This is a genomic window from Arthrobacter sp. P1_C12_2, from assembly GCF_056406415.1.
This window is the reverse complement of record NZ_JBFUAF010000001.1, coordinates 224518-280229: the sequence shown is the minus strand read 5'-3', so window position 1 is coordinate 280229 and position 55712 is coordinate 224518. Positions and strand designations below refer to the sequence as shown.

The 55712-nt window shown below is 65.3% G+C and carries 54 protein-coding genes and 1 pseudogene (2 of these 55 only partly in view); 31 read left to right on the top strand and 24 right to left on the bottom strand.

Features of this window, described 5'->3' with window-relative positions; translation table 11 throughout:
• The 3 genes in view from AC1DZQ_RS01355 to purU are tightly spaced (each overlapping or abutting the next) and all read left to right on the top strand, a layout consistent with a single transcriptional unit that may run on beyond the window.
• Positions 1-309 carry the final stretch of a methylenetetrahydrofolate reductase gene (locus AC1DZQ_RS01355; RefSeq protein WP_476961781.1) on the top strand. It extends 528 nt beyond the left edge of the window, so the window shows 309 of its 837 coding nt (coding positions 529-837); its start codon lies off the left edge, out of view; the stop codon is at positions 307-309.
• A complete protein-coding gene (cycA, locus tag AC1DZQ_RS01350) occupies positions 299-1765 on the top strand; it encodes a D-serine/D-alanine/glycine transporter (RefSeq protein WP_476961780.1) in 1467 nt (488 codons plus the stop codon). Before AC1DZQ_RS01355 ends, cycA begins: the two co-directional genes overlap by 11 nt.
• Entirely contained in the window at positions 1762-2691 is a 930-nt protein-coding gene (gene purU, locus AC1DZQ_RS01345) for a formyltetrahydrofolate deformylase (protein ID WP_476938665.1), read from the top strand. The genes cycA and purU overlap by 4 nt, the downstream gene beginning before the upstream one ends.
• A gap of 342 nt (positions 2692-3033) precedes the next feature.
• Here the strand turns inward: purU and AC1DZQ_RS01340 are convergent, their stop codons facing one another.
• From AC1DZQ_RS01340 to AC1DZQ_RS01330, 3 genes are all read right to left on the bottom strand, one after another.
• Positions 3034-3498, bottom strand: coding sequence for an amidohydrolase family protein (locus AC1DZQ_RS01340; RefSeq protein ID WP_476962029.1), 465 nt, complete (start codon positions 3496-3498; stop codon positions 3034-3036).
• 270 nt (positions 3499-3768) lie between these two features.
• Positions 3769-4470: an SCO1664 family protein gene (locus tag AC1DZQ_RS01335; protein WP_476962028.1), complete on the bottom strand. Its 702-nt coding sequence runs from the start codon at positions 4468-4470 to the stop codon at positions 3769-3771.
• Between the two features lie 42 nt (positions 4471-4512).
• Positions 4513-5190, bottom strand: coding sequence for an MSMEG_4193 family putative phosphomutase (locus AC1DZQ_RS01330; RefSeq protein WP_476961779.1), 678 nt, complete (start codon positions 5188-5190; stop codon positions 4513-4515).
• A 93-nt stretch (positions 5191-5283) separates the two neighbouring features.
• Here AC1DZQ_RS01330 and AC1DZQ_RS01325 point away from each other — a divergent pair, with 93 nt between their 5' ends.
• Genes AC1DZQ_RS01325 through AC1DZQ_RS01315 form a run of 3 tightly spaced genes read left to right on the top strand, consistent with a single transcriptional unit; the run spans position 5284 to position 10191 of the window.
• Positions 5284-6672: a sigma 54-interacting transcriptional regulator gene (locus AC1DZQ_RS01325; protein ID WP_476961778.1), complete on the top strand. Its 1389-nt coding sequence runs from the start codon at positions 5284-5286 to the stop codon at positions 6670-6672.
• A 25-nt stretch (positions 6673-6697) separates the two neighbouring features.
• Entirely contained in the window at positions 6698-8701 is a 2004-nt protein-coding gene (locus tag AC1DZQ_RS01320) for a vWA domain-containing protein (RefSeq protein WP_476961777.1), read from the top strand.
• A 32-nt stretch (positions 8702-8733) separates the two neighbouring features.
• Positions 8734-10191 carry an MFS transporter gene (locus tag AC1DZQ_RS01315; RefSeq protein ID WP_476961776.1) on the top strand — a complete coding sequence of 486 codons (1458 nt, stop codon included), beginning with the start codon at positions 8734-8736 and terminating at the stop codon, positions 10189-10191.
• Between the two features lie 39 nt (positions 10192-10230).
• On the opposite strand, the gene AC1DZQ_RS01310 is transcribed toward AC1DZQ_RS01315, so the two are convergent.
• On the bottom strand, positions 10231-10962 hold the full coding sequence (locus tag AC1DZQ_RS01310; protein ID WP_476961775.1) for a GntR family transcriptional regulator: 732 nt from the start codon (positions 10960-10962) through the stop codon (positions 10231-10233).
• Positions 10963-11109: 147 nt separating this feature from the next.
• Here AC1DZQ_RS01310 and AC1DZQ_RS01305 point away from each other — a divergent pair, with 147 nt between their 5' ends.
• From AC1DZQ_RS01305 to eda, 6 genes are all read left to right on the top strand, one after another.
• Positions 11110-12492 (top strand): MFS transporter, encoded by a 1383-nt coding sequence (locus tag AC1DZQ_RS01305; RefSeq protein WP_476961774.1) that lies wholly within the window; start codon positions 11110-11112, stop codon positions 12490-12492.
• The gene (locus AC1DZQ_RS01300) at positions 12489-13514 is read left to right on the top strand and encodes an L-idonate 5-dehydrogenase (RefSeq protein WP_476961773.1); all 1026 of its coding nucleotides are present in this window, start codon (positions 12489-12491) and stop codon (positions 13512-13514) included. The genes AC1DZQ_RS01305 and AC1DZQ_RS01300 overlap by 4 nt, the downstream gene beginning before the upstream one ends.
• Positions 13515-13576: 62 nt before the next feature.
• Positions 13577-14788, top strand: a complete 1212-nt coding sequence (manD, locus tag AC1DZQ_RS01295) for a D-mannonate dehydratase ManD (protein WP_476961772.1) — start codon at positions 13577-13579, stop codon at positions 14786-14788.
• A 62-nt stretch (positions 14789-14850) separates the two neighbouring features.
• Positions 14851-15789 carry a PfkB family carbohydrate kinase gene (locus AC1DZQ_RS01290; protein WP_476962027.1) on the top strand — a complete coding sequence of 313 codons (939 nt, stop codon included), beginning with the start codon at positions 14851-14853 and terminating at the stop codon, positions 15787-15789.
• A 41-nt stretch (positions 15790-15830) separates the two neighbouring features.
• Complete coding sequence (locus AC1DZQ_RS01285) at positions 15831-17246, top strand: mannitol dehydrogenase family protein (protein WP_476961771.1); 1416 nt, start codon at positions 15831-15833, stop codon at positions 17244-17246.
• Complete coding sequence (gene eda / locus AC1DZQ_RS01280; protein ID WP_476961770.1) at positions 17239-17868, top strand: bifunctional 4-hydroxy-2-oxoglutarate aldolase/2-dehydro-3-deoxy-phosphogluconate aldolase; 630 nt, start codon at positions 17239-17241, stop codon at positions 17866-17868. The genes AC1DZQ_RS01285 and eda overlap by 8 nt, the downstream gene beginning before the upstream one ends.
• 144 nt (positions 17869-18012) lie before the next feature.
• Here eda and AC1DZQ_RS01275 read toward each other — a convergent pair whose 3' ends face one another.
• From AC1DZQ_RS01275 to AC1DZQ_RS01225, 11 genes are all read right to left on the bottom strand, one after another.
• On the bottom strand, positions 18013-18597 hold the full coding sequence (locus AC1DZQ_RS01275; RefSeq protein WP_476961769.1) for a hypothetical protein: 585 nt from the start codon (positions 18595-18597) through the stop codon (positions 18013-18015).
• Positions 18598-18617: 20 nt separating this feature from the next.
• The gene (locus AC1DZQ_RS01270; protein WP_476961768.1) at positions 18618-19013 is read right to left on the bottom strand and encodes a PEP-utilizing enzyme; all 396 of its coding nucleotides are present in this window, start codon (positions 19011-19013) and stop codon (positions 18618-18620) included.
• A 1-nt stretch (position 19014) separates the two neighbouring features.
• Entirely contained in the window at positions 19015-19431 is a 417-nt protein-coding gene (locus AC1DZQ_RS01265) for a hypothetical protein (protein WP_476961767.1), read from the bottom strand.
• A 149-nt stretch (positions 19432-19580) separates the two neighbouring features.
• Positions 19581-21122, bottom strand: coding sequence for a glycoside hydrolase family 32 protein (locus AC1DZQ_RS01260; protein ID WP_476961766.1), 1542 nt, complete (start codon positions 21120-21122; stop codon positions 19581-19583).
• A gap of 36 nt (positions 21123-21158) precedes the next feature.
• The gene (locus AC1DZQ_RS01255; protein ID WP_476962026.1) at positions 21159-22001 is read right to left on the bottom strand and encodes a carbohydrate ABC transporter permease; all 843 of its coding nucleotides are present in this window, start codon (positions 21999-22001) and stop codon (positions 21159-21161) included.
• Positions 22002-22047: 46 nt separating this feature from the next.
• Positions 22048-23007: a carbohydrate ABC transporter permease gene (locus AC1DZQ_RS01250; RefSeq protein WP_476961765.1), complete on the bottom strand. Its 960-nt coding sequence runs from the start codon at positions 23005-23007 to the stop codon at positions 22048-22050.
• An 84-nt stretch (positions 23008-23091) separates the two neighbouring features.
• Positions 23092-24387 (bottom strand): sugar ABC transporter substrate-binding protein, encoded by a 1296-nt coding sequence (locus AC1DZQ_RS01245; protein ID WP_476961764.1) that lies wholly within the window; start codon positions 24385-24387, stop codon positions 23092-23094.
• Positions 24388-24550: 163 nt separating this feature from the next.
• A complete protein-coding gene (locus AC1DZQ_RS01240) occupies positions 24551-25573 on the bottom strand; it encodes a LacI family DNA-binding transcriptional regulator (protein ID WP_476961763.1) in 1023 nt (340 codons plus the stop codon).
• Between the two features lie 102 nt (positions 25574-25675).
• The gene (locus AC1DZQ_RS01235) at positions 25676-26860 is read right to left on the bottom strand and encodes an ABC transporter permease (RefSeq protein ID WP_476961762.1); all 1185 of its coding nucleotides are present in this window, start codon (positions 26858-26860) and stop codon (positions 25676-25678) included.
• Positions 26857-27570 carry an ABC transporter ATP-binding protein gene (locus AC1DZQ_RS01230; RefSeq protein ID WP_476961761.1) on the bottom strand — a complete coding sequence of 238 codons (714 nt, stop codon included), beginning with the start codon at positions 27568-27570 and terminating at the stop codon, positions 26857-26859. Before AC1DZQ_RS01230 ends, AC1DZQ_RS01235 begins: the two co-directional genes overlap by 4 nt.
• Entirely contained in the window at positions 27567-28751 is a 1185-nt protein-coding gene (locus AC1DZQ_RS01225; protein ID WP_476961760.1) for an efflux RND transporter periplasmic adaptor subunit, read from the bottom strand. The genes AC1DZQ_RS01230 and AC1DZQ_RS01225 overlap by 4 nt, the downstream gene beginning before the upstream one ends.
• A gap of 179 nt (positions 28752-28930) precedes the next feature.
• Here AC1DZQ_RS01225 and AC1DZQ_RS01220 point away from each other — a divergent pair, with 179 nt between their 5' ends.
• The 4 genes from AC1DZQ_RS01220 (at position 28931) to AC1DZQ_RS01205 (ending at position 32988) form a co-directional block, all read left to right on the top strand.
• Positions 28931-29449 carry a bleomycin resistance protein gene (locus tag AC1DZQ_RS01220; protein ID WP_476961759.1) on the top strand — a complete coding sequence of 173 codons (519 nt, stop codon included), beginning with the start codon at positions 28931-28933 and terminating at the stop codon, positions 29447-29449.
• A gap of 61 nt (positions 29450-29510) precedes the next feature.
• On the top strand, positions 29511-30287 hold the full coding sequence (locus tag AC1DZQ_RS01215) for an electron transfer flavoprotein subunit beta/FixA family protein (RefSeq protein WP_476961758.1): 777 nt from the start codon (positions 29511-29513) through the stop codon (positions 30285-30287).
• 11 nt (positions 30288-30298) lie between these two features.
• Positions 30299-31282: an electron transfer flavoprotein subunit alpha/FixB family protein gene (locus tag AC1DZQ_RS01210; RefSeq protein WP_476961757.1), complete on the top strand. Its 984-nt coding sequence runs from the start codon at positions 30299-30301 to the stop codon at positions 31280-31282.
• A 641-nt stretch (positions 31283-31923) separates the two neighbouring features.
• Positions 31924-32988: a cytochrome b/b6 domain-containing protein gene (locus AC1DZQ_RS01205; protein ID WP_476961756.1), complete on the top strand. Its 1065-nt coding sequence runs from the start codon at positions 31924-31926 to the stop codon at positions 32986-32988.
• Between the two features lie 100 nt (positions 32989-33088).
• Here AC1DZQ_RS01205 and AC1DZQ_RS01200 read toward each other — a convergent pair whose 3' ends face one another.
• The 5 genes from AC1DZQ_RS01200 to AC1DZQ_RS01180 all read right to left on the bottom strand — a co-directional run bounded on the left by AC1DZQ_RS01200 (position 33089) and on the right by AC1DZQ_RS01180 (position 37485).
• A complete protein-coding gene (locus AC1DZQ_RS01200; RefSeq protein ID WP_476961755.1) occupies positions 33089-33403 on the bottom strand; it encodes a hypothetical protein in 315 nt (104 codons plus the stop codon).
• Between the two features lie 127 nt (positions 33404-33530).
• On the bottom strand, positions 33531-34583 hold the full coding sequence (gene dmpG / locus AC1DZQ_RS01195; RefSeq protein WP_476961754.1) for a 4-hydroxy-2-oxovalerate aldolase: 1053 nt from the start codon (positions 34581-34583) through the stop codon (positions 33531-33533).
• Positions 34580-35599 (bottom strand): acetaldehyde dehydrogenase (acetylating), encoded by a 1020-nt coding sequence (locus AC1DZQ_RS01190; RefSeq protein ID WP_476961753.1) that lies wholly within the window; start codon positions 35597-35599, stop codon positions 34580-34582. The genes dmpG and AC1DZQ_RS01190 overlap by 4 nt, the downstream gene beginning before the upstream one ends.
• 96 nt (positions 35600-35695) lie before the next feature.
• Positions 35696-36493, bottom strand: a complete 798-nt coding sequence (locus tag AC1DZQ_RS01185) for an IclR family transcriptional regulator (RefSeq protein ID WP_476961752.1) — start codon at positions 36491-36493, stop codon at positions 35696-35698.
• A complete protein-coding gene (locus tag AC1DZQ_RS01180; RefSeq protein ID WP_476961751.1) occupies positions 36490-37485 on the bottom strand; it encodes a DUF4862 family protein in 996 nt (331 codons plus the stop codon). Before AC1DZQ_RS01180 ends, AC1DZQ_RS01185 begins: the two co-directional genes overlap by 4 nt.
• A 326-nt stretch (positions 37486-37811) precedes the next feature.
• Here AC1DZQ_RS01180 and AC1DZQ_RS01175 point away from each other — a divergent pair, with 326 nt between their 5' ends.
• The 7 genes and pseudogenes from AC1DZQ_RS01175 to AC1DZQ_RS01145 all read left to right on the top strand — a co-directional run bounded on the left by AC1DZQ_RS01175 (position 37812) and on the right by AC1DZQ_RS01145 (position 42886).
• The gene (locus AC1DZQ_RS01175; RefSeq protein ID WP_476961750.1) at positions 37812-38897 is read left to right on the top strand and encodes an ABC transporter substrate-binding protein; all 1086 of its coding nucleotides are present in this window, start codon (positions 37812-37814) and stop codon (positions 38895-38897) included.
• 90 nt (positions 38898-38987) lie between these two features.
• Entirely contained in the window at positions 38988-39869 is an 882-nt protein-coding gene (locus tag AC1DZQ_RS01170) for an ABC transporter ATP-binding protein (RefSeq protein ID WP_476961749.1), read from the top strand.
• Positions 39866-40753: an ABC transporter permease gene (locus AC1DZQ_RS01165; protein ID WP_476961748.1), complete on the top strand. Its 888-nt coding sequence runs from the start codon at positions 39866-39868 to the stop codon at positions 40751-40753. Before AC1DZQ_RS01170 ends, AC1DZQ_RS01165 begins: the two co-directional genes overlap by 4 nt.
• Positions 40754-40785: 32 nt before the next feature.
• Positions 40786-41463, top strand: a complete 678-nt coding sequence (locus AC1DZQ_RS01160; RefSeq protein WP_476961747.1) for an RraA family protein — start codon at positions 40786-40788, stop codon at positions 41461-41463.
• Positions 41464-41585: 122 nt separating this feature from the next.
• A pseudogene (locus AC1DZQ_RS01155) lies at positions 41586-41711 on the top strand (short-chain dehydrogenase); the annotation flags it as partial.
• Between the two features lie 284 nt (positions 41712-41995).
• A complete protein-coding gene (locus tag AC1DZQ_RS01150; RefSeq protein WP_476961746.1) occupies positions 41996-42595 on the top strand; it encodes a DM13 domain-containing protein in 600 nt (199 codons plus the stop codon).
• 93 nt (positions 42596-42688) lie between these two features.
• The gene (locus AC1DZQ_RS01145) at positions 42689-42886 is read left to right on the top strand and encodes a hypothetical protein (protein WP_476961745.1); all 198 of its coding nucleotides are present in this window, start codon (positions 42689-42691) and stop codon (positions 42884-42886) included.
• 396 nt (positions 42887-43282) lie between these two features.
• Here the strand turns inward: AC1DZQ_RS01145 and AC1DZQ_RS01140 are convergent, their stop codons facing one another.
• Together AC1DZQ_RS01140 and AC1DZQ_RS01135 are read right to left on the bottom strand one after the other, a co-directional pair.
• Positions 43283-43660, bottom strand: a complete 378-nt coding sequence (locus AC1DZQ_RS01140) for a sensor histidine kinase (protein ID WP_476961744.1) — start codon at positions 43658-43660, stop codon at positions 43283-43285.
• A gap of 204 nt (positions 43661-43864) precedes the next feature.
• Positions 43865-45121: a D-arabinono-1,4-lactone oxidase gene (locus tag AC1DZQ_RS01135; protein ID WP_476961743.1), complete on the bottom strand. Its 1257-nt coding sequence runs from the start codon at positions 45119-45121 to the stop codon at positions 43865-43867.
• Positions 45122-45293: 172 nt separating this feature from the next.
• On the opposite strand from AC1DZQ_RS01135, the gene AC1DZQ_RS01130 reads away from it, so the two are divergent.
• The 8 genes from AC1DZQ_RS01130 (at position 45294) to AC1DZQ_RS01095 (ending at position 54084) form a co-directional block, all read left to right on the top strand.
• Positions 45294-46295, top strand: coding sequence for a LacI family DNA-binding transcriptional regulator (locus tag AC1DZQ_RS01130; protein WP_476961742.1), 1002 nt, complete (start codon positions 45294-45296; stop codon positions 46293-46295).
• Positions 46296-46491: 196 nt separating this feature from the next.
• Positions 46492-47826 (top strand): extracellular solute-binding protein, encoded by a 1335-nt coding sequence (locus AC1DZQ_RS01125; protein ID WP_476961741.1) that lies wholly within the window; start codon positions 46492-46494, stop codon positions 47824-47826.
• A 27-nt stretch (positions 47827-47853) separates the two neighbouring features.
• A complete protein-coding gene (locus AC1DZQ_RS01120; RefSeq protein WP_476961740.1) occupies positions 47854-48813 on the top strand; it encodes a carbohydrate ABC transporter permease in 960 nt (319 codons plus the stop codon).
• Positions 48814-48815: 2 nt separating this feature from the next.
• On the top strand, positions 48816-49712 hold the full coding sequence (locus AC1DZQ_RS01115; RefSeq protein WP_476961739.1) for a carbohydrate ABC transporter permease: 897 nt from the start codon (positions 48816-48818) through the stop codon (positions 49710-49712).
• 55 nt (positions 49713-49767) lie between these two features.
• Positions 49768-51306, top strand: a complete 1539-nt coding sequence (gene arfA, locus AC1DZQ_RS01110; RefSeq protein WP_476961738.1) for an arabinosylfuranosidase ArfA — start codon at positions 49768-49770, stop codon at positions 51304-51306.
• A gap of 4 nt (positions 51307-51310) precedes the next feature.
• The gene (locus AC1DZQ_RS01105; protein ID WP_476961737.1) at positions 51311-51562 is read left to right on the top strand and encodes an SDR family oxidoreductase; all 252 of its coding nucleotides are present in this window, start codon (positions 51311-51313) and stop codon (positions 51560-51562) included.
• A 100-nt stretch (positions 51563-51662) separates the two neighbouring features.
• Positions 51663-52565 carry an aminoglycoside phosphotransferase family protein gene (locus AC1DZQ_RS01100; protein WP_476961736.1) on the top strand — a complete coding sequence of 301 codons (903 nt, stop codon included), beginning with the start codon at positions 51663-51665 and terminating at the stop codon, positions 52563-52565.
• Between the two features lie 40 nt (positions 52566-52605).
• The gene (locus tag AC1DZQ_RS01095; RefSeq protein WP_476961735.1) at positions 52606-54084 is read left to right on the top strand and encodes an HNH endonuclease signature motif containing protein; all 1479 of its coding nucleotides are present in this window, start codon (positions 52606-52608) and stop codon (positions 54082-54084) included.
• A gap of 187 nt (positions 54085-54271) precedes the next feature.
• On the opposite strand, the gene AC1DZQ_RS01090 is transcribed toward AC1DZQ_RS01095, so the two are convergent.
• Both AC1DZQ_RS01090 and AC1DZQ_RS01085 read right to left on the bottom strand, forming a co-directional pair.
• On the bottom strand, positions 54272-55192 hold the full coding sequence (locus AC1DZQ_RS01090) for an RNA polymerase sigma-70 factor (protein WP_476961734.1): 921 nt from the start codon (positions 55190-55192) through the stop codon (positions 54272-54274).
• A gap of 4 nt (positions 55193-55196) precedes the next feature.
• Positions 55197-55712, bottom strand: partial view of an NAD(P)/FAD-dependent oxidoreductase gene (locus AC1DZQ_RS01085; RefSeq protein WP_476961733.1) — the 3' end only. Its footprint extends 636 nt past the window's final position; 516 of the gene's 1152 nt are visible here — the last part of the coding sequence; the start codon falls outside the window, past its right edge — the gene reads right to left on this strand; its stop codon occupies positions 55197-55199.

Below are 55712 nucleotides of genomic sequence, written 5' to 3'. Positions count from 1 at the left end.
CCCGTCTGGGCTGGGGTGGCAGGGTCCGTGCCCCGGACCAAGCTGGTCTCCCTGGCGACGCAGATCGGCGTCGGAAGTTCCCTTAAGTTCCTGAGCCGGAAGGGCCCGCTGGCCCGCAAACTCCTGAGCGGCGACCTCTACTCGCCGCAAAGCCTGGTGTCCGGGCTGGAAAGCCAGCCCGGCAACCTCGCGGGCATCCATCTCTACAGCTTCAACAGCCTTGACTCGGTTCCCGGCGGACCGGGTCAGGCGCCCACCCCAGCAGCACTCCAGACAGCATTGATTCGAGGAGCAGCACGTGACAACTGAAACCGTAACTTCCCACCAGGAACCGCATCTTGAGCGGCAGCTCAGCAACCGGCACATCCAGCTGATCGCCATTGGCGGCGCCATCGGCACCGGCCTGTTCATGGGCTCGGGCAAAACCATCTCCGCGGCCGGACCCTCCGTCATCTTCGTCTACATGATCATCGGCTTCATGCTCTTCTTCGTGATGCGGGCCATGGGGGAGCTCCTGCTGAGCAACCTGAACTACAAATCCTTCAGCGACTTCGCAGCGGACCTCCTCGGGCCCTGGGCCGGCTTCTTCACCGGATGGACGTACTGGTTCTGCTGGGTGATCACGGGAATTGCGGATGTCATCGCCATTGCCGGCTACTCCAAGGAACTCTGGCCGGGGCTGCCGCTGTGGATCCCGGGCCTGGCCACCGTGGCCATCCTCCTGCTCCTGAACCTCACCACGGTGAAGGCGTTCGGCGAGACGGAGTTCTGGTTCGCGCTGATCAAGATCGTCGCTATCGTGGCGCTGATCGTGGTGGGCCTGTTCATGATCTTCAGCGGGTTCCAGTCCGACGCCGGCCCTGCCAGCTTCACGAATCTGTGGAGCCACGGCGGTTTCTTCCCGAACGAGTTCATGGGTTTTGTGGCCGGCTTCCAGATCGCAGTGTTCGCCTTTGTGGGCATTGAGCTGGTGGGCACCACCGCCGCGGAGGCCAAGGATCCGGAGAAGAGCCTGCCGAAGGCCATCAACTCCATCCCCATCCGCGTGCTGCTCTTCTACGTGGGCGCACTGATCATCCTGATGTCTGTCACTCCCTGGACCCAGTTCCAGGCTGGCCACAGCCCGTTCATCGCCATGTTCTCCCTGGCAGGGCTCGGAGCCGCGGCAACGATCGTGAACCTCGTGGTGCTCAGCTCGGCCATGTCCTCGGCCAACTCCGGCATTTACTCCACGTCGCGCATGGTCTACGGGCTGGCCCAGGAGGGCGACGCGCCGTCAGTGTTCAGCAGCCTGTCCCGGCGTAAGGTCCCGCAGAACGCGCTGTTCCTGTCCTGCGTTCTCCTGCTCTCCGGCGTGGTGCTGATGTACGCCGGACAGGACATCGGCAAGGCCTTCGACATGGTGACCACCGTGTCGGCCGTCTGCTTCGTGTTCGTGTGGTCCATCATCCTGGCCAGTTACCTGGCCTTCCGCCGTCGCCGCCCGCACCTGCATGACGCGTCCAAGTTCCAGATGCCCGGCGGAATCCCCATGGTCTGCGTGGTCTTCGCGTTCTTCGCCTTCGTCCTCTGGGCGTTGACCACGCAGCCGGACACACTTCTGGCACTCCTGGTCACGCCGGTCTGGTTCATCCTGCTCGGCGCCGCGTGGTTCGTGCTGCGCCGGCGCCCCGCGCACCTGGCCCGCTATGCACGGTTCCAGGCTGAGCTCGCGCAGGAAGAGGCATCAGCTGTTGCGCGAGAGTTTGAGAAGGTGAAGAAATGACCGCAGAGACCCCAAACAGCTCCGAGCCTGCAGCTGTGGAAACCGGTGCCACGGCAGAGCATGTCCTGACCGTCGACTGTGCGGAGTCGCCGGGCATCGTCCACGCGGTCTCGGGATTCTTGCTCGACCACGGCTCCGACATCCTGGACATCAAGCAGTACGGGGACAAGGGGCAACGGCACTTCTTTATGCGCGTCCACTTTTCCTCGGGTTCCTCCTCCGACTCCTCCTCAGGGCAGGATTCCTTCAGCACCGAGGACCTGCGCCGCGACTTCACGCCTGTGGCCGAAAAGTGGGAGATGAATTGGCAGCTGGAACCGCACGGCCGCAAACGCCGTGTCCTGGTGATGGTGTCCAAAATGGGCCACTGCCTCAACGATCTACTCTTCCGGGCACGCACCGGCGACATCCCGGTGGAAATCGTGGCGGTGGTGTCCAACCACCGCGACCAGGAGGGCCTGGTCCAGTGGCACGGCATCCCGTTCTTCCACCTGCCAGTCACCAAGGACACCAAGCCCGAGGCGGAGGCCCGGCTAATGGAGCTGGTGGACGCCTTCGACGTGGAACTCGTGGTCCTGGCCCGTTACATGCAGGTCCTGAGCGATGAGCTCTCGGCTCAGCTGGCGGGACGGACCATCAACATCCACCACTCGTTCCTGCCCAGCTTCAAAGGCGCAAAACCGTACCACCAGGCCTACGACCGCGGCGTCAAGACCGTGGGCGCCACGGCTCACTACGTCAACGCCGAACTCGACGAGGGCCCGATCATTTCCCAGCAGGTCATCGATGTGGACCACACATACACCGCTGATGACCTGGTGGCGGTGGGCCGGGATGCCGAATGCGCGGCCCTCCGCAACGCCGTCCGCTGGCATTGTGAAGGCAGGATCCTGCTGCTCGGCAACCGCACCGTCATCTTGCGGTAGGCCATGAAACCGACAAATGTGCCACGCTGGCGCCCAGTGTCGTGGAACGCCTTGCCCGTCGGACAGCCGGTGAGGCTCTCGAAGCCCCGGAAGCGCGCTGATCGGCAGTTGCGCAGGGAAACCTGGGCTGTCATTCTCGCGGCCGGTGCCCTGTTGGCAGTGATCCTGTGGCAGGCACTGTCCTATGGAAACTGACAAAACGCCAGCGGACGACGCCGACTGGGCTCCATAGAAGGTCAAGACGACGGCATCAGAGTCCGTCGAATTCAGACTGGTTCGATTTTGCTGGGCCGGGGTTCAACATGATGTCCGTTTTGTTTGCTCGGGATCTCGGGCCGGCGCTCAGGGGAGCGCGTACACACGGCGGGCGTTGTCGCGTGCGACGAGGTGCACGATCCTGCGGGCATCCGCCTCGGAACAGTCGTCGTCGTCGATCCATCCGCCGACTACCTTGGTGATGGCGTTGCGCCACAGTCTCGCTCCGAGGTAGTGAAGTTCGGCCGGGCCGAATGCGTCGGAGGAGTAAAGAATCTTCGTGAAGGGAGCCAGTTCGAATGAGCGGGCCACCAGATCACGGCTCCGCGACCCGGTGAAGTTCACGGCAAGGCCCACATCGATGTAGACGTTTTCAAAGGCGTGGGCCAAATAGCCGGCTTCGCGCTCGAACGGATAGCAGTGAAGCAGCATGATTGGTGTGTCCCGGACATCGGGGGGACCGGAGAAAGTCCAAGAGGTACAGGGGATTGGCTTTGTGGAGGTCCAGTCGCGGTCACCGAATCCAACATGGAACTGCAGCGGAAGCCTCATCGACACCGCCGTATGAATCCCGTAGGCAATGAGTGTCACGTCGGTGAGCTTCGCATTGGTGCCAGTGCGGGGGTTCTCCTGCCAGCGGCGGGCTGCTTCAACCACCGCAGTCGGGGTGGGCCGACGCCAAATTCCTACTGGACGGCCAACGAGTCAACGCGCAAGATCTGTGAGACATCCGAAGACCCGGGTCTTTGCGGGTCCTGCGAGACGGGAAGGCAGCCAGTGGGGGCCGCACCAAAGCAAGCGGACACCCGAACGAGCGGGCTCCTACACGAGCGGCCACGGGTAGCGCATGCCGGTGCGGTCAACCGGCAGCACCCGTGCGCGCAGCAAGCGCTGCACGCGGTGCTGCAGGGCGGTGACCTCGTCGTCGTCGAGGAGCTCGGCCACCTCGGCAGGCGCGGCCTCTGCGAGCGGAGCGATGTCCTCGAGTAGGGCATCGGGGATGGGATCACCCGCGAAATCCCAGATCACGGTGCGCAGCTTGAAAGACGCCGAGAAGCACAGCCCGTGGTCGATGCCCCACACCCGTCCATCGTCGCCGCGCAGCACGTGCCCGCTTTTGCGGTCGGTGTTGTTGGCGACGTAGTCGAACAGGGCGATCTGCGCCAGATCGCGATGGGTCTCGGGTGCGTCAGCGTACAGAGTGAAGTAATGCTCCTGGAAGTCGCACTCGATGAACCATTGCAGCGATCCGATCCCCAAGGGCGCTTCCTCGCGAATCACGGTGATCGGCACGAGTCCCCACTTCAGGGACTCGCTGAGCAGATAGGCGGCGCGTTCCCGCCGGTAGAGCCCGGGCTCGAAATCGGACAGCGGCCTTTCCCCGGCCTCCGGCTTGTAGACCGCATACGCGGCGTCGTCCGCGCAGGAGACCTGGACAAGGAACGTCTCGTTGCTGCTGCGCGGGATGCGTCCGAGCAGTTCGACGCTGCCCTCGGCGAGCAGGGTCAGCTCCCGGTCGGACACCGGCTGCCCCGTTTCACCGTCTGTCCCACCGTACGTACCCACTCACGGCGCCCTTAGCCCGCTGAGAGGCTCCGACGTCGAATTCACCATGAGCACGGCGGGTGCCTGGCCTTCCACAAACGAGATGGCCGACACCGAGCCCGGGCTGATGACAATGCGCTGGAACAGGTCCAGATGCGTGCCCAGGGCGTGGGCGACGGCAGCCTTGATCGGATCGGCGTGGGAGAAGCATACGAGGACGCCCCCGGTGTGGGCTGCCCGCAGTGCCTCCAGCGCTCCGACGATCCTCGCCTGCATTTCCGTGAAGCTCTCGCCGTTCGGGAAGCGGAAGGCGGACGGGCTGTGTTGGACGGTCTGCCACTCCGGCAACGCCGCCAGATCGGCGATCGCAGCGCCGGTCCACTCGCCGAAATCGCACTCCAGCAGGCCGTCGTCGTGGTTCACTTCCAGTCCCGTGCGGGCCGCCGTCGGCTCCGCCGTCTCACAGGCTCGCTCCAGCGGCGAGGAGTAGAGGGCATCAACGGACAAGCCCGCAAGCCGTTCCGCGATCCGTTCAGCCTGGGCCCGGCCCCGGTCGGAAAGATGCAGCCCCGGGGCCCGTCCCGGCAGCACCATGCCCGTGGTCGGCGTCTCCCCGTGGCGCACCAGAAGCAGGAGCGTGCCCTGCCGCTCGGGTGAGGTCGCGGGTGCCTGCGGTGCCGGCGATGTTGCTGGAGTCATCAGCAACCAGCCTAAGACGCGCTGCAGCCCCAGTGCGCAGGAATCTGAAAGAATCCCTCGATTCCCCGCACAGTCGGGGACTACCGTAGAGGAGTGAGTGATCGCCCCGATATCTTCACTGTTGGTGAACTGCGTGCCTCCGGCCACGTGCACAAGGACCTGCGCCGCGAAATCCGCGACAACCTGCTCGCCGCGCTCGCCGCCGGCCGCGACCCCTGGCCCGGGATGTACGGGTTCAGCCGAACCGTCCTGCCCCAGCTCGAGCGGGCTCTGCTCGCCGGTCACGACGTCGTGCTGCTCGGCGAACGGGGACAGGGCAAGACCCGGCTCCTGCGCACCCTGGCCGGGCTGCTGGACGAGTGGTCGCCCGTGATCGAGGAATCGGAACTCAACGAACACCCCTACGAGCCCATCACCGAGCACTCCCGCGCCCTCGCCCTCACCGAGGGGGACCGGCTGCGGGTGGCGTGGCGGCACCGCTCGGAACGGTACGTCGAAAAGCTCGCGACGCCGGACACCTCCGTCGCCGACCTGATCGGCGACGTCGACCCGATGCGCGTGGCCGAAGGCCGCCGTCTCGGGGACCCGGAAACCATCCACTACGGACTGGTCCCGCGCTCCAACCGCGGCATCATCGCCATCAACGAGCTGCCCGACCTCGCCGAGCGGATCCAGGTCTCCATGCTCAACGTGATGGAGGAACGCGATATCCAGATCCGCGGCTACGTGCTGCGGCTGCCGCTCGACGTCCTGGTGGTCGCGTCTGCCAACCCGGAGGACTACACGAACCGCGGCCGGATCATCACACCGCTGCGGGACCGCTTCGGTGCCGAGATCCGCACCCACTACCCGATAGAGCTCGACGACGAGGTCGCCGTCATCCGGCAGGAGGGGCAGCTGGTGGCCGGCGTACCGCCCGTCATCCTCGAGATCCTGGCCCGCTACACGCGGGCGCTGCGGCAGTCTCCGGCGATCAACCAGACCTCCGGGGTGTCCGCGCGGTTCGCCATCGCGGGTGCCGAAACTGTTGCCGCGGCGGCCTTGCGCCGGGCCAGCGTGCGCGGAGAGGACGAGGCCGTCGCCCGGATCATTGACCTGGACGCCGCCGTGGACGTCCTCGGCGGGAAGATCGAGTTCGAATCCGGTGAGGAAGGGCGTGAACAGGAAATCCTGGACCATCTCCTGCGCATGGCCACCGCGGAAGCCGTGCGGGCGCACTTCCACGGCCTCGACATGGGTCCGCTGGTGGCTGCGCTCGACGGCCACGCCACGGTGACCACCGGGGAGCTGGTCACGGCGCGGGAGTTCCTCCAAAACCTCCCGTCCCTCAACGGATCCAGCCTCTACGACGACATCTGTGAGCGCCTGGGTGCGACAAACGACGGGCAGCGCGCCGCCGCCGTCGAACTTGCACTGGAAGGTCTCTACCTCGCCCGCCGGATCTCCAAGGAGTCCGACGACGAAGAGACGATCTACGGCTAGGTAGCTCTAGGGCTAAGGAGGCCTTATGAAGGCTCATAACCGGTCCAGGTACGGCCGGTACACGGGAGGACCGGATCCGCTCGCCCCGCCGGTGGACCTGGCGGAGGCGCTGGACGCCGTCGCCGAGGACGTCATGGCCGGCTACTCGCCCCGGCACGCCCTCCAGGAGTTCCTGCGGCGCGGCGGCCGGAACCGGGAAGGGCTCGACGACCTCGCCGGCCGCGTCCAGCAGCGGCGCAGTGAGCTGCTGGGCCGGCACAACCTGGACGGCACTCTCAGCGAAGTCCAGAAGCTGCTCGAGACCGCCGTGCTGGAGGAGCGCAAGCAACTCGCCCGCGACGCCATGATGGACAACACGGACCGCGCCTTCCGGGAGATGCAGCTGCAGAACCTGCCGCGCTCCACGGCCGCAGCGGTCAACGAACTCGCCTCCTATGACTGGCAGTCCAGCACCGCCCGGGAGGCCTACGAGCGGATCAAGGACCTGCTCGGCCGCGAAATCCTGGACCAGCGGTTCGCCGGAATGAAGGAGGCACTCGAGGGCGCCACCGATGAGGACCGCGCCGCCGTCAGCGAAATGCTGCAAGACCTCAACGAGCTCCTCGGCAAACACCGCCGCGGCGAGGACACCGACGCGGACTTCCAGGAATTCATGGCCAAGCACGGCCAGTTCTTCCCGGAGAACCCGCAGTCGGTCGAGGAGCTGGTGGACGCGCTCGCCCAGCGCGCGGCCGCCGCCCAGCGGCTCCTGCAGTCCATGTCCGCCGAGCAGCGCGAGGAGCTGATGCGGCTCTCCGCCCAGGCGTTCGGCTCGCCGGAGCTTATGGCACAGCTGGGCCAACTCGATTCCAACCTGCAGGCTTTGCGCCCCGGCGAGGACTGGACCGGCTCCGAACGCTTCGAGGGCGAGGAGGGACTCGGGCTCGGCGACGGCACCGGCGTGCTCCAGGACATCGCCGAACTGGACGAGCTGGCCGAACAGCTCTCTCAGGCCTACAGCGGGTCACGTCTTGATGACCTGGATCTGGACGCCCTCGCCCGCCAGCTCGGACAAAATGCCGCCGTGTCGGGCCGCACCCTCGCGGAGATCGAGCGGGCCATGCAGGACGGCGGCTACCTCCAGCGCGGCGCCGACGGCGATCTGCGGCTGTCCCCGCAGGCCATGCGGCGGCTCGGCAGGTCGCTGTTGCGGGACACCGCCAAGCAACTCTCCGGCCGGCAGGGGCGCCGGGACACGCGCGTTGCCGGGGCCGCCGGGGAGCAGACCGGCTCCAGCCGCCAGTGGGAGTTCGGGGACGCCGAACCGTGGGACGTCACCCGAACCATGACCAACGCGATCCGCCGCACGATTGCCGACGGCGGTGATCCGGGCCGTGGGCTGCGCCTCGCCGTGGGCGACATCGAGGTGACGGAGACGGAGGCGCGCACGCAGGCCGCCGTCGTCCTGCTCGCGGACGTGTCCTTCTCGATGGCCGCCGAGGGACGCTGGGTGCCGATGAAACGCACCGCCCTCGCCTTGCACCACCTCGTCACAACTCGGTTCCGCGGGGACCGGCTGCAGCTGATCACGTTCGGCCGCTACGCGCAGACCATGGATATTGGCGAGCTCACGGCCCTGCCGGCCCTGCGGGAGCAGGGAACCAACCTGCATCACGGGTTGCTGCTGGCCGGCCGGTTCTTCCGCCAGCACCCGTCGATGCAGCCCGTCCTCCTCGTGGTGACCGACGGCGAACCCACCGCGCACCTGCTGGCCGACGGCGAGTCGTGGTTCTGCTGGCCGCCGGACCCGGAGACCATCCGCGTCACCGTCGCCGAGCTGGACCGCCTTGCCCGGGCAGGCACGCAGGCCACGTTCTTCCGGCTCGGCGACGACCCGTCCCTGGAACGGTTCGTCCAGCGGATGGCCCGCCGCATCGACGGCCGGGTGGTGGCGCCCGAGGCCGGGGACCTGGGCGCGGCCGTGGTGGGGGAGTACCTCCGCGCTCACTTCCGCGGACGCCCCTACGACGACGCCGACTGGGCTCAGTAGACAATGCTCAATAGACGACCGCACCGGGAGTGATGCACGTGACGACGACGCCTGCCGAGGGAGTCGGGTTCCGCTCCAAACGCGGACCCGTCCTCATTGCCCTGATGCTCTCCACGGGCCTGGTGGCGATCGACGCGACCGTGGTGGCGACAGCCGTGCCCGCGATCGTGCATGACATTGGCGGGTTCACGTCGTTCCCCTGGCTGTTCTCCGCCTACCTGCTGGCGCAGGCCGTGTCCGTCCCTGTCTACGCGAAACTCTCCGACACCATCGGCCGCAAGCCGATCATGCTGATCGGAATCGGCCTGTTCCTGCTCGGCTCGATCCTGTGCGGAGTCGCCTGGAGCATGCCGGTCCTCATCGCCTTCCGCGTGGTGCAGGGCCTGGGCGCCGGCGCGGTCCAGCCGATGGCCATCACCATCGCCGGCGATATCTACACCCTGGCCGAGCGGGCAAAGGTGCAGGGCTACCTGGCGAGCGTGTGGGCCATCTCCTCGGTGGTGGGCCCGACGCTCGGCGGAGTGTTTGCCACGCTCGGCATCTGGCGCGGCATTTTCCTCGTGAACATCCCGCTGTGCCTGGTAGCCGGGTGGATGCTGGTCCGGCAGTTCCACGAGAACATCGAGCCCGTGAAGCACCGGGTCGACTATCTGGGCTCGGGGCTGCTCACGGTCTCGCTCACGCTGCTTATTCTCGGGGCCCTCGAGGGCGGCCAGGCGTGGGCCTGGGACTCCGCCATCAGCGACGCAGTGTTCGCCGGCGGTGCCCTCTTGCTCGTCGCGTTTATCCTCGTCGAACGGAGGGCGGCGGAGCCGGTCCTGCCTTCGTGGGTAGTGTCCCGGCGGCTGCTGGCGACGACGGCGATGGTCGCTTTCGGCGTGGGTGCGGTCATGCTGGGCATCACTTCGTACGTTCCCACGTTCCTCGTGGGAGCCCTCTCGACCTCCCCGATCGTGGCCGGGCTCGCCCTGGCGGCGCTGACCATCGGCTGGCCGATCAGTGCGTCCCAGTCGGGGCGCCTGTATCTGCGCATCGGGTTCCGGAACACTGCCCTGATCGGCATCACTGTCACCGTCATCGGCACGGGAGTCCTGGCCCTCACCGCCTCCGTCCCCAACGTTGCGCTGGTCGCAGTCAGCTGCTTCATCGTCGGGCTCGGACTCGGGCTGGTCGCGACCCCCACCCTCATCGCCGCCCAGACGAGCGTCGAATGGAACGAGCGCGGCGTGGTCACCGGCACCAATCTTTTCGCCCGATCCATCGGCAGCTCCATCGGCGTCGCCGTTTTCGGCGCAATAGCGAACGCCGTCTATGCCGGCACCCCGCACGGCGACACGAATCCCCGGACAATCGTGGCGGCCGCCTCCGCCGTGTTCCTCGCCGTCATGATCGCCGCCGTCCTCACCGTCATCGCCGTCATCGGCATGCCCGCCACAAAACCCGTCAAGCAGGTCCAAGCCGCCGCGCGAGGGTCATCCAGCAGTGAATGATGGCGATTCCGCTCCCGGCAGAGCCCGTCGGGATGCCGGTCAGGCCAGGCGAGCCACGCTGCGCCGAGTCGGCCGACGAGTGGCTCCGTCGGAAAATAGTTGCGGAGTTGCCTGTTGGATGCGTTGAACATCCTCAAAAACGCCTCGCAGGTGCAGGCGCAATGAGCTGTCGGCGTCCGTCAGGTTGTTGGCTTCCAGGGCGTCCACTACGACGGCGTGCTGCTGGATCAGCGTCGCAATGGGCCTCGTCTCCAGCAGGCTCAGGCGTCGTGCGCGATCGAGGTGCGCTTTGGCGGAGTTGACCGCGGCCCAAGCGGATTCGTGCCCTGCAAGCCGGAGAAGCTCTCGATGGAACTCCTCGTCCAGGCGGAAGAACTCCTCCACGTCACCGGCGGCTTCAGCCTCCGTTTGGCCCTGAAGGATCGCACGAAGTCCCGCGATGCCTGCCTCATCGACCGAGAGGTCGCGCAGCGAGGCGCACTCGATGGCCTCGCGGACAAACTGCGCTTCTGAGACCCGCCCGAGGTCCACGAGCGAGACGAAGGAACCGATCTGCGGGTAGACCTGGACCAGCCCCTCTTCCCTGAGCAGGATCAGGCTTTCCCGCACCGGCGTGCGGCTGACCCCCAGTTCCTGCGCGAGCTCGTTCTCCGAGAGCGGTTCACCCGGAGGCAGCTGCAGGGAGATGATGCGCCGTCGAAGCGTCTCCAAGGTCTGGTCACGCACGGACAGCCGCGGCGACTGTCCCTTGCTGTGTTTGTCGGATGCCATGCCCTCAGTCTATTCCCTTGACACACTAGAATGGTAGTGCTTGTATGGTAGTAGTTAGCGAGGTGCCGCCGGTCACATTGAGAGAACGCCGGCCTTCTTCCGTTCGACTCTCCCCTTCGTTTTTCATCGCCTGCAAAGGAGCATCAGATGACCGAGAGCATTGCGCCGCCCACCACCTTGCCGGAGACCAAACCCACCAAGGAACTGGCTAAAGTTGCTGTTTCCGGGTGGCTGGGAACTGCCATGGAATTCATGGACTTCCAGCTGTACTCCCTGGCAGCAGCCATCGTCTTCAACAAGATCTTCTTCCCCGATGTCAGCCCGGTCGTGGGCCTCATTGCCGCCATGGCCACCTACGGTGTGGGATACGTTGCCCGTCTTGCCGGCGCCGTCTACTTCGGCCGCATGGGCGACAGGATCGGCCGCAAGAAGGTCCTCTTCATCACCATCGCCCTCATGGGTGCCTCAACAACCCTCATCGGATTTTTGCCCACGTACGCGATGATCGGCATTTGGGCTCCCATTCTGCTGGTTGTGCTGCGGTTGGCGCAGGGCTTCGGCGCTGGCGCCGAGATCGCCGGTGCCACCGTGATGCTGGCCGAGTTCGCTCCGGCCCGCCGGCGAGGCCTCATCTCCTCCCTCGTATGCCTCGGCACGAACTCCGGCACGCTCGCCGCTTCCGCGCTCTGGGCGGTCCTGGTGAGCACACTTTCCGAGGAGCAGTTGCTGAGCTGGGGCTGGCGCATTCCGTTCCTGTTCAGCTTCGTGCTGATGCTCTTCGCCGTCTGGATCCGCCGCTCCCTCAAGGAAAGCCCGGTCTTCGAACAGCGGGCTGACGTGGTGGACGGCGTGGCACTGTCCAAGAGTGAAATCGCCGCGGCAGATGAGCTCGCAAACACCAGCACCATCGAAGCTGCCATGCACCAGCGCAAGGGCAAGGCCTTCCTGATCGCTCTGGGACTGCGGTTCGGCCAGGCCGGCAACTCAGGGCTGATCCAAACCTTCCTGATCGGCTACCTCGCCACGGTCCTGCTGGTGGACAAGAGCGTGGGCACCACCGCCATCGTGTACGGCTCCCTGCTCGGATTCCTCACCATCCCCGTCATGGGCGTGCTGGGGGACCGGTTCGGCCGCAAGCCCCTGTACCTGGTGCTGAGCTCCCTCACCGCACTGTTCGCCATCCCGATGATGCTCATGGTCACCAGCGGCAATACCGCGCTCATCACCATCGCCTTGGTCATCGGGCTGAACCTCGGCGTCCTGAGCCTCTTCGCCATGGAGAGCGTCACCATGGCCGAGTTCTTCGGAGCACGCACCCGCTTCACCCAGCTCGCGCTGGCCAAGGAAATCGGTGGCATCCTGGCCACCGCCATCGGCCCGCTGCTGGCCGCCACCCTCACCGCAATCACCGGACAGTGGTGGCCGCTCGCCGCGATGCTCATTGGCTACTCCCTGATCACCCTGATCTCGGCCGCCGTGGGACCCGAGGTCCGCGGCCGGGACCTGGTCCGTCTGGAAGATGCCGTATGAAAGCCGTCGTCGTCCACGGAGCAAACGATCTCCGCATCGATGACCGTCCCGAACCCGTCGCCGGAGCCGGCGAGGTAGTCATCGACGTCGAATGGGGCGGGATCTGCGGCTCGGACCTCTCCTACTGGCGCCACGGCGCCTCCGGGACCGCGGTCCTGAAGTCGCCGCTCGTCCTCGGCCATGAAGTGGCCGGCCGGATCGCCCAGCTGGGCGCCGGTGTCCACAACCTCGAGGTCGGCCAGCCGGTCACCGTGCACCCCGCGGAACTTGTGGGAGACGGAACCATGCCGGAGCGCCTGGCGGGCCGCACCAACCTCTACCCGCGCATCAGGTACTTCGGTTCGGCGGCCTTTGACCCGCACACCGACGGCGGCTTCAGCGAGCGGAAGCTCGCCAAGGCTTCGCAGATCCGCCCGCTGCCCGACGGCGTGGACACCCTGCGCGGCGCGCTCGCCGAACCGCTCGCCGTCGCCATGCACGCCGTCAGCCGGGCAGGAACCCTCACCGGCAGAGACGTCCTGGTCAACGGCGCCGGGCCGATCGGCTCGCTGGTGGTCGCGGCGGCCAAGTACGCCGGCGCGAGGACAGTAATTGCCGTGGACATCAACGACGCATCGCTGCGGATCGCCAAGGCCATGGGAGCAGATGAAATCCTGAATGTCTCCGGCGGCGTCAGCCTTCCCGAAGACATGGAACTGGTCTTCGAAGCCACCGGAATCCCGGCAGTACTCGGAGGCGTGCTCCGGGCCACCGCCCGCGGTGGAACCCTGGTCCAGGTCGGCAACCTTCCCGGTACCCCGGCCCCGGCCGCCCTCGGCGACCTGGTGACCCGCGAGATCACCTGGATCGGTTCCTACCGGTTCGTGGACGAGATCGGCGACGCCCTCCGCGCCATGGCCGACCGCCTGGACGTCTCCCCGGTCATCACCCACAAGTTCGGCATCGACCAGGCGGAGGAAGCCATGCGCGTCTCCGCTGACCCCGCCTCCGGCAGCAGCAAGGTCATGCTCCGCCTCGGCTGAGGCCCCCCAATCCACCAAGCCCCGCACCAACTCAAGGCATTCGACATCCGAAGGACCAGCCAGTGAAGATCACCGACGCACGAGTAGTGGTTTCGTCGCCAGGACGGAATTACGTCACGCTCGTTATTGAAACCGAAGACGGCATTACCGGCGTCGGCGACGCCACACTGAACGGCCGCGAACTGGCCGTGGCGTCCTACCTGTCGGAGCACTTGTGCCCGCTGCTGATCGGCCGCGACGCCCGCCGCATCGAGGACGCCTGGCAGTACTTCTACAAGGGCGCCTACTGGCGCCGCGGGCCGGTGACCATGACCGCGATCGCCGCGATCGACGTCGCGCTCTGGGACATCAAGGGCAAGGTGGCCGGCATGCCGGTCTACGAACTCCTGGGTGGGGCAGCCCGCGAGGGCGTCATGGTCTACGGGCACGCCAGCGGCTCCACACTGGAGGACCTCAGCGCCGACTTCCAGCACCACCTGGACCTCGGTTACAAGGCCATCCGGGCGCAGGCTGCCGTGCCGGGACTGGAAAAGACCTACGGGATCGCGCCCGTGGACGGCAAGACCTACGAGCCGGCCAGCGGCAACGTCCCGCAGGAAGACATGTGGGAGACCACCTCATACCTGGACTTCGCGCCCAAGATGATGGCGCACGTGCGCGAGCAGTTCGGCTACGGAGTGCACGTCCTGCACGACGTGCACCACCGGCTGACGCCGATCGAGGCCGGCCGCCTGGGCGCCTCACTGGAGCAATACCGTCCATTCTGGATCGAGGATCCGACGCCTGCCGAGGACCAGTCTGCATTCCGCCTAATCCGCCAGCACACCACCACGCCCATCGCCGTGGGCGAGGTGTTCAACTCGATTTGGGACTGCCAGCAGCTGATCACCGAACGCCTGATCGACTATATCCGCACGTCCGTTTCGCACGCGGGCGGCATCACGCACCTGCGCCGCATCTTCTCGCTCGCGGACCTGTACGGGGTCCGGTCCGGCTCGCACGGCGCCGGGGATCTCTCCCCGGTTTCCTTCGCCGCGGCCCTGCATGTGGACATGAGCATTCCGAACTTCGGCGTCCAGGAGTACATGGGCCACCGGGATCCGGCCGGTGAGGTCTTCAAGACGTCCTACACCTTCACTGACGGCTACATGCACCCCGGCGACGCCCCCGGCATCGGCGTCGAGTTCAATGAGGAAGCGGCCACGGCCTTCCCGTTCGAACCGAAGTACCTGCCCATCAACCGCCGGCTCGACGGGTCGGTGCACGACTGGTGAGCGCCTCAACATACGAATCGAACGTTTCCACGCAGCAGAACCGGCCCTTCGACGTAGTGGTGATGGGGGAGATCCTCGTAGAGGTGGCAACCGACGTCGCATTCGGCCACGGCGTGCCGGCGCAGCTGGGCATCTCCGGTGACGCGCTGAACGTCGCAGCTGCCGCAGCCGCGGCCGGAGCCCGCACGGGGCTGCTGGCAGTGCTGACCGACGACGACCTCGGCCAGGCGATCGCCGCCAGGATCCGCGAACTCGGCATTTCGGATGAGCTGCTCAAGTTCAGGACCGGCCAGCAGGGCGTTTACCTGGTGCACTCCGACCCGAAAGGCCAGCGCGAGTTCTCCTACGCCCGCAAGGACAGCGTCGGCTCCACGTTATCCCCGGAGGACGTCAACCCCGCGGTCTTTTCCACGGCGAAGGCGGTGATCGCCGGCGGAATTGCCTGCGCGATCTCGGCCACGTCGCGGGCCGCCGTCCTCAAGGCATCCGCGCTGTCCCGCCGCTTCGTCTTCGACCCCAACTTCCGGCCCCGGCTCACCTCGGTGGAGGAAGCGGCTGCCCTGCTCGCCGAGCTGGCGCCGCGGACCTTCCTGATCACCCCCTCCTTTCCGGGCGAAACATCCGCCTTGTTGGACTGCACCACACCAAAGGAGGCGGCGGCGAAGCTCCGCAGCCTGGGCGCCGCGAACGTGGCCGTGACCTGCGGCGCGGATGGAATCCAGCTGGACGGCAAACTGCTGACCGTTGACCACCAGTGCTCCTGGGTTGATGCGATTCCGGCGCCGTCGGTCGTGGACCAGACGGGTGCCGGCGATGCCTTCGTGGGCACGCTGACCGCCCGGATAGTGCTGGGCGACAGCCTTGCTGCGGCCGCCCGATACGGGGCCGCGGCCGCATCGCTTGTGGTTGGCGGCAAGGGCGGGACCGGCCTGATCCCCACCTTTGAACAGACAAGCGCTCACGCCCTGCGGGCCGAAGGAGAGCTGTCATCACACGCCTAAGCTCTGCGTCGCTGGCTGCCGGTGGAAGCCAGCAGGCCCTCTTGCAGCGGGACAAACTGCAGCCCGGGATCGTCCATCTTGGCCTGGGCGCCTTCGCCCGCGCCCACACGGCCGTGTTCACCGAAAACGCGATGCTGGCCTCCGGCGATTTCGGGTGGGGGATCACCGGAGTCACCCAGCGCTCCGACACTGTGGCACTCCAACTGACGCCGCAGGACGGGCTCTTCACCGTGACCGAGCGGGGGGACGGTGCCGCGCCGCTGCGCGTGGTGTCCAGCATCGTGGAGGCCATCTCCGGGCGGGATAACCCCGGAACCGTGGTGGACCGGATCGCCAACCCTGCGACGTCGGTTGTCACGCTCACCATCACCGAGAAGGGCTACCGGATCGATCCCCACACGGGAACCCTCAACACCGGAGACGACCAGGTCAGGGCCGACCTCGCGGGACAGCCTCCGCAGACGGCCATCGGACAGATCGCCCGCGGGCTCCAGCAGCGCGCCCGCACCGACGCCGGACCCCTCACCGTGGTCTCGTGCGACAACCTGCCCGGCAACGGGGAGCTCACCCGGACCCTCGTGCATGCCTTCGCCGCCGCGCTCCCGGCAGTCGAGGCGGAGCCGCTGCTGTCCTGGCTGGAAGAGAATGTCACGTTCCCCAACACCATGGTGGACCGGATGGTGCCGGCCACCACGGCCGGTGACCTGGATGCCGTCGAACGCGAACTGGGCCTCCGGGACGAGGCCGCCGTGGTGGCCGAACCCTTCCTGCAGTGGGTGATCGAGGACAACTTCGCTTCCCGCCGCCCGCGCTGGGAGGACGCCGGCGCGCTTTTCAGCTCCGACGTTGCCGCCTGGGAAGACGCCAAGCTGCGCCTGCTCAACGCCAGCCATTCCATGCTGGCCTACCTGGGGCTGGCAACAGGAAAGACCACCATCAGCGACGCCGTGGGGGAGCAGGCCTTCCGCACCGCCTGCAGCCGCATGATGGCTGAGGACGCCCTGCCCACGATCACGCTTCCAGCCGGACTGGACGGCGCAGCGTACTGCGCGCAAGTACTCACCCGTTTCGCGAATCCCGCGCTAGGCCACACCACGGCCAAGGTGGGAAGCGATGGTTCCCAAAAGATCGGACCGAGGCTGTTAACCACGGTCCGCGGCAGCTTGAACGCCGGGCGCGAGCCCCGCTGGGCCGCCCTTGCCGTAGCTGCCTGGATGCACCACGTGGCCTCCACCCCGACCGCGGAACTCAACGACCCGCTCGCTTCGGAGCTCCACGCAGCACTGCCAGCCAAGCGCACAGCGGCAACTGTGGTCCCCGCGCTGCTTGGCTGCCGCAGCGTCTTCGACGGCGGACTCGCGACACACCAGGGGTTCGCCGACCTCCTCATCCACTGGTACCGCATTATCGACACCCACGGGCTGGACGGCCTGGGAAATGAGATCAACCATGGCTGATGCCGCCAGCATCCTGCACGTTTCACCCGTCATCCCGGTAGTGACCATCGATGACCCACGGCACGCTGTTCCCATTGCCCGGGCGCTGGCAGACGGCGGTGTCCGCATCATCGAACTCACCCTCCGGACAGAGAGCGCCCTCATGTCGCTCAAACGTATTGCAGACGAGGTGCCTGACATTTTGGTTGGTGCCGGTACCGTCCTGACCCCGGCGCAGGCTGACGCCGCCATCCACGCCGGAGCCCAGTTCCTGGTCAGCCCGGGCATCACCAAAACCCTGCTGGACCACCTCTTGACCACGGGAGTGCCGTTCTTGCCCGGCGTTGCCACAATAGGTGAAGTGATGGGCGTCCTCGAGCGCGGCTTGACGGCCATGAAGTTCTTCCCTGCTGGACCCGCCGGTGGCCCCGACTACCTCGCCGCCGTCGGGGCGCCCATCCCGCAGGTGCAGTTCTGCCCAACAGGCGGCATCAGCCTCGACTCAGCACCCGGATACCTCGCCTTGCCGAACGTCTCCTGCGTCGGCGGCAGCTGGCTCACTTCAAAGACAGCCGTGGAAAACAACGATTGGGAGCAGATCACCAAGCTGGCACGGGAAGCCTCTGGACTCAGCCTGGAATAGGCGGACCACCGGAGCCGGGCCGGCCACGGATGCACCTGACGAGACTCAGGCGAACCCATCAATCCACCCTTCTGAGCCGTGGCTTGATGTACCAGCCAAACTCCGACGACGGGACCCCGGGTCCGGACCTGCAGAGCCCGTTGTTCATCGCCGGATGCCGAGGGTGGCGATGAGATCTTCGTGCAGCTCGAACCAGATGCGGTGGAAGGAGTCGCGGTCTGTGGCGGTGAGCCACGCGGGCTCTGTGGCTGCGTTTGCCACTGCCTGCTCGAGGCGTTTCGCGTATCCGCTGAACCGCGGCAACACGGCGGTCAGGCGGACTTCCAGATCGCTGAGGGACGCCACCGCCTGGGTGAAGGTTTGCTGTGTCTGCTCGTCGATCCCGTCGTTGGGCTGATTTCCGTCGGAGAGCCAACGGAGTTGGAGTTTGCTGCAGGCGGCCACGACTCGTGCGTTCAGGGGTGCAAACTTCGCGTGCACGGCGGTGACTGCTGCCTGGCCGCCCGCGCTGTCCAGCTCCTCCGCCAGGAGCCGTTCGTTTTCAGTCCTGCCGGCCACGGTCAGGGACCAGCCCCCGATTCCCCCGAATGAGGAGCGCGACGCCCACCCTTTCGCGCCGGCGTCAATGAGGAGCCGTTCGACGTCGTGCGGATCCTGGCCAAACCGGGCGGCAACTGACTCAGTGTCAGCGAAGCCGAGCAGCCTCAGGGCGTGGAGGGTGAGCAGCATGGATGGCTGCTCCGGGCCCATCATGGAGCCGCCCCGGGACTTGCCGGTTTCGCGCGGACGGTTCCATGCGTTCCGTCGACCACGAGCGTCGTTCCGTTTGCGATGCGGGTCAGGGCGCCGGCTACCCCCAGGACGGCGGGGATGCCGTGCTCGCGGGCCACGATGGCGGCGTGCGAAAGCATCCCGCCCGTTTCCGTGATGACTGCTGCGGCCATCCCGAACAGCGGTGTCCAGGCGGGGTCAGTGGTGCGGCAGACCAGGATGTCGCCGGGTGTCACTGCCGAGAATTCGTCGAGGCTGTGAACGGTCCGTGCTGTCCCGCAGGCGGTGCCCGGGCTGGCGCCGATGCCGGTGAGAACGGCGCCGGAGGGATCCGTGCCTTCTGTTCCGGCCGTCGCCGGAGAGGTAAATTCCACGTCAGCCCACCACACCCGTCTCGGGTCTGCCGGATAGCCGATCAAGTCTCTGCTGCGCGGCCTGCGCCGAGCGGAGACCAAGGCTCTGGGCAATCTGAGGCCAGGTCAGACCCTCGGCCCGTGCCAGGAACAGGAGCGCGGTTTCCAGGCCATCCATCTCTGCCCGCGCGGCTGAAACAAGCGTGAGGCCGGCACGCACGTCCAGGCCGTCCACGGCCTCCCCGCGGCCGGTCCCGTTGGCCCGCCACAGGACGTGCTGAATCAGGTCACTCGCCGAAGGGGGCTGCCGCTCACCAAGCCAGGGCCGGGGCGGCAGTTCGGAAGCGCCTCTGTCCAGCAACATCCGCGTGGCCTGGCTTTGGCGCTGAGTCTCCGCTGCGTCGCCGGATCCCGGACGGGTCCCCTCGGTCTCGTTCATTCCAGACTCCATTTCCCGTCGAGTCGGCGCCCGGCGACTCAACCAGCTTCTGGCATCAACATCATGTTGTCAACAAACTGTTGAGCATGCCATTGCTGGCCAACCTGCGGGCCCTGTAGCAGGCTTCCTGACGACGGCGACCAGACCGGTCAGGCGAAGACGGCGAGACCCGCCAGGATGCCGCCCTCGCCTTCGGCCAGCAGTCCGACGGCGGTGCTGGAGTTCGAGGGAAAGACCAGATCGGTGATGGTCGCCAGGCCGTCCTGCGCGAAGACCTCGACCGAGCAGCGGTCCAGGAAGACCCGGAGCCTTAGCCGGCCGTCCTCCAAGGCCACGGCAACGCGCTCCACCGACGGGAATGCCTCGTGGAACCCCACGTTGCCGGATTCGGTCCGGTCCAGGCTCAGCTCCGCCGTGAGGCTGTCGTAGGCCAGGACAGTGCGCGTTCCGGCTCCGGGCCCGGACCTGGAGCCGGATTCCCCGCCCGTTTCGCCGCCGGCGCGGAGCACGAGACCCACCCTGCCGGCGGCGCCGGGCTCGAATTCCGCGTCGATTCGCAGCACATCGCCGCAGGCCTCGGCCGGAAGCCAGGTCACCCCGTCCGCCAACGGCTGCCGGTCCAGGGTGGACAGCTCTGTGCCGTGGTTGCCGAACGGGTCCACCGCCTCCTGCACCAGCACCGGGTGCCCGCCGCGGGACACCAGCCGGACTTCACGGACAAGGGACATCGCGCTGCGCCAGCCCTCTGAGGGTGTGGCGGCGGCGTACTGCCAGTTGTTCATCCAGCCGATCATGAGCCGCCGGCCGCCGGGGACGTTGCTGAAGGACACGGCCGCGTAGTAGTCCCGGCCCCAGTCGAGCCACCCGTAGTCGGCCATCCGGCTGTCATCGGCCTGCACGCCGTCGGTGACGGTGGTTTCGGAACGGAACGTCACGCCGTCGAAAGTTCCGATGAAGTACTGGCCGCCCGATCCGCCGGCGATCCCGCCGGGGCTGAGGTTGACCACGAGGACCCACCGGGTGTTTGCTTCATCGCCGTCCACCGGCAGTTCGAACAGGTCCGGGCATTCCCACACCCCTCCGGTGGCGTTCGCCGGGCCGAAGGTGCTCAGGTACTCCCAGGACAACAGGTCCGCCGACTTGTACAGCACCACCTCGTGGTGGAGTGCCTCGACGGCGACCAGCACCCAGTAGCTGCCGGCGTCGCCGTCGTGCCAAAAGACTTTGGGGTCGCGGAAGTCCGGGGAGGCCCGGTCCAGCACGGGGTTCCCGGCGTACTTGGTCCAGGTGGCGCCGTCGTCCGTGCTGTAGGCGAGGGACTGTGCCTGCCGCCCGGCGAGCGGGGACGCGGGCGAATACGCGCTGGTGTAGATGGCCACCAACGGAGGCACGCCTCCGACGCCGAAGCCGCTGGTGTTATGGACATCCACCACGGCGGAGCCGGAAAAGATGGCTTCCTGCTCGTCGCACGCGATGGCCACGGGTTGCTCGTCCCAGTGCTGCAGGTTCGTGGAGGTGGCGTGGCCCCAGGACATGTTGCCCCACCCATCGCCGTGCGGGTTGTGCTGGTAGAAGAGGTGGTAGGTGCCGTTGGCGTAGACCAGTCCGTTGGGGTCGTTGAGCCAGTTGCGCTCCGCGGAGTAGTGCCACTTTGGCCGGTACTGGCAGTCGAGTTCGGTGAGTGTTTTCATGAGGGTTCTTTGCAGGCTTTCGCGTGAGGAGGCTGGTCAGCCCTTGACGCCGCTGGAGGCGATGCTGTTGATGAAGGATCGCTGGAACGCGACGAAGAGGACCACCACGGGAACGGTGATGAGGGACGCGTAAGCCATCACCTCGCCCCAGGAGACGTTGAGCTGGAAGAAGTACTGGATGCCGATCATCACCGGGCGGAGCTCCTCGGACTGGACCACCATGAGCGGCCACAGGTAGGAGTTCCAGGCGGGCAGGAAGGTCAGGATGGCCACGGTGGCGGTGGCAGGTCCCGCGAGGGGCATGACCACCTTGCGGTAGATGGTGAACCAGCCGGCGCCGTCGATCCGGGCTGCCTCGTCCAGTTCCTTCGGGATGGACTCGAAATACTGGTGGAACAGGTAGATGGAGAACGCGTTAGCGATGAACGGGATGATCTGGACCTGGTAGGTGTCCAGCCAGCCCTTTGAGATCTCGAGGCTGAACCCGTTGAGCTCAAAGTACGGCAGCTGATTGACCCACCACACCAGCGGCAGCGCCAGCGTCTGGAAGGGCACGATGAGGGTGGCAAGGATCGCGGTGAACACCACGCGCTTGCCGCGAACCTCCATGCGGGACAAGGCAAAGGCGCAGAGGCTGTTGATGAAGATGCCGAGCACCACCGTGACCGCGGAGATGCCGATGGAGTTGATCAGGAAGCGGGCGGCCGGGACCCTGTCGAACACGGCTGCGTAGTTGTCCAGCGAAATGTTGCCGATCGGCAGGAACGCCGCCACCGAGGACATGTCGCCGAAGATCTGCTGGTCCGGTTTGAGGGAGGACACCATCATGAACACGATGGGGAAGGCGGCGACGGCGGCGAACAGGAGGCGGACCGCCATGGTCGTTGCGCTGCCGAGACCCTTGGAATTGAGTGTCTGTTTCACGTCAGTCCTTCTCTCGGGTCAGGTAGCGCTGCACTGCGGAGATCAGCAGCACGAGCACGAAGAACACGAGCGAGATGGCCGAGGCGTAGGAGGTCTCCTGCTGCTTGAAGCCGGAGCGCACCGCCTCGTAGATGATGGTGGTGGTGGAATCGAGGGGCCCGCCCTGGGTCATGACGCTGACCTGGTCGAAGAGCCCGAGAGCCTGGATGGTGATGGTCACCAGGACCAGGGTGCGGGTGTGCCTGAGGCCGGGCCAGGTCACGTAGCGGAACTGGTGCCAGCGGCTGGCCCCGTCGAGTTGGGCGGCCTCGTACAGTTCCCCGGAGATGCTCTGCAGGCCCGCGAGCCAGATGATCATGTGGAAACCCGCGGCCTGCCAGATGGACAGGGCGATGATGGCCGGCATGGCGGTGGCGGGATCGTTGAGCCAGTCCGGGCCGTTGATCAGGCCGAAACTGGCCGCCGACAGCAACTCGTTGATCAGGCCGTCCTTGCGGTACATGAACATCCACAGCAGGGACACCACCACCATGGACGTCACCACGGGAAGGAAGTAGATGGTGCGGAAGAAGTTCACGCCGCGGAACTTCTTGTTGATCAGGAGGGCCATCGCCAGGGCCAGGCCGGACTGGACCGGCACCACCACGACGGCGAAATAGCTGACGTTCAGCAGCGACCGCCAAAACGTGGGATCCGCGAAGAGCCGCGCGAAGTTGTCCGTGCCGACGAACTCGACGGGCCGCGGGGAAACAAGCCGAGCGTTGGTGAACGCCAGGCCGAAGCCCAGGATCGCCGGGAGGAAGACGAAGGCGAGCAGGAGGACCGCGGCCGGGGCGATCATTCCCCACCCGCTGATCTGTTCGCGCAGGTGGCGCGGCCGGCGGCGCGGTTTGCTGGGCGGTGCGGCCGGGGCCGGGTCCGCCAGGCGGCGGCCGGGGGAGGGGAGTTGGGTGGTTGTCATGGTTTTCTCCGTCGACAGTCAGGGCCTGAGGTACGACGACGGCGGCGGTTGCGCACCGCCGTCGTCGTACCGCTCGGCAGCTGGCTAGTTCTTGTAGCCGCCGTTGGACTTGATATTGGCGTCGATGGCCTTGACCGACTTGTCCAGCGCCGTCTTGGGGTCTGCGCCGGCGAGGATGTCCTGAACAGCCTTGCCGTATTCGGTGGCGATGAAGGGATAGGCCGGGGTTTCAGGGCGCATCACCGCGTAGTTGCGGGAAAGTTCCATGAAGATCCGGTTTGTGCCGCCCTTGGCGAACGCGGGGAGGAGCGCGGCGGCCTCGTCGGTGGCCGGGATGGTGCCCGTTGCCTTCGCCACCGCGGCCAGGTTTTCCGGCTTGAGCGAGTAGGAGAGGTAGTCCATGGCTGCCGCGGAGTTGGTGCAGCCGCTGGTCACGCCCCACTGCCAGGAGGCGCCGCCGATCTTGGGGCCGTTCCCGAGGTCCACGGACGGCATGACCACGAGGTCCTTGCCCACTGCAGCGCGTGCCTTGTCCGCGGCCCAGGAGCCGGTGTAGAGAATGCCGCTCTTGTTGTTCAGGAAGTCCTGGGTGGAGTCCTTGCCGCTCTTCTTCGCCATGAATCCCTGGTCGGCGAGGCCGCGGAACCACTGGGCCCATTCGACGGCCTTGTCGCCATTGAGTGCGCCGTCTGCCGACTGGAACCCGTCGCGGTTGATCAGGTCCCCACCGAAGGACTGCAGGAACGGTGAGTAGGCGTAGGGCAGCCACTCGCCGGTTCCGGCGGTTCCCATGTCCAGCGGGTATTCCCACTTGCCCAGGGCCTTGAGTTTGGTCAGCGCGTCTTGGAACTCGTCCTTGGTCCACGGCTTCTCGACGGTGGCGACGCGGACACCGGCTGCCTTGAGGTCGGAGGCGCGTGCGAGCATCGCCAGCGCGACGTCATAGGTGCCCACGGCGTAGGTCTCGCCCTCCCATTTGGCCACCGTGCTCGGCAGATTCTTGGAAACATCCGCGTCGAGCTTCAGCGGTGTCAGATACTTTGCCCAGGCCCAGTTGGGAACGTTGGGGCCATCGATGTCAACGATGCAGGGGAGCTTCCCGGCGGCCGCGGCCGAGACCACGGAGTCGTTGTAGGAGTCCTGCGGGAATGCCTGGACCTTGATCTTGGCCTTGGCGCCGGCGCTCGTGTTGTAGGAGTCGACGATGTTTTCGATGGCCTTGAGTTCCTCGGGGTTGCCCGCGTTGTGGGTCCACATGGTGATCTCGTTGGAGCCCTCGGACGGGGCCGAGGCGCTGCCCTTTCCGCAGGCGCCCAGGGAGCCGACAAGTGCCGCCGCAGCTACACTGGTGGCGAGGATCCGGGTGAATCGCTTGTTCATGATGGTCAATCTTTCTGCTGAATGTGGGCGTGGGAGATTGCCCCGGGTCCTTCGGGACGCGGCCGGTGCAACGGCTGCGTCCCTTCTTTTTGCGGTCCCCGGGCGGTGGAGCGGTGGAGCAGTGGAACGGCTTGGTGACTGGCGGCTTGGTGCCGGCAATCAGCTAATGTGGCGGCGGGCCGAGGGACCCCCGCTCAATCAGGGGGCAGTCCAGTTGCGTCTGGACTGCGGGTGCGCCGGGATTTTCAATGTCGTCCAGGATTCGGTTGACCGCCCAACGGCCCATTTCGTAGTGGGGAAGGGCGACTGTAGTGAGCCCCGGCCACAGGGCGTCGGCGATGATTTCGAGATTGTCGATCCCCACAATGGACACGTCCTCCGGAATGCGCAGCCCCAATGCCGCGGCCGCCTGGTAGGCGCCCATGGCAACCCTGTCACTGAAGCAGAACAGGGCTGTGGGACGGTCGGGCTGAGCGAGCAGGCCCAGTGCGGCCTCGCGGCCGCCCGTGGTTTCGGGCTGGCCGATCACGAAGTGGCGGGGGTCGTGCTCCAGGCCGTGCCGCCGGAGAGCGTTAAGGAAACCCTCCCTGCGGCCGTGCGTGGCGGGGATGTCGTCGACGTTGTTGATCATCCCGATCCGGGTGTGGCCCGCCTGGATGATTGCTTCAACGGCGGTCTCGGCAGCGGCCACCTCGTCGGGGGTAACCGAGGAGATGGACCTGTCGCCAGTGACGGAATCCAGCAGCACGGTGGGAAGGCCCTCCAGTTCCGCGGGGACCTGCACGCTCTGGTGGAACATCCTGGCATAGACCACCCCGTCCACCTGATGCTGCCGCAGCATGTTGATTTCACGGGTTTCCAGCTCGCTGTCCAGGCCCGAGTTGACCACCATCACCACATAGCCGCGGTCATAGGCTGCGTCCTGCGCGCCGCGGATCATGGCGCCTGCATAGGGGGTGGTGGTGATTTCGTCACTCACCAGGCCAAGGATCTGCGAGCGCTGGTTGCGCAGTCCGCTGGCCATCTTGTTCGGGGCGTACCCAAGATCCCTGGCAACGTCCCGGACGAGTTGCTGCGTCGCTGCCTTCACCCGGAAACTCGTGGCGTCGTTGAGGGCATGCGACACCGTGGTGACCGAGACCCCGGCGGCCTTGGCCACGTCGCGTATTCCCACTCTTGTCGTCATTGACTTCCCTTTGCAAAACGTTTTGTATCTGGTGTGAGACACGTTACACAAAACGTTTTGCACTTGTCAACGGGGCGCCTTGCCGTTGAGAAGCCTGGCCGTTCAGAAGCGGATTGCGTCAATGACCTTGATTCGAACTGCCACCAGCGCAGGGATGGCGCCGGCAAGTGCGCCCACCAGGATGGCCGAGCCCAGTCCCAGCAAGGCAGCTTCAATGGGAAACGCCGGGTATTGGTCCAGTCCCGGTGCGATCTTGGCTTGAACCCACGGACTTTTCACTATGGCTACAGAGGCCATTACTCCCACGATTCCGGCCACCGCCGTCGCTACCACCGTTTCCATCATGACGCCGACGAAGATTCGCGAGGATGTTGCGCCGAAGCTGCGGCGGATGCCGATTTCGCGTACCCGGTATCTGACGGTAACCATGGAAATGTTCAGCATGCCGACAGCACCCAGAAGAAGGACCAGTCCGGCGATGCCGCCGACAGCCAGCTGTACGGTCGCGAAGGGGTCGCCCTGGCTGGCGTAGTCCATCCGGTCCACCTGGACCTGCATGCCGGGGAACTGCTGCTGCAGATCTGCGGTGATGGCATACTTGAGCGCTTCGGCCTGGCCGTCCCCGACCCAGAACTTGAACTGTCCGGGTCCTCCGGCAGAAATATTGGCCCGGTCCGCGGCCCCGGTCAGCATAAAGGCCGCCGGTGGTGCTTGGGGGTACTGGTCGGGGATCACTCCGATGATCACGGCTGTGGTTTTCTGGGTACCGACCAGTTGAACCTTTGGACTGGTGGTGAGGTTGGGCCGGCCCGCCATGCCGTAAAAGCCCTCTGAGACGACCAGCGCCGGGGCAAGCCGGTTTTCGTCGTCGTCGGCGAACCAGCCGCCCTGGCTGACGTTGAGTCGATGGATGATTCCGTAGCCGGGGTCCACGACTTGGAGGTTCACTTGCTGCACGCCGTAGGGGGACTGGAATCCATGCTGTGCCTGGGTCGAATGAGTGTAGTAGGTGATCTTGTAGCGGTCGATGATGCCCTGGTAGGCGGCTTCGAGTTTCCGCTGATCAGCCTGCGTCGGCCCGTACACACCGATGCCCAGGGTGGCCGAACGTCCGCCATTTTGCTCGGAGGAGGCTTTGAAGCCTTCGCGTGCCAAGTTCCCGAGGCCGACGACGGAGGTCACGGCTGCCACGGACAGCGCCACCCCGATCAGGGCGAGGAGAACCCGGGTCTTGTGGATCCGCAGTTCCTGCCAGGCCTCCACGAGGGCGGAAATGATTCCGGTCATGCGTTCGCTCCCATGGGGACTTCAGCGGCAGAAAGCACACCGGTTTCGAGCCGGTAGCAGGCCCTGGCCAAGGCTGCGACGTTCACGTCGTGGGTGATGGTGATCAGTGCCGCGCCGGATTCTGTGGCTACCCTGTCCAGCAGCGCCATGACTGCCTGGCCGGTGTCGACGTCCAGGGCGCCGGTGGGTTCATCCGCGAGGATCAGACGGGGGCGGCGGACCAGCGCCCTGGCTATGGCAACGCGTTGTTGTTCGCCGCCGGAGAGCATGTTGGGCATAGTCAGGGCGCGGTGGGCCAGGCCCACCCGGTCCAGGATGTCCATGGCTATTTCCCGGCGTCGCCAGAACTCTTTTCCCCCGGCGTAAAGCAGGGGTGTGATCACGTTGTCCAGGGCGTTCCTGCCAGGCAAGAGGTTGAATTGCTGAAACACAAACCCGACTGCCTCCCCGCGCAGCCTGGCACGGGCGCTGTCGCGCAGGTGTTGCACCGGTGTTCCCTGGAACGTGAGTTCGCCGCTGGTGGGAACGTCCAGGAGCCCCAGCAGGTTCAAGAGTGTGGATTTGCCGCAGCCGGAACGTCCGACCACCGCGGTGTGGTCGCCGCTGTGCACTGTGAGATCGACGCCGCGGAGAATATGGAGCTCCTGGTCATCGGGCAACCGAACGGTCCGGGTTACGCCCCTCAGGGCTACGAGTTCCTCCACCGTCACCCTCCCATCGGGCCGGCCGGGACGCCGAACTGGGATCCGGGGGCCGCCTGCGCTGGGGCGCCCGGGATGAACTCAAGGATCGTCTCTCCTTCGGCGAGGCCGGAGACCACCTCGACCACTGAGCCGTCGTTGAGACCCAGCTGGACCTTGCGTTGTTGGGGCTCGCCGGCAGGCAGGCCGGCCGGATCCACCGTAGAGCCACCCGCGACCGGCGGTCCGCCTGAGTTGGGGTTCATGTCCGTCGCCGCCAGCCACACCACGCCTTCTTTGACGCTGCCTTCCACAGAAGTGAGGGGGACGGTGACCACGTTCGCGGCCTCTCCAGCAGTGACAGTCATGGTTGCGCCCAGTCCCGCGAAGACCTCAACTCCTGTTGGCACCGCGCAGCTCAGCGTTCCCGTGGGCGTCCCGCCCTGCTCAGGTGCGCCGCCGTAGGAGCCTGGGCCCGCCACCGCGTAGGGGACGGAGCGGCTTGCTCCGCCGCCGACGCCGCCGGAACCACCGCCGTCGGCGGCGCCGGTCGCACCTGCCAAGACCACAGAGGAACAGGTGAAAGGAGCAGGCCCGCCAACCAGCGACACCTGGGCTGACCCGGGCTTGGCCAAGAGCCGGTACTGCTGCGCGGCGTCGATTGAGCCACTGACGGTGAAAGTCCCGGGATCAACCGAACCCGCGGCTTCACCCACGCTGACCTGCTGGTTGAGAAGCACGTCCAAGGCCTTCAGTTCACCGGATGCCGGAGCCACCACATCGGTATACCTGTAGGTCGGCAGCGCGGCCGTCCGCGACAGCGCGCTCCCGGATCCTGACCCATCAGTGCCTGTGGCCACAGCGACGGAAGCTGACGGTTCAGGCGGCACTTCAGTCCGGACCTGGTACAGCGGAGCCCCCGAGGCCACCTTCGCGCCTGGTTTCAGGAAAAGGTGCGTCACCAGGCCAGCCACGGTGTTTCGGACCCCCACAACGGGATCACTCTGCACGGTCGCCTTGACCTGCACCGTGTTGGTTACGGTAGCGCGGGACGCCTGGACCACCGGGACAGCAACTTCGGCCGCCGGCCCAGCCATGGCCGGCCCGGTTTGCAGCCCGTCGACGAACGCGATTTTAACTAACGCCAGTGCGATGACGGCAAATACGGCCAGCCACGCCACCGGCATGACGACACGCCTGAAAACTCTCATCCCTGCCCCAATCGGTAACTCCCCACAGAACCTCTGCGAGGGATGCGTGCCCAGCATAAGGTTTGAGACCCTTCCAGCGGTGGATGGCATGCCCGGAAACCCTCACATTCTTAGTCGTGCCTCGAGCGGCTTTATCCATGCAAGGCACACGTTTTACGAGCAGCTGGGAAGATCTTGGTATGACTACAGCGCCCATTGCCCCCGATCCGGGCCTGGTGCCGGAGCTTCTGATCACGGATCTCGACAAGAGCCTGGATTTCTGGTGCGGGCTGTGCGGGTTCGCGGTGCTCTATCACCGGATCCATGAGGGATCTGCCTATATCGCCAGGGGGACGGCGCACGTCATGCTGGAGCAGGCTGGATCGGGTCGTAACTGGATCACCGGAACTCTTGAACGTCCACTCGGGCGCGGGATTAACTTTCAGGTTTCAGTTCCGTCGATCGAGCCGCTCGTGCAAGCGCTGGATGCCGCAGGCTGGCCGCTCTTCCTGGCGCCGGAGACCAAGTGGTACAGAACCGGCGAGGACGAAGACGGCGTTACACAGTTTCTGGTGGCAGATCCGGACGGGTATTTGATTCGGTTCCAGGCGTCTCTGGGACGAAGGCCTGTCTCGAGAGCCGGTGTGACGAGCACCGCCAAGGACGAAGACTATTCACGACACGGGCCCTGTCGGGCGGAAAGGGCCCCAGTTTCGTAGACTCGATGGGTTCGACAATGTCTCCTCTCAAGGGACAAGCCCGCCACAGGAAGACCCATCAATGAAGATTATCGTCCTAGTTAAGGAGGTCCCCGACACGTACGGGGACCGAAAACTGAACCTTGAAACAGGCCTCGCCGATCGAGGAGCCAGCGAGGCAGTCATTGATGAGATCGGTGAGCGGGCCTTGGAGCTGGCACTGACGTATGCCGACGCGAACGCGGGCACTGAGGTCGCCGTCCTCTCCCTCGCGCCCGAGGGTGCGACGGCAACGATACGCAAGGCGCTTGCGATGGGCGCGGGAAGCGCCATCCACGTCTCTGACGAGGCGCTCCGGGGTGCGGATCTTGGACTTACCGCCGAAACCCTTGCAGCAGCGATCCGTCGCGTTGGGTTTGACCTTGTGATCACTGGCAACGTCTCCACCGATGGATCAGGCGGCATGATTCCCGCGATGCTTGCAGAACTGCTTGACGTGCCGCATGTAACCGGCCTCAACGCCGTCGAGATCAGCGACGGCGCGGTGTCGGGCTCCAGGGCCGTTGACTCCGGCGTGCAGAAGGTCTCGGCGAACCTGCCCGCGGTGATTTCCATTACCGAGGCGCTTCCCGAGGCGCGCTTCCCGAACTTCAAGGGAATTATGGCCGCGAAAAAGAAGCCCCTTGAGGTCCTTACCCTCGCAGACCTCGGGATCACGGCCGACAACCCGGAAGCGGCGCGTTCGATCATGCTGGCCGTTGCAGAGAGGCCGCCGCGCGCGGCGGGCGTGAAGATCGTCGACGAGGGTGATGCCGGCGAGAAGCTCGCTGACTTCCTGATAGAAAACCGACTGGCTTAAGGATTAACGACATGACTGATTTCCCTCGTGACGCAATCCTCGTCGTCGTGGAAACCCGGGCATCCGGTGAACTCGAGCAGGCCGCACCCGGACTCTTCGGTGCCGCCGCTGCGGTTGGCACGCCAATAGCATTGGTACTTGCCTCGCCCGGCGCCGGAAGCGCCGCCGCCGCGGAGGCCGCGGCCCTTGGTGCCGCCCGCGCACTGATCGCGGAGACTCCGGATCCTTCCGCGCTCGGAGTGCCGAGCGTCGACGCGCTCGCCGCCGCCGTCGAGCGGGTGCAGCCAGACGCGATCCTGATTTCGCATTCCCTGAATGGGCGCGACCTTGCCGGCCGTTACGCTGCCCGTTCGCGCGCAGCGATTTCTGCCGATGCCGTCGGTGTGTCGCGTGATGACGAGGGCGTCGTGGCACACCACTCCGTCTACGGCGGTGCCTACAATGTGACGTCAACGTCCACGTTTGGGGCGCCGGTGATTACGGTTCGCCAGGGCTCCGTCGAGGCGCGCGCTACGGCTCAGCCGCCGGCGTCGGAGACCTTGTCCGTGACGCCCTCGGCGAAGCCGGCCGCGCGGATCGATTCGTTCGAGGAGGCAGTTGCCGCCACCTCGCGGCCGGAGCTGCGTGGTGCCACGAAGGTTGTCGCGGGTGGCCGCGGCCTCGGGTCGGAGGAACAGTTCGCCCTCGTTGGACAGCTCGCCGATACCCTCGGTGCCGCCGTTGGTGCGTCGCGCGCCGCGGTGGATGCAGGATTCGTCCCGACGGCGCATCAGGTCGGCCAGACCGGGGTTTCCGTGTCACCGCAGCTGTACGTGGCGCTGGGCATTTCCGGCGCGATTCAGCACCGGGCCGGCATGCAGACCGCGAAGATGATCGTCGCCATCAACAAGGATGGGGACGCGCCGATCTTCGAGGTCGCCGACTATGGTGTGGTCGGCGACGTCTTCAAGGTTGTGCCCCAGCTGATTAGCGCACTTGAGGCTCGGAAGAAGTAGCGATGGCAACTCTGTCTCGGTCCATTCGGCGGGGCCTTCCGCGCGTCGAAGGTGGCGAACCCTGGCCTCCAGCAGGCCAGGCGCCCGCACACATTGTCACAGCAGGAGAGGCAGGAGCCGCAGGAGCGGCAGCGTCTGTTTCCGGGGTGGGATCGGTCACCGCCGCGCCAGCGGCCGCCGCGCCCTCCGCCCCCGCTGCGGCCCAGGAACCCGCACCGGGTGCGGCGCTGTCCGCTCCGGTCCCTGCAGTGAACACCGGCGCCGCGGGGCCTCGGCAGCTTCGCCGCGGCCTGCCGCGCGTGCCGGGCGGCGAACCTTGGCCGCCAGCGGGCGAGGCCTCGGTATCAGTGGCAGCCCTGTCCGGGGCTCCCGCCGCAGGTGCCACGCCCGCGCCCGCCGCAGATGCCGTTGCAAATGCTGGTGAGAAGGCAGCAGTGCCGGCCGCGATGTCTCCTGCAGCTGCTCCGGCCACCGAACCCGCCACACTGACCATGGGAACCACCTCGCTTCGTCGCGGGCTTCCCCGTGTCCCCAATGGTGAACCGTGGCCGCCCGCCGGACTAGCTCCGGCGGTCGCTGCCACCCCAGCGGTGCAGGCCGGTCCCGAACCCATGGCCCACGCCCCAGCCCCGGCTACCAGCGTGGTGGCGGCCGACGCCGAGGCAGGGCTCTCGACGTCGAGTGCACCCGCCGCCCCGGCACCCGCGGCCTCCGCGGCCCCGGCACCCAAGGCCACCGCCGCCCCGGCGCCCGTGGCACAGTCCGTCGCCGCTGAAAAGCCCGCGAAGCCAAAGGCCGAGGCAAGGCTTTACGGCTCGCGTACCTTGGGCCAGTGGATCAAGCTCGTCGTGCTGCTCGCGGTTGGCGCCGTGGCTGCCGCAGCGATTCTTGTGCTCGCCGCGCGCGGTGTGACGACGCTGCCGGGCGTGCCAGAGTTCCTCGAGAAGTACCCCGGTGCGTATGACCTGCCCGACACAGTGGAGCCCGGCTTCCCGTGGTGGGCGCAGTGGGCGCACTTCCTGAACATCTTCCTGATAGTGCTCATCATTCGCTCCGGCTATCAGGTGCGCACGCAGCAGAAGCCGCCGGCGTTCTGGACGCCGAAGCGCGGTGGCAAGAAGATCAGCATCAACCTGTGGCTGCACCAGTCGCTAGACATTTTGTGGATGGCCAACGGACTCATCTTTGTGGTGCTGCTGTTTGTCTCGGGCCGCTGGATGCGAATCGTACCGAGCAGCTGGGACGCGGTCCCGAACGCGCTCTCCGCGCTCCTGCAGTACATGACACTCGACTGGCCCGTTGAGACCGGCTGGGTGAACTACAACAGCCTGCAACAGATCATGTACTTCGTGGTGGTGTTCATCGCGGCGCCGCTCGCGGCGATCACGGGTCTGCGCATGAGCGAGTTCTGGCCGAAGAACGCGAAGACGCTGAACAAGGTCTACCCGGTGGAGGTGGCGCGCGCGATTCACTTCCCGACCATGCTGTTTTTCGTGCTGTTCATTCTCATCCACGTGTTCCTCGTGTTCGCGACCGGTGCGCTGCGCAACCTGAACCACATGTTCGGCGGCACCGACGTGGTGAACTGGGTCGGGTTCTGGCTCTTCGCGGCCGCAATCGCCATCACGGCGGCCGGATGGTACGCCGCCCGCCCGCTGGTGCTCGCGCCCATCGCGAAGCTGTTCGGTCAGGTGAGCAGCCGCTAGGGCTTTCACCGCCTACGCAGGGAGGATCCCGCGCCACACACAGCTCAGGCACTGTGGCGCGGGATCCTCCCTGTCGTGGTGCTGATCCAACTGGTCGCTTCTACCCCGGCGGGGGAGTGGCGCCATAGATATTTGGCAGCGCATGAGGATTGACCGGCCGGTCCCCGTCGGATGAAGAGGGCTCCCTGGTGTCGTAGGTGCGCGCCGTTCGCAGGTTCCGCGATCGTTTGTGCAGACCCACCGCGACAAAACCGAGACCAACTACCAGAAGGCCGAGTCCGAGGACGAACAGCGCCACCGCACCCTGTCCCGCGACACCCGAGAACACCTCAAACAGCGGCATCGGCAGGACGAAAACCGTGACAGCCAGGAAAATTGCACCCCCCGCAACTTGCCATGCCCCCTTGGACTTCATGGTTCCCCCTCCATGTCTTGCGTGTCAGCCCTGCGCCTCAGTAAACCCGACACCTGCTCATTTAGAAAGGGTCGCCCCGGACACCGAGTAAGGGACGACGTGGCGGTACCCATTGACCGAACACAACTCAGGGCAAGGCGGACGCGGCTACCGGGAATTTCCGCGTCAGGTCCAGGGCGGCGTCGGCGATCATGTCCTCCTGACCGCCGACGAGTTTGCGCCGGCCGACTTCGAGGAGGATGTCCCGGGGGTCCAGTCCGTACTGGGTTGCTGCCCGTTCGGCGTGACGCAGGAAGCTTGAATAGACGCCTGCATAACCGAGAGTGAGTGTGCCCCGGTCCACCTGGACAGGGCGGTCCTGTAGGGGCCGGACCAGTTCGTCGGCTGCGTCTTGGAGTTTGAAGAGATCGGCGCCGTGGACCCATCCCTGCAGGTCGGCTACGGCCACGAAGGGCTCGATGGGGGTGTTGCCGGCGCCGGCTCCATGCCCGGCGAGGGAGGCGTCAACCCTGAATGCGCCTTCCTCGACTGCAACAACCGAGTTCGCGACGGCAAGAGAGAGGTTCTGGTGGGCGTGGATGCCGATTTCGGTTTCCGGCCGCAGGGCTGTCCGGTAGGCGCGGATCCGCGCTTTAACTCCGTCCATGGTCAGCGCCCCGCCCGAGTCGGTGACGTAGACGCAGTTGGCCCCGTACGACTCCATCAGCAGCGCCTGCCTGACCAAGGTTTCAGGGTCGGCCATGTGGGACATCATCAGGAACCCGGACACGTCCATGCCCATCTCGCGGGCGGTGGCGATGTGCTGGGCAGAGACGTCCGCCTCCGTGCAGTGGGTGGCTACCCGGACCGAACGGACGCCGAGCGCATAGGCCCGGCGCAGGTCCGAGAGCGTGCCAATTCCGGGGATCAGCAGGGTTGTCAGTCTGGCGGTGTTGATGGCCGATGCTGCCGCCTCGATCCATTCCCAGTCAGTGTTGCTGCCGGGTCCGTACGTCAGGCTTCCTCCGGACAGGCCGTCGCCATGGGAAACCTCGATTGCGTCCACGCCCGCTCGGTCCAGGGCGCCTGCGATTTCAGCGACCTTCTCAGGTGAGAGCTGATGGCGGACGGCGTGCATTCCGTCGCGGAGCGTGACGTCCTGGAGGTAGACCTGTCGCGCTGATTCGTGGTGCTGGTTCATCGTGTGGCTTTCGTTCGGCTGGAGACCATCTTTTCCGCGACGCGGAGGGCGGCTGAAGTCATGATGTCCAGGTTTCCGGCAAAGGAGGGCAGGTAGTGGGCGGCACCTTCGACTTCAAGAAACACGGTGACCCGTGTCAGGGCCGCTGCCGGCGTTCCCGCGGGGACCAACACGCTTGACTCGGGGCCCTCGTCCTGGAACTGTACGCCCTGCTTCAGCCGGTAACCGGGCACGTAACCGGCCACCCGCTCAGCCATCGCTCCAACAGAGGCTTCCATGGCGGCCTGCTGTGCCGGGTTGAGCCGGTCGACCAGGCAGATGACGGTGTCCCGCATGATGACCGGGGGTTCTGCCGGGTTCAGGACGATGATGGCCTTGCCGCTGTGCGCGCCGCCGACCGCGACGATGGCGTCGGCCGTGGTCTCGGTGAACTCGTCGATGTTGGCCCGGGTTCCGGGGCCGGCAGACTTGGAGGCGATGGAAGCGACTATCTCCGCGTAGTGGACGGGCGCCACCTGGGCGATCGCGGCGATCATCGGTATGGTCGCCTGTCCCCCGCACGTCACCATGTTCACGTTGTCCGCGTCGAGATGGGCATCCAGGTTCACTGACGGAACGACGAACGGGCCCACAGCCGCTGGAGTGAGGTCGATCAGTTTCTTCTTGTGAGGCGCCAGCGCCGCGGCGTTGCGGATGTGACCGGACGCCGAGGTGGCATCGAAGATCACGTCAATGCCCTCGAACTCGGGCATGGAAATCAGGCCTTCCACTCCTGCCGATGTGGTGGCGACGCCGATGCTGCGGGCCCGGGCCAGCCCGTCTGAGTCAGGATCGATGCCCGCCATCACGGACATTTCAAGGTTTTCGGAAAGCCGCCTTACTTTGAACATGAGATCAGTACCGATGTTGCCCGAGCCGATAATGGCGACTTTGCCCATCGTTCCGCGCTGCTGGGCTGAATCGTCGGCCGGTCCCGTGCGGGATTTGGCCCTGCCAGCGGTAATCGTTGTTTCCATCGGGATAGCTGCCTTAGGTCTCAGAGGATAGGACTCTGAACGCTAGGGCCCGGGCTGCACATCCGACAATGAACTGTTCCGACCACCGGAACAGTCTTAGAAATCCTTCATCCAACGCATGCTTGTTTTCAGATGCCGGTTGAGGGCCATAACGCTGGCCTGGACTGCGGGGCCAACTTCGTTGATTTTGAGCTCATGGCTCCACCCGGATATGGAAAGCGCCGCCAACGGCTGGCCGGCTGGGCTGAGGATGGGGACCGCGGCGCAGCTGAGTCCGACGCCGGCCTCCTCGTAATCGTGGGATATCCCGGACTGGCGGATGCGCTGGAGCTCAAAACGAAACGCTTCCGGGTCGGTGATAGTTCGTGGTCCGACCTTTGCCAGTCCGCGCGCAATGAATTCCTCTACGACACTTGCCTCGGAAAACGCCAGCAGCGCTTTACCCACACCCGTGGCATGGGCAGGCATGCGTCCCCCCACCCGCGAGGGCAGGGCAGGGGCCGTCCGCGACTGCAGTATCTCTACGTAGACCACCTCTGCCCCGTCAAGGACGGCCAGGTGGATAGTCTGTCCCGTGGCCTGCCTCAGATCCGACATGGTCGCGACCGCCAGGCGTCGGAGGTCTTTGGGCCGGGCTGCCAGTTCTCCGAGTTCAAATAGGCGAATGCCGAGGGACAGCCTGCCCTCCGTGCGCTCCAGCAGCCCCGCCTCGACGAGTTCGTTGGTGATCCGCGAGGCGGTGGACTTGGCCAGCCCGGTCCTTCGGGCCAGTTCGTTCAACCCGAGAGCCGGCTCGGCCACGCTGAACGCCCCAAGAATGGCATTGATTCTTGGTATCAGTGCGTCGGGAATGTTCCGCTCAGCGGGCCGCAACTGCCCCGAAATGCCAGTCATCTTGCGGCTCCCGTCACGGCGCCCAGGGCCGAGGAAACGGCTGCTATCCGTTCTTCTACTCCAGCTGCCGGCGGCGCGGCGAACTTGAGGGCGCGGAAGCCAGTTTCGGCACCTGCCGCGGCGAGGCTGGCCCGGATGCGGCCCGGTGTCAGAAGCGACGCCGATTCCAAAAAGCCATCGTCCGTAAGGCCAGGCTCAGGCGGTGCCGGCGGCACATGCACATCAGCCCAGGCCGGACCGTAGCGGGTGTCCACGTCGGAGCAACCGGAAAAAGTGAGACCGCCGAGCAGGCCGGCGCGGCTGAGGAAAGAGATCTGTTCCTCAGCGGCTTCGGGGCGGCGTTGTTCGATGACCGTGCGTCCCCAATTGACTGCCATGGCTATCTTGGTCCCGCCGTCTGCATTCATGCCCGAGACGGTTTCGGCTTCTTCCTCCAATCCCAGGAATCCCTTGGCCGGCACCTGGCCGGGGACTGCGGCATCGCAGTGCTCGATCACCAGCTGCGCCTGGCCCCATTCCCAGGAAGCGAGTTCTGCAAGTGACGCGGCTAGTGCGCCTGGTGAGGAGGATCCGGACTGGTGCACAGGAGCGGTGTGAATTTGCACCGCTGTCACGGGTTCCCTGCCCACTGCCTGGTTCAGACGCCCAACCGCACGCAAAGCTTCGGCGGCAAAATCCAAGGCTGCGCGGCGGCCGGCATCATCGGTTGACGCGATGCCGAAGCGGGGCATGGTCTTAAGCCGGGCCATCGTTCCGGGCAGGAGTGTAAGAACGACGTCGGCGGTTGCGGGCAGCCGGTTCAGGAACCAGGCCTCGTCGTACTTATGAAGGGCCCCAGTGAAGGGAACCTCCAGACCGGAGACACCATCCAGCGCCAACACCGCGTCCAGGAACGCGGCTTCGGCCTCCGGATCCCAGCCCTGCAGGCTGGGTGCTGCCGCATATGCCCCGATCAGATACGCGGCGGAAGTGTCGGTGGATCTACCAGGCATGTCGGTCTCCGGATCTGTGACGCGGGCGGTGTCCCGGGGCGGAAATTCCGGTCCATGGTGCGGGACGCCCCCTTGGGTAGTCCGGAACACTACCCCAGTTCCCGGTCACTGCCGTCCCTTCCACGGCAGCCGTTACCGCCGCCCGCTCTGCGGCGGGGGGTGCACACTGTGCCGCGTTACGTCCTTCCGTCACATGGCGGCCAGCTGTTCCACTGAGCAGGACACCGTCTAGGTGGAACGGGGGCACGCGCCCATAGTGGGGTGACACACACCACAGAACACGGGCGCCGGAGTCATCCGGACCACCTTAGACAGGATCGAACTTCATGAACTCATTGTCCGCAGGCACCGTCGCCGGCCGCTCAATGTCGCTGCGCAGGGTTGCAGCCGCGAGTCTTCTCGCCGGAGCATTGGCCCTGTCCGCTTGTGCCGCACCCGGCCCCGCCGGCAGCCAGAACGGAGGGAAGACCGTCGTCAGGTATTCCCAGGGCGGCGATTCGCTGTCCTTCGCGAACGTTCTCTACGCGCAGTCGGCCGGCTACTTCAAAGATGAAGGCCTCGACATGCAATACCTGCCCACAGCGCAGAGTTCAACCGACACGGTCAACCTGCTCATCTCCCGCCAGGCCGACGTCGTTGTCGTCTCCCCGACGGCAACCTACGGCGCCCTCGGGGCAAAGCGCAGCGTAAAGTCGTACGCCACCACAACGTCCGGCGCGTCGACAGGCATCACCCTGCGCAACGACACTATCGAAGCCCTCAAGGCGAAGGGCGTGACGCCCGAGTCGCCGCTGAAGGACAGAATAGCTGCGCTGAAGGGCCTGACCCTCGCCGGCGTCGGGGCCTCCACCTCGCAGTACTCCATGGCCGTGGGCGTCCTTGAATACGGAGGCCTGAACGGGGCAGAAGACGTGAAACTCCTGACCGTTCCGGACCACGGTTCCGCGGCAAAATCGGCCAGGGAAGGCCAGTCGGCCGGATACATCGCCGCCATTCCGCAGCAACTGATCGGTGTCGCCGAAGGCTGGGGGAAGACGTGGCTGAATTTCAGCGAAGTGTCCGACATGCACCTGGACACCATCCCTTACATGGAACTGACGTCGACCCCGGAATTCGCGAAAACCCATCCGGAGGTCATGCAGGCCATGACCCGGGCGCTGTACAAAGTCGAGGCGGACTTCAAGACCACGCCGGAGAAGGTCTCTGCCAACCTGAAGCAAAACTGGTTCAAGGACATGGACCAGGCGCTGTTTGACACTTCCTTCAAAGCGATCGTCCCGCGCTTCACCCAGGGACTGACACCCACGGACGAAGGCTTCAAGGCAGCCCTGGATCTCTTCAATTCCACAGGAGACCGGCCAATTTCCCTCACCTTCGGTGACGCGTACAACACCGAATTCCTCACGAAATAGCACCTGCCGAGCGGGGGCACGCGTCGACGACGCCCCCGCTCCAGGCTCACTCGGCACCTGACCACCTCGTAACCCGAGGAAAGGAAAATCATGCAATCCAAGACCACCATCGACGCCGTCCGGGGCGCTTCGGTCGCCGGCAGTGGCGTTCGGCCGCCGGCCGGCGGGCTCCAGCCGGAATTCTCCTTCGACGGCGTTTCCCAATACTTTCTCACCAAGGACAACACCCCCTACCTGGCCGTCCAGGACATCAACCTGGAGATTCGTCCCGGCCGGTTCGTCTGCATCATCGGGCCCAGCGGCTGCGGCAAGAGCACCCTTCTGAACATGGCTGCGGGCCTCCTTCATCCCACCCGCGGAACCGTAGGCTACCGCGGAGACCGGATCACCGAGGTCAACACCGAAGTCGGTTACATCACCCAGCAGGACCACCTCCTTCCGTGGCGCACCATCGAACGCAACGTCAGCCTCGCCCTGGAAATCCGCGGCGTCGGCAAGGCCGAACGAACCCGACGGGTCAAAGACATCCTCGAGCTGGTCGGACTGACCCGCTTCGCCGGGCACTATCCCTCACAGCTCTCCGGCGGCATGCGCAAACGTGCCGCCCTTGCCAGGGTTCTCATCTATGAACCCGACACCCTGCTCATGGATGAACCGTTCGGCGCCCTGGACGCTCAGTTGCGCACCGTGATGCAGCGTGAACTGCTGGAGCTGTGGGAAGAACAGAAGAAAACGGTCCTCTTCGTCACCCACGATCTGGAGGAAGCCATCCTCATGGCCGACGACATCATCGTCTTCGGCAAAGACCCGGGACGGATCATCCACACCGAAACGGTCACCCTTCCCCGCCCCCGGGACCTGACCACCATCCGCCACGAACCCGAATTCATGGCTATCTGGAACCGGCTCTGGTCCCTCATCGAAGGCCAGCTCGACACCCCGGCTGCCGCACCGACAGGAAGTGCAAAATGATGCAGACGCTAGCCGCGGCCACACCCGCCGCCCCGGACGCCGTCGATCAGGATCTTGTGGCGCTGGAGCGACGGGCGGCCAAGATCCGCCGGCGCAAGTTCCTCATCCTGCTGGCCCAGGCCGGCGTGCTTGTTGGTTCCCTTGCCGCGTGGCAGATTTTCGCGGGTATCCCGGGCGAAGAGCCCTTTGTCCTCATCGACAAGTACTTCGTCAGCGAACCATCCGAAGTCCTGACCGCCCTGACCGACTGGATCAACCAAGGAGTCCTCCTCACAAGCATCATCTCCACAGCCAACGTGACGTTGCTGGGATTGGCCCTTGGCGTGATCTCCGGGATGCTGGTCGGCTTCGCACTCGGCGTGAACCCGACCCTCAGCGCAATCCTGAACCCCTTCGTTTCCGCCCTGTACAGCATCCCGCGCTTGGCACTCATCCCGCTGTTCCTGCTGTGGTTCGGACTGGGACTTGGCACGCGGCTGGCCATAGTGATCGTCATGGTCTTCTTCCTCGTCTTTTACAACACCTACAGCGGAGTCAAGGACGTCCAACGGGAACTGATCGATGTCATGAAGCTCATGGGCGCCACCAGGTGGCAGATCTACCAGAAGGTCATCATTCAGTCGGCAATGACCTGGATCGTTGCGGGCCTTCGGATTGCGGCACCGTACGCACTGGTCGGTGCTGTCACAGCAGAAATGCTCACATCAAACCAGGGAATGGGCTTCCTGGTGATCCGGTCGGCTGGACAGTTCTATACCCCCGGTGTTTTCGCGGGCATCGCCGTCATGATGGGCATGGCCCTGGTCCTCACCGCCCTCGTCACAATCTTTGAAAAGAAGATCCTGCACTGGAAGCCCAAAGCCGAAGACCAGCAGCGGATCTGACACCCCACTACCCACTCGCAAAAGGACCGATTATGTTCATTAAGGCTTCAACAGAGTCGATTACCGTCACCCAGCCGTGGGAACGTTGCGACCCGGAGCTCGTGGCAAAAATAGCCGCCTATCCCGTGGCGAACATCGGTGATGCACTGGGCCGCACTGGCCTCATGTGTTCAGCCATCCACGGTGTCTGGACCGGCGCGGCGTGCCACGGGTCCATCCTTCCGATCAACACCAGGGAGGGCGATAACCTGGCAATCCACCGAGCCTTGGACGAGGCACAGCCCGGCGACGTGCTGGTGGTGAACGGATTCTCGGACGTCAACCGGGCGGTCTTCGGCGACCTGCTGGCCGAGATTTGCCTGGCACGGGGTGTTGCCGGCGTGATCATCGACGGCGCAGTTCGCGACGCCGAGGCCATCGGCGCCATCGGACTGGCTGCATTTGCCCGGGCCACCACGCCGGCCGGTCCGTCGAAGATGGGCCCGGGCACCGTCGGAGAACCGATCGCCTGCGGGAACCTCGTCTGCAACCCAGGCGACGCCATTGTTGCGGACAGCGACGGCATCGCCGTCATCCCCCGCGCCCGGTTGGCCGAGGTACTGGCCAAACTTAGCGAGATTGACGCGATGGAGACCGCCCTGCGTCAGCAGATCATCCAGAGCCGCCAGGCCGACACGGCTGCGCCCCAGCTGGCTGCCGCCACGGCTTAAACGCGCCAGCACACGCAGCCAGTCATCAAGCGGACGACGGCGGGAGCCCAAGCTCCCGCCGTCGTTGGCTTTGTGCGAAGCTACTCCTCACCGGCGGGTTGGAACGGTCCGCCGCCGGCGCCGCCACCGTCCCCACACCCGCCACCGCCGCGCAGCTCGCCGCCTCCGTCACCTTCCTGCTTAGCGACGACGGCACCAACATCAACGGCGCCATCCTCGCCTCCGACGGCGGCTGGTCCGCGCTGTAGGGGATGGTGCGGCAGGACACCTGGCTGTTCGGTGGAACCTTTCGGGGCAACATCGCCTTTGGCGGGCCCGACCCGGGCATATGAGGCTGCTTGAAATCACAAGGCATGGGAGTTCCCGGTCTGCGTGGACTCCAGGAGGCCGCCGCCCGAACCTCACATCACCAACATCGTGGCCGTGTCTCCGGCGTGTTCAGCCCATTGCCCGCATCGATAAGCGCGCGGACGATGGTTTCATGAGCGCGGATAACTTCGGACCTCGTCTTTTCACTATCGGGGAATGCTAGATGTCCACAGTGAAGTCCGGTCGGCGCAAGCGGGTCTGGGTCATCGCCGCCGCGGCGGTTGCCGTTGTCGTGCTGGCTATCGGACTGCCGGTGTTCAAACCCTGGCTTCTGTTTGTCGACGTCCGGGTGGATGAAGAGATCCCGTCGGTTGCCGCGTCCGCGGAGCAGGCAGAACCATCCGGGTCCAGTACTGCCGAGGTGCCCGCCGGCCCGGTCCAGCTCGCTGAAGGTTCGTTCGTCAGCCATGAACATACAACGACGGGGACCGTTCGGATCATTGAACAGCCGGACGGCACGCGCGTGCTTGCGTTGGAGAGTCTGGACACCTCCAACGGGCCGGATGTGCACGTCTGGCTGAGCGCCGCAGACGTGGTGGAGGGGCCGGGCGGGTGGTTCACGGCTGGCTCTGCGGACCACGTTGACCTCGGCTTGATCAAGGGAAACCAGGGCAACCAGGTGTACAAAATCTCCGATGACGTTGATTTGTCCAAGTACAAGTCCGTCGATCTATGGTGCGTTCAATTCGCGGTTTCATTCGGAGCGGCTCAGCTCACATCCCGAGACAGCGGTTCGCTAGGCGCAAAGTCTCCGCTGGGCTGACCTGTAAACACGACCCACGAGTCAACGCGGGGCCTGTTTCGACGGCGCCGGCCGCCGTAGGCCATGGGCATCCATCACACCGAGGAGGCACCCATGCGCACGGCAAAACCCACAGCCCAGGCCGATCAGGTTCGCCATCTTTCAGAGAATCTCAATTCTCAGCTCACCAAGGGGAGAGAGTGGGCCACTCCCGAGGTCGAGGCGGCATTGCAAAAAGTGGTCGCGGGGCTTGATGCCGGGATCGAATCTGCGTCCCCCGCGGATCCAGGCCGGTCTGCGGCGGCTCGCTGACCAACTCGCCGGCCAAGTGGAAACTCTGGCTCCGCGTGTTAACGAGGGTCTGAAGCGGGTCGCACAATGTTGCCCCGGCGGCTAAGTCGAGGCGGACGGCGTCAGGGAAAGCATGGTGGATTGCCGGGGCGGTGGCCGTCGCGGTGACCGCAGGATTCGCTGCCTGGCACTTTCTTCGGCCGGCCGATCAGGAACCGGTGCCGTCCGTGAATGCGCAGCGTACCGGCGGCCCGAACCCGAGTCGGACACCACCCCACTACCCGAGGCCCGGACCTGGCGATCAAGACGCCGGGCGGCCCACGACTGGCGAAGGGGTCTCACGGACTCCATCCGGCGATGATCGTGAGCACGCCTGCCCGGCTGCTGGTCTCGAGCGGAAGAGCCGTGCAGCCGCTGCTAGTCCAGGGGTAGCGTTATCGTCACACAGGTTCCTGCGGCGGCGGACGACTGGATGATCACCTCTCCGCCAGCCAGGCCTACGGCCACACGCATGAGCCGCAGTCCCATGCCTGTGTGCCGGCCGATCATGGCTGCCGGCGCGTCGAAGCCACCGCCGTCGTCGGTCACCTTGAGCTGAACGCCGTGGCTCATGCCGTGGGTGACGCAGCCGAGCCGGACCGTCACAGCTGATGCCTGAGCGAATTTGTAGACATTGCTGAGGAGCTCCTGCGCCGCCCGGTAGAGAAGAATTGCGGACTGCCGGTCTACTTCCATCCGGTGATGCGGAGTCTCCAGGTGCACCACGGTTCCGTGTTTGCGGAGGGGAAGGGTCAAACGGTCAATTGCGCCTGTTAGCCCAAGAACATGGAAATCGACCGGGTGTGTATCTGTGAGGACGCCACGTACTGCGACGACTTCATCGCTTAGTAGTGATTTCATACTCTTACTGTGCGCTTGCGGAGTTGGCATTTTCTTATGCCGCGCCGAGAGTAGCGCACCTGGGTTTCTGCCGCTGGTGCCGGCGCCAGCGGGCTGCGCTTAGCGTGAGCTCACGGCCGGGACGCCGAGGATGCTGTCCAGCAGACCGTTCCGGAATTTTCCCTCCGGATCGTGCGCCGAGGCCAGCGAGCGGAAGTCCGTAAGGCGGGGGTAGAGGGACTCCCAGTCGTGACCGCCGGGCGTGAACAGCTTGCCCCAGTGCGGTCTGGCTCCGAACGGCCGAAGCAGGTCTTCGAGCTGGGGAAGAACGGCTTCCACCTGCGGCTGCAGCGGCTTCCAGGTGAAGTGCAGGGCAACGCTCTGCTGTCGGTAGAAAGGGCTGAGCCAGAGTTCGTCTGCGGCGCCGGTCCGGATTTCGGAGACAAATAGCAGGGGCGCAAGTTTGTCTGCGAGGCTCCGCACTGCCTGGAGTGCAGCAGGTGCCTGCTCCAGCGGCAAGATGAATTCGCTTTGGAGTTCCTCACCTTTGCTGGGCGTGAACTCGTGACGGAAGTGCGGTAGCCGGTCCAGCCATTGCCCGGGCTCATCCATCTGGGCTGTGCAGTTCTCGGCCGACATCCCCGGCAGCGGGTGCCGCGGACGAATGGCAGCCGTGGCGCCGAACAGGTCAACGATGGGAGGCTCCGAGTCCAGCGCTTTGAGCCAGACCTGGCTGATGCAATCGCCTGCGTAATCGGTGAAAAGACTCACGCTGTAGGCGCTGGACACAAGCTGTGTGAAGTTCGCCAGCGCCCGTTCCCACGGCAGGTTTTCCAAAACACGCTGGCGCATGCTGAAACTCGGCCGGACGGCAAGCCGGAGGCCGCTGACGATGCCAAGAGCGCCCAGGCCCACCACGCTGCCCAGGAACTCCTCTCCGTCCGCGCGGGACAGCGATACCTGCTCGCCCGAGGGCCGGACCAGGTCGATGCCTTCCACCGCTCCGGCCAGGGAGGGGTTGTTCACACCAGAGCCATGGGTGCCCGTCTGGACTGCCCCTGCCACGGAAATGTGGGGCAGTGACGCCAGATTGTGGATGGCCACGCCGGACTGTTGCAACGCGCGGCACAGGGCGCCGTAGCTCACTCCGCCGCTGACGCGGACCGTCTGCCGTTCTGAGTCCAGTTCGATTTGCTGCGGCAGGGCGTCCAGCAGTACGTGCACACCGTCGGTGTCCCCCATGCGGTTGAAGGAGTGCCGCGATCCGAGGGCCTTGACCCGGCCGGCGCGCGCCACCACCTCGGCGAGCTCAGCCACCGACTCCGGGCGCAAGACGTCCGCTGATGAGTAATTGAGGTTTCCTGCCCAGTTCTTCATTCAGCCAGCTTTCGGGTGGAGTTAGTTTCCAACAACTGTGAGCGCTAACAATTTTCCTGTCAAGGCGCTTCCGCCGCCGCCCGCCGAGACGGGAGGTAACATCGTCAGCAGGTCATGCGCGGCAGCAGCCATTGGCTGCTGGCTTGGCCCAGGATGCTTTGAAAGGGGAGCAGTGCGCGCAACCGTCAAGGACGTCGCGCGTCGTGCCGGCGTTTCACCCAAGACTGTCTCGAACGTGATGAACGGAATCGTTCCGGTTAGTGGAGCCACCAAGTTCAAGGTAGAACAGGCCATTCTCGAACTGGATTATGTGCCCAACCTCTCCGCCCGCGGACTGCGCAACGGCAGGTCGGGTGTTATCGCCCTGGCGCTGCCGGACCTGGCGACTCCCTACTCAGCCGAGATTGCGCACAACGTGGTGGAGGTTGCCCACGAGCAGGGCTGGAGCGTTCAGATCGAGGAAACCGGATCCGATCCCCGGCGCGAATACGAACTGATGTCCCGCGCGCGGTCCAACCTCATTGATGGCCTGATCCTCAACCCGGTCGTGCTGGACGAGAGTGCCGTCAAGGTGGGCGTCTCGCTGCCACCGGTCGTTCTGCTGGGTGAGGTGTCCCAAAAACTGGCCGACCGGGTGTGGGTGGACAGCGTTGCTGCCGCCCGTGACATGACCCTGGCGCTTGCCAGGACCGGCCGGCGTCGTATCGCCGTGCTCGGAACGGCGGAAGGCCGAGGCTCCGCCGCAGCGATCCTGCGGACCCGCGGCTACCACGCCGCGCTCGAAGAGCTCGGCATCGACCGGGACGACTCACTGCTCATCCCGTGCGAAAAGTGGACACCGCAGACGGCCGCCGCCGCGCTCGCCTCCTATCTGGACTCCCACCCGCTCCCCGAAGCGCTGTTCTGCTTCACCGACTCCATGGCCATCGGCGCTATGAGCGTGTTGTGGAACAGGGGAATCAGCGTCCCCGGCGACGTTGCCGTGGCAGGCTTTGACGACATCGCCGACGGGCAATACGCCGTGCCATCCCTCACCACGGTTTCCTTCGACAAGCGCCAGGTGGCCAGCGAAGCCCTCCGCCTGCTCACCGAGCGGATGGCAGACCGTACCGGCGAGCAGAGGGTGGTCACCGTCGACTACAGAATCGTCGAGCGGGACAGCACCCGCGGCTAAACGAGACCGCATCGAAACGAGACTGCTGCATCACTTGTTCACGCTAACAATTTTCTCTTGTGGTGGGTTTTACATCGATGTAATGTGAGTCCCGCGTCACATCGCTCCTGCCGCTCCCGGGTCTCAGCGCACCGGAACGGCAGCGTTTTGTGCCATCAGGATTATTTTTCAGCGGACCCATCCAAAGGAGTGACGGGTGAAGCAGATTGACTTTTTTGCCGGGAAACAAGTGACCCGGCGGCAGTTGCTGGCAGGTTCGGCGGCCCTCGGCAGCGTGTTCGCGGCGGCCGGCCTCACGGGCTGCGGCGGTACCGCCTCGGCAGCGGCCGTGCGGGACATTGCGTTCTGGCACCTCCTGTCCGGCGGTGACGGCATCAAGATGCAGGCAATGATCAAGCAGGCGAACGAGGGCAATCCCGGATTCACCGTTCATCCGACCGTCCTGGCGTGGGGGCCGCCGTACTACACAAAGCTGGCGATGGCGTCCGCCGGAGGCCGTCCGCCGGAACTTGCCATCATGCACGCAAGCCGGGTTCCCGGCTATGCCCCCGGGGGACTCATCGACCCGTGGGACATGTCCCTGCTGGCGGAGCACGGGGTGACAGCGGAGAGCTTCGCACCGAGGATCTGGGACAAGAGCCAGCACGACGGCCAGGTTTTTTCCATCGCTCTGGACTCCCACCCTTTCGTCATGTTCTACAACACTGAGGTTGCCGGCAAGGCCGGAGTGCTCGCCCCCAACGGGCAGCTGCAGGACGTGAGCTCTCCGCAGGACTTCCTCTCGATGGCCCGCGAGATGCAGAAGGTGACGCAGGCGCACGGCCTTTCCTTCGGCTACCTTGGCAGCGGATCCCAGATGTGGCGTCTCTTCTACACCCTCTACAAGCAGCACGGTGTGGACATGGAACTCACCCCGGGGCAGCCGATGAAGGCTGACAGGGATGCGGCGATCGAGTCCCTGGAATTCATGGCGTCACTGTTCGACGACACAATAGCCGCAAAGAGCGGGGACATCAGTACGGGCATCGCCGAATTTGCCCGCGGCAGTTCAGGCATGCTCTTCAGCGGCGTGTGGGAACTTCCCACCTTCAAGAAGGCCGGTCTGCCGGTCGACGCGGCAACCATCCCCACTCTCTACGGGACACCGGCTGCCTATGCTGACTCTCATTCCTTTGTCCTGCCGCGGCAACTAAACGCCGACGACGAGAAGCGGCGCGACGTGTACAAGTTCGTGAGCGATGTCCTCAAGGGCTCGCTGTCCTGGGCGGAAGCCGGACACATTCCGGCCTATCAGCCGATTGTGCAGTCACAGGCATACCGGGAACTCACCCCCCAGATTCACTACGCCAACGCGGCGGACATTATCAACTACGACCCGGAATCCTGGTTCAGCGGCTCCGGCTCGGACTGGCAAACCTACTTTGCGGAAAACGTGCAGAACGTACTCCTCGGCCGCGACAAGGCCGCCGACGGTTGGGACGCCTTCGTACGCCGCACCAACACCCTTCTCTCCCGGCCCAACCCGGTCTGAGCCACCCGAGCGACAAAGGAGTCCCAGATGAGTTCCTTAGCAACATCCCGCCGGAGCGCTGAGCGTACGGCAACCTCCCGTCCAAGCCGGTCCCGTCCCCAGTCCGGTCCGGCCCCGTCCCGTCAAACCAGGGACAATCTGACCGGCTGGGGCTTCGCGGCCCCTTTCCTGGCGTTCTTCCTGGTCTTCCTTGTCTGGCCGATTCTTTACGGTCTCTTCATGAGCCTGACAGGCAAGTCACTTACCGGCGCCAACGACAGCCTGATTGGCTTGGCCAACTATGCCGAAGCCTTGGCCGATGCGGACATGTGGCGGTCCCTGGGCAATACGCTCTACTTCACGGTGATCAGCACGGTTCCCTTGGTGCTCGTTGCCTTGGTCATGGCCGCACTGCTTAACGTCGGGTTGCCTGCGCAATGGCTGTGGCGGCTCTCCTACTTTGCTCCGTACCTGCTCGCCTCGACAGTCGTCTCACTCTTCTTTACCTGGATGTACAACCCGCAGCTGGGGCTGATCAACGACTCCCTGGCGAAAATCGGGCTTCCAAAGGTGGCCTGGCTGAACGACCCGAATGTGGCGATGTGGGCCATCGTCATCGCCACGTTGTGGTGGACCGTCGGCTTCAACTTTTTGTTGTACCTGGCGGCCATGCAGAACATCCCCCACCAGCACTACGAGGCGGCATCGCTGGACGGGGCCGGAGCCTGGCGACAGTTCTTCTCCATAACTCTGCCGCAGCTGGCACCGACCACCGTGATGATCGTCCTCCTCCAGATCCTGGCATCACTGAAGATCTTTGATCAGGTGTACCAGATGACGGCTGGCGGCCCCAGCGGTACCACCAGGCCCGTAGTGCAGTACATCTTCGAAACCGGCTTTACCGGCTACCGGCTGGGCTACTCCGCAGCCGTCTCCTACATTTTCTTCGGGCTGATCGTGATCGTCTCGGTCATGCAGTTCCTCATCACGCGCCGCAGGAGTGCATAACCATGGCAACCCAGACACTCACCCGCCCCGCTCCGCACACGGCCAGCGCAACAGCGGTCCGTAAACCCCGCAGGAAGATCACGGCCGGCAAGGCCGCCGTGACAGCGGTCGCGGCGCTCCTCGCAGTCCTGTGGCTCATTCCCTTCGCCTGGGCCACGGCTACGGCCTTCAAGAGCGAGACCGACGCCGCAGCGCCGACGGTCAGCTGGATTCCGCCGTCGGGCTTTACGGCCGACGCTTTCGTCAAGGTGTTCCAAGACGGCAATATCCCGCTTTGGACGTGGAATTCCCTCTATACCTCGGCCGCCATCACGGTGATCACGCTGGTCATCTCCGCACTGGTTGCCTACGCCTTGTCGCGGATCGATTTCCGGGGCAAGAAAGTCCTGATGACAGTGATCATCGCCTCCATCATCATCCCGCCACCAGTGCTGATGATTCCGCTGTTCTATCAAATGGTGGCGCTCCACATGATCGACACGGCCTGGGCCGTCATCCTGCCGCAGGTCATCCACCCCGCCATGGTGTTTGTGCTCAAAAAGTTCTTCGATCAGATCCCGCGTGAACTCGAGGAAGCTGCGGTGATGGATGGTGCCAGCCGGATGCGGATCTTCATTCAGGTCATCCTGCCGCTCTCACGCCCCATCCTCGCCGCCGTCGCGATCTTCGTTTTCATCAGCGCGTGGAACAACTTCCTCTGGCCCTTCATCTCCACGAACGATGGGTCCATCCTGACCCTTCCGGTGGGACTGCAGACCATCAAGAGTGCCTATGGCATTCAGTACGCGCAAAACATGGCATCCGCACTGCTCGCGGCCTTGCCGCTCATCCTGGTCTTCCTCTTCTTTCAGCGCCAGATCATCAAGGGCGTTGCGACGACCGGACTCGCCGGCACCTGAACCTGAGCCTTGATTACTTCCAACGAACCTGTTCAACCAAAAGGAGATACCCCACATGTCCCGCGCACGAATCACCCTGGACCGAGACTTCACCATCGGGGAAGTGCCCCGCCGCCTTTTTGGCTCCTTCGTTGAGCACATGGGCCGCTGCGTCTACACCGGAATCTACGAACCAGGCCATCCGGAGGCCGACGAAAACGGTTTCCGCCAGGACGTGCTCAAGCTCGTCAAGGAACTCGGGGCCACTGTCATCCGCTACCCGGGCGGAAACTTCGTGTCCGGTTACAACTGGGAAGACGGGGTAGGCCCGCGGGAAAACCGCCCACGGCGGCTCGACGGCGCCTGGCACACCCTCGAGACGAACGCCTTCGGACTGCACGAGTTCGTGGACTGGTCCCGTCAGGCGGGGACCGAAATCATGGAAGCCATCAACCTGGGTACCAGAGGAGTGGATGCGGCGCGCGAGATCGTGGAGTACGCCAACCATCCCGGAGGAACTTATCTTTCGGACCTGCGCGCCAAGAACGGGCACAAGGACCCGTTCGACATCAAGCTGTGGTGCCTCGGCAATGAAATGGACGGGCCCTGGCAGATCGGCCACAAAACCGCGGAAGAGTACGGCCGGCTGGCCCAGGAAGCCGCCAAGGCGATGCGGTTCGTGGACCCGGACATCGAACTGGTGGCCTGCGGAAGCTCCAGCTCCGCCATGTCCACGTTCGGAGCCTGGGAACAGACAGTGCTCACCCACGCCTATGAGGAAGTGGATTACGTCTCGCTGCATGCTTACTACCAGGAGCACGAGGGCGACGTCGGCAGCTTCCTCGCCAGCGCAGTGGACACTGACTATTTCATCGAAGCAGTCATCGCCACTGCCGATGCCGTCCGGGCGAAGGGAAAGCACAAGAAGCACATCAACCTGTCCTTCGACGAGTGGAACGTCTGGTACCAGCGCGGCCTCGATACCGAGGACCAGCCCAGCCAGGTGGCCAAGGCCGGCTGGCGCGAGCACCCACGTGTCATTGAGGACAAGTACAACGTGACGGATGCCGTCGTCGTCGGTACCCTGCTCAACTCGCTGCTCCGCCACGGCGACCGGGTCAAGATCGCCAATCAGGCGCAGCTGGTCAACGTCATCGCCCCGATCCTCAGCGAGGAAAACGGCCCGGCTTGGCGGCAGACCATCTTCCACCCCTTCGCCCGCATGGCCGAGCTGGCGAACGGCCAGATCCTGCGCCTGTCCGTTGACTCGGACAAGTACGAAAACGTCCGCTTCGGCGACACAGACCTCGTGGATGTCAGTGCGACGTGGAACGAGGAAACGGGCCGCGTGGCGCTCTTCTTGGCAAACCGCGGCCTCGAGGAAGCGGCAGAAATTGAAGTCGCACTGCGCGGGTTTGATGCCCGGCGCGTGCTCCGCGCGGAGGTCCTGGAAATCCCCGAAGGCGGGAACCGTTTCACGGTCAATTCCCAAGGCAGTCCGGACCAGGTGGGGCTCAAGCCGCTGGAAGGGGCGAAGGCGAGCGGCTCCGAACTCCGGGCAACGCTGCCGGCGCTGTCCTGGGCTGTGATTGAGCTGGACGTCGTCAAAAACTGACCGCATGCCCGCAGCAGCTCTACGAGGACGACGGCGGGAGCCCAAGCTCCCGCCGTCGTTGGCTTTGTGCGAAGCTACTTCTGGCGGGTTGGAACGGCTCGCCGCCGGCGCCGCCTACACCGCGTCGAAGCACGGCGTCGCCGGCCTGACCAAGAACTCGGCCGTGATGTACGGGCCCAGAGGCCTGCGCTTCAACGCCGTGGCCCCGGCCCCACCATCACCAACATCGCGGTCACCTTGGACCCTTCGACGCTGACCTCGTTCCGCGCCCCGTCCGCTGTTGGGGTCTTGAACTATGTTCGGACAAAAGAAAGGATCGGGCTGCATTGCAGGCACAAGGAAGGCGGGGTTTCTGAATGGCGGGAATGCCGCCGGCCACGGTGGAAGTGAGTCATGCGGTGGTCCGGCGCCTCGTCCGGGACCAGCGGCCCGACCTTGGCGATTGTCCTTTAGTGCGGGTTGCGAACGGCTGGGACAACGCGACCTTCCGGCTCGGTGACGGCCTGGTCGTCCGGCTGCCGCGCAGGGCGGAGGCCGTTTCCCTGATACTGCATGAGCTGCGCTACCTTCCCGACATAGCTGGCCGCTCCCCGGTTGCGGTTCCTGTCCCCGTCCATGCCGGCAGGCCGACGTCGGACTTTCCATGGCCGTGGAGCATCGTGCGGTGGGTCCCCGGAGCCGCTGCGGCCGACGTCGCCCCGGCAGGCCGCCGGCCGGCGGCTACAGGCCTGGCCGATTTCCTGCTGTCCCTTCACGTGCCCGCCGAATCCGGCGTCCCGGTGAATCCTTTCCGGGGCGTGCCGCTGACAGACCGTGACGCTGCGGTGGTGGAACGGCTCGGGGACCACGAACGCTACCCGCAGGCAGCAGCTCTGAGAGCAGTGTGGGCGCAGGCCTGTGCCGCCAAAGCCTGGGATGGTCCGGCGATGATGCTCCACGGGGACCTCCACCCGGGCAACATCCTGCTGGCGGACGACGGCTCCCTGGCCGGCGTCATCGATTTCAGCGACGTCGGGGCAGGGGACCCGGCGGTCGATCTTGCGGTGGGGTGGCTGATGTTCGACGCCGGCACTCGCCACCGCTTCATGGGCGCCGTTGGCTCAGCAGTGGAAGGGGACACCTGGATGAGGGCCCGCGGTTGGGCCCTCATCCTGTCCACCGCCATGCTGAGCAACTCCGACGACAATCCGCGGATGTTCGCCGTAGGAGAGTTCGGGATCAGGCAGATCCTGGATGACGGACTTTGCCTGGAACTCTGACGCCGGCGTTATTGTCAGTGGCCCCTGCCAAGCTGTGGGTATGGAAGGCAGAGCAGCTGCGGAGACGTTGGAGGCCATGGAGGCCTCCCTTGCTGCGATGGCTGCATTTGCCGGTCGCGGAGCCGGGAACGTGGCCTCGACTGGCGCTGACCTTCTTCGGGACGAAGCGGACGCGTGCCTGGACGGCATGGCTGAGGTGGGCCGCATGGAAGCCAGGCTTGCCGCGCTGAAAGTGCACTTCGCCGCCGAATATGCCCGCGCTGCCGCCGCCATGGCGGCCCCAGCCGTTTCCCCGCAGGAGCGCACCGCCCAGGAAATGGCGGTGACAGCAGAGGTGGCCTGTGTCCTGACAGTGAGCGAAAGATCGGCGGCGGCGCTCCTGGCGGAGTCAGCCACCCTGACCACCGGGTTGCCCCTGACGCTGGCTGCGCTGCAGGCAGGAAGCATTTCATGGCAACACGCGCGGGTGATGTGTGATGAAACGTCCGGCCTGGACCCCGCTGCGGCGGCTGCCTTGGAGGCTCATTTCCTGGACCCCGAGGCTCCCCTAGCCGCGCGTGGCTGCCCGGCGGGGGAGCTGGTGCCGGGCAGGTTCCGGGCCAAAGCGCGCCGATGGCGTGAGCTGCACCATCCCGTAAGCATCGAAGCGCGCCACCGCAAGGGCGTGGAGGACCGTCGGCTGGAATATGTGCCGGACCGGGACGGCATGGCCTGGCTCTCGGCCTATCTGACTGCGGATGTGGCGGCGGGTGTATGGTCCCGTGCCACGGAGGCGGCCCGTGCCCTGCAGGCGCCGAATGAATCCCGGACCCTGACGCAGCTCCGTGCGGACGTCGCCGCCAACTGGCTGCTGGCGGGGGTGGCGGAAGGAACTCCGTCACCTAAGGCGCAGGTCCTGGTGACCGTGCCGGTGCTGTCTCTTTTGGGCGCCGTGACGGAACCGGCCACGCTGGACGGGTATGGTCCCGTTCCGCCGAGCATCGCCCGCCGGCTCGTGGCGGATGGCGCCGGATCGTTCCTGCGTGTGCTGACCGATCCGCGCAGCGGAGCGCCGCTGGAGATCGGACGGACCAGCTACCGGGTTCCGAAGGCGATGCGCCAATGGTTGCGGCTTCGGGACGGCCGGTGCCCTTTTCCGGGCTGTAATAACCATTCCCTGGATAACGAAGCGGACCATCTGTTGGCTTGGTCCGAGGGAGGCGGCACCGGCGTCACCAACCTGGGCCAGCCATGCCGGCGGCACCACCGACTCAGACACACCACAGCATGGAGGCCGGTTGACGCGACCCGGGACCAGCCACCCGGCTGGATCTCACCCGCGGGACGCTCGTACCCCAGCGAACAACAAGACTGGGAACCACCACACTGGCCGCAGCACCTCGGCCACGCGGGTGAAGGCCGGGAGTCGGAAACGCCCGACTGGCCGGACGTAGTTGCCGGTGACGTCGAACCCGGGGAGACCGGGCCACCATTGCCGGTGGATCCCTTTCCTGACTGGGCACTGTTCATCGCGGCGTAGGATCGCGCTCCATGTTCCCCTCCCTGTCCAATGAAAGGTTCGAAGGATGTGCCGGCTATTGGCCTGCGCCCCTGCCTCCGACGTGACCCTGAAAGGCCGGATCGGCCAGGACCAGCGCCATTCAGTGCTTCGAAGTGCTGATTCCGCGGCTTCCGAGAGATGCGCGGGTCTTCTTCGTCCCGGGCTGTCATGGGTGATGGCCAAGGTTCTGCAAGCCCTGCTCAGGGGTGAAGCGCGTGCGGAAGCTTCGGGCTTTGGTGGTCGCGCCGAGTTTGTCTGGATTTCGTACGAGGTAGATGCCCGTAACCTGTTCGTTGCTTGATTCAACAAGGGCCACAAGGTCAACCCTGTCCCCGCTGTAAATGATGAGGGCCGGCATCCCGTTCAAAGATGACGATTCAACCCGCAGATCAGGGAGCGGGGTTTTTGCGATGCCGGTGAGGAAGCGCACGATGTTGTCCGCGCCCATAACGGGTTTGCGGGCCGCTGTAACTTTTCCGCCGCCATCGGAGAGGAGGACGGCTCCGGGGGCGAGTACATCCATGAGGGACTGCATATCGCCCCCAAGTAGAGCAGTGAGGAACCGATCAGCGACCGCTCTTTGCCGTCGTGCATCCACCTCAAAGCGCGGTTGCCGCGCGCGCACGTGCGCCTTGGCCCGGCTTGCTATTTGACGGACGGCCGCAGGCGACTTATCTGTGGCTTCGGCAATCTCCGTGTATGGGAAATCGAAAACCTCGCGGAGGACAAAAACTGCCCGCTCATCGGGGGACAGGGTCTCGAGCACCACGAGCATCGCAAAAGACAGTGATTCACTCAGTACAGCATTCTCAGCGACATCCGGGGCCGTGACCACAGGCTCCGGGAGCCACGGACCAATGTAGTCTTCCCGGCGGCGTTGAGCTGCCCTAAGGGAGTTCAACGCTTGACGCGTTACGGTTTTGGCCAGGTACGCTCGCGGATTTTGGACAGCTTCTGCATCAACACCGGACCATCTCAGAAAGCTGTCCTGAACGACGTCCTCGGCATCCGTAACCGTTCCCGTGATTTCGTAGGCAATGGTGAAAAGCAGGGAACGGTGTTCCTCGAAAACTCCTGCGGTACCCACAGTCTTACTTGGCTTCTGCAGGCCGGGGGCCCTTGGGCCAGCTGTACGAACCGCTCCGGCGAAGCTCGCCTCTGATCCAGGAAAGCGTCATTTGGCACATCTGCGCTTTCGCCGTTGCCGCGAGACGACCCCGAAGGACGAACCGGCGCGGCTGGTCGTCGGCACGCACGGTCTGAACGAGTCCTGACTTGCGGCCCAGGCTGATGCACCTGAGCATGTATCCCACCGAAAGCGGGGCCGGGGCTCGTTTATCGAGGCGGGCTATGATGCTGTCGGCCGCGTGAGCGCCCAGCGGTAGGGCCGTCGCGCAGCTCATGCGCAGGTGGCCGGCGACCGTTTGGGGGGCGTGTATGGCATCGCCCGCACCGAAGATGTCGGGGAATTGCGGGCACGACAGTGACTCGTCGACCATGAGCCGCCCGAGTGCATCGGTTGGCAGTCCGCTGTCACGTGCCAGGTCCGGTGCGCTGAACCCTGCGGTCCAGATCGTGCAGTCAGATCGCAAGGTGTCACCACCCGA

Excerpts from the sequence above, each read along its gene's own strand:
- AC1DZQ_RS01260 (WP_476961766.1), bottom strand. The coding sequence starts at position 21,122 with ATGAAAACACTCACCGAACTCGACTGCCAGTACCGGCCAAAGTGGCAC.
- AC1DZQ_RS01305 (WP_476961774.1), top strand. The coding sequence starts at position 11,110 with ATGACCGAGAGCATTGCGCCGCCCACCACCTTGCCGGAGACCAAACCC.
- AC1DZQ_RS01315 (WP_476961776.1), top strand. The coding sequence starts at position 8,734 with ATGCACGTGACGACGACGCCTGCCGAGGGAGTCGGGTTCCGCTCCAAA.
- AC1DZQ_RS01275 (WP_476961769.1), bottom strand. The coding sequence starts at position 18,597 with ATGCTGCTCACCCTCCACGCCCTGAGGCTGCTCGGCTTCGCTGACACT.
- AC1DZQ_RS01165 (WP_476961748.1), top strand. The coding sequence starts at position 39,866 with ATGATGCAGACGCTAGCCGCGGCCACACCCGCCGCCCCGGACGCCGTC.
- AC1DZQ_RS01180 (WP_476961751.1), bottom strand. The coding sequence starts at position 37,485 with ATGCCTGGTAGATCCACCGACACTTCCGCCGCGTATCTGATCGGGGCA.
- AC1DZQ_RS01330 (WP_476961779.1), bottom strand. The coding sequence starts at position 5,190 with ATGACTCCAGCAACATCGCCGGCACCGCAGGCACCCGCGACCTCACCC.
- AC1DZQ_RS01150 (WP_476961746.1), top strand. The coding sequence starts at position 41,996 with ATGTCCACAGTGAAGTCCGGTCGGCGCAAGCGGGTCTGGGTCATCGCC.
- AC1DZQ_RS01265 (WP_476961767.1), bottom strand. The coding sequence starts at position 19,431 with ATGAACGAGACCGAGGGGACCCGTCCGGGATCCGGCGACGCAGCGGAG.
- AC1DZQ_RS01240 (WP_476961763.1), bottom strand. The coding sequence starts at position 25,573 with ATGACGACAAGAGTGGGAATACGCGACGTGGCCAAGGCCGCCGGGGTC.
- AC1DZQ_RS01220 (WP_476961759.1), top strand. The coding sequence starts at position 28,931 with ATGACTACAGCGCCCATTGCCCCCGATCCGGGCCTGGTGCCGGAGCTT.
- AC1DZQ_RS01310 (WP_476961775.1), bottom strand. The coding sequence starts at position 10,962 with ATGGCATCCGACAAACACAGCAAGGGACAGTCGCCGCGGCTGTCCGTG.
- AC1DZQ_RS01105 (WP_476961737.1), top strand. The coding sequence starts at position 51,311 with ATGCCCGCAGCAGCTCTACGAGGACGACGGCGGGAGCCCAAGCTCCCG.
- AC1DZQ_RS01135 (WP_476961743.1), bottom strand. The coding sequence starts at position 45,121 with ATGAAGAACTGGGCAGGAAACCTCAATTACTCATCAGCGGACGTCTTG.
- AC1DZQ_RS01175 (WP_476961750.1), top strand. The coding sequence starts at position 37,812 with ATGAACTCATTGTCCGCAGGCACCGTCGCCGGCCGCTCAATGTCGCTG.
- AC1DZQ_RS01340 (WP_476962029.1), bottom strand. The coding sequence starts at position 3,498 with ATGAGGCTTCCGCTGCAGTTCCATGTTGGATTCGGTGACCGCGACTGG.
- AC1DZQ_RS01300 (WP_476961773.1), top strand. The coding sequence starts at position 12,489 with ATGAAAGCCGTCGTCGTCCACGGAGCAAACGATCTCCGCATCGATGAC.
- AC1DZQ_RS01100 (WP_476961736.1), top strand. The coding sequence starts at position 51,663 with ATGGCGGGAATGCCGCCGGCCACGGTGGAAGTGAGTCATGCGGTGGTC.
- AC1DZQ_RS01245 (WP_476961764.1), bottom strand. The coding sequence starts at position 24,387 with ATGAACAAGCGATTCACCCGGATCCTCGCCACCAGTGTAGCTGCGGCG.
- dmpG (WP_476961754.1), bottom strand. The coding sequence starts at position 34,583 with ATGAACCAGCACCACGAATCAGCGCGACAGGTCTACCTCCAGGACGTC.
- AC1DZQ_RS01185 (WP_476961752.1), bottom strand. The coding sequence starts at position 36,493 with ATGACTGGCATTTCGGGGCAGTTGCGGCCCGCTGAGCGGAACATTCCC.
- arfA (WP_476961738.1), top strand. The coding sequence starts at position 49,768 with ATGTCCCGCGCACGAATCACCCTGGACCGAGACTTCACCATCGGGGAA.
- AC1DZQ_RS01250 (WP_476961765.1), bottom strand. The coding sequence starts at position 23,007 with ATGACAACCACCCAACTCCCCTCCCCCGGCCGCCGCCTGGCGGACCCG.
- AC1DZQ_RS01160 (WP_476961747.1), top strand. The coding sequence starts at position 40,786 with ATGTTCATTAAGGCTTCAACAGAGTCGATTACCGTCACCCAGCCGTGG.
- AC1DZQ_RS01170 (WP_476961749.1), top strand. The coding sequence starts at position 38,988 with ATGCAATCCAAGACCACCATCGACGCCGTCCGGGGCGCTTCGGTCGCC.
- purU (WP_476938665.1), top strand. The coding sequence starts at position 1,762 with ATGACCGCAGAGACCCCAAACAGCTCCGAGCCTGCAGCTGTGGAAACC.
- AC1DZQ_RS01120 (WP_476961740.1), top strand. The coding sequence starts at position 47,854 with ATGAGTTCCTTAGCAACATCCCGCCGGAGCGCTGAGCGTACGGCAACC.
- AC1DZQ_RS01200 (WP_476961755.1), bottom strand. The coding sequence starts at position 33,403 with ATGAAGTCCAAGGGGGCATGGCAAGTTGCGGGGGGTGCAATTTTCCTG.
- AC1DZQ_RS01190 (WP_476961753.1), bottom strand. The coding sequence starts at position 35,599 with ATGGAAACAACGATTACCGCTGGCAGGGCCAAATCCCGCACGGGACCG.
- AC1DZQ_RS01320 (WP_476961777.1), top strand. The coding sequence starts at position 6,698 with ATGAAGGCTCATAACCGGTCCAGGTACGGCCGGTACACGGGAGGACCG.
- AC1DZQ_RS01210 (WP_476961757.1), top strand. The coding sequence starts at position 30,299 with ATGACTGATTTCCCTCGTGACGCAATCCTCGTCGTCGTGGAAACCCGG.
- AC1DZQ_RS01145 (WP_476961745.1), top strand. The coding sequence starts at position 42,689 with ATGCGCACGGCAAAACCCACAGCCCAGGCCGATCAGGTTCGCCATCTT.
- AC1DZQ_RS01215 (WP_476961758.1), top strand. The coding sequence starts at position 29,511 with ATGAAGATTATCGTCCTAGTTAAGGAGGTCCCCGACACGTACGGGGAC.
- AC1DZQ_RS01235 (WP_476961762.1), bottom strand. The coding sequence starts at position 26,860 with ATGACCGGAATCATTTCCGCCCTCGTGGAGGCCTGGCAGGAACTGCGG.
- AC1DZQ_RS01225 (WP_476961760.1), bottom strand. The coding sequence starts at position 28,751 with ATGAGAGTTTTCAGGCGTGTCGTCATGCCGGTGGCGTGGCTGGCCGTA.
- AC1DZQ_RS01115 (WP_476961739.1), top strand. The coding sequence starts at position 48,816 with ATGGCAACCCAGACACTCACCCGCCCCGCTCCGCACACGGCCAGCGCA.
- AC1DZQ_RS01255 (WP_476962026.1), bottom strand. The coding sequence starts at position 22,001 with ATGGCGGTCCGCCTCCTGTTCGCCGCCGTCGCCGCCTTCCCCATCGTG.
- AC1DZQ_RS01095 (WP_476961735.1), top strand. The coding sequence starts at position 52,606 with ATGGAAGGCAGAGCAGCTGCGGAGACGTTGGAGGCCATGGAGGCCTCC.
- AC1DZQ_RS01290 (WP_476962027.1), top strand. The coding sequence starts at position 14,851 with ATGGGGGAGATCCTCGTAGAGGTGGCAACCGACGTCGCATTCGGCCAC.
- eda (WP_476961770.1), top strand. The coding sequence starts at position 17,239 with ATGGCTGATGCCGCCAGCATCCTGCACGTTTCACCCGTCATCCCGGTA.